Raw genomic sequence first — 57671 nt, forward strand, 5'->3', positions numbered from 1 at the left:
ATAAAATCCTATCCGATGAGGTGTCGCAACAACGCGTTTGAACGTTTCTATTGCGTCGCGCTGAAAAGTTTCAGGCAGCCCAGCCAAATGTCAAAATCAGTGTTGCAAAAACGGGAAGATACGCGTTTTTTTATCTACACTTGTCTTTAGCTGCGCTCGCAACCCGCATCTGGACTAGGAGGACTAAATGAACAATATGTGCTTAAAATATTTTGTGATGTGCTCTGTATCAAAGAAAAGAAGGTGTTAATCAGTGGTAAAAAAATCTATTTCTGTCAAAATAGCCTGCTGATTGGGTTCAGCTATCTGGGAGGCTGACTCGATTTAGTTAGTTTCTGAGAGTAAGTTTTGATTTTCCTGATTGTATCCATAATTGTTTGTTTGATGTTGACAATATGTTGTAAAGAAGAGTAAAACGCCCACTGAATCACTGCGTAAGACAGTGAGCCTTGATTGCCTAAAACGGATGCAGGGATGGACGTTTTACTTTTGTCGTCACCGGACCGGTTCACGCCGTGAGCAGTCCGAGTAATACTATTTTTTAAACAGAGTAGTAAGAGCATGCCTACAAGCACCGAAGTCGTAGCCCATAACTGGGCCCTTGCCGTTTATATCATCGTCGCCCTGGGCCTGTGCGCCTTTATGCTGATCGCCGCTTATTTCCTCGGCGGCCGCGCTCGGGCCAGAACCAAAAACGTACCGTATGAATCCGGTATCGACGCCGTCGGATCCGCGCGCCTGCGCCTGTCCGCCAAATTCTATCTGGTCGCGATGTTCTTCGTTATCTTCGACGTTGAAGCCCTGTACCTGTACGCCTGGTCCGTTTCCGTTAGGGAAAGCGGCTGGATAGGCTTCATCGAGGCGACCATTTTCATATTCGTTCTGCTGGCCGGACTGTTTTATCTGGTGCGCATCGGCGCGCTGGACTGGACGCCCGCGCGCTCCAAGCGTCAGCTGAAAAACAAGATCCCCAACAATTTGCAGTAACTGCGAGGCTTGAAGATGAAATATACGCTCACTCGCGTAGACCTTGACGGCGATAATGACCGTTATCCGCTACAGAAGCAGGAAATCGTTACCGACCCGCTGGAGCAGGATGCCCAAAAGGGCATCTTTATGGGCAAACTCGACACCGCGCTGAACGACGTTGTCAACTGGGGGCGTAAGAACTCCCTGTGGCCGTTTAACTTCGGCCTTTCCTGCTGCTACGTAGAAATGGTGACCTCTTTTACCGCTGTACACGACGTTTCCCGCTTCGGGGCGGAAGTGCTGCGCGCCTCGCCTCGCCAGGCGGACTTCATGGTCGTGGCCGGCACCTGCTTCGTCAAAATGGCGCCGGTTATTCAGCGCCTGTATGACCAAATGCTGGAGCCCAAGTGGGTTATTTCCATGGGCGCCTGCGCCAACTCCGGCGGCATGTACGACATCTATTCCGTCGTGCAGGGCGTGGACAAGTTTATTCCGGTCGACGTGTATATTCCCGGCTGCCCGCCGCGCCCGGAGGCCTATATGCAGGCGCTGCTGCTTTTGCGTGATTCTATCGGTCAGGAACGCCGCCCGCTGTCGTGGGTTGTCGGCGAACAGGGCGTATACCGCGCCAATATGCAGTCAGAAAAAGACCGTAAGCGCGCGGAGCGCATCGCGGTGACCAACCTGCGTACGCCTGACGAAATTTAACGATTTTAATTTGAGTAATGAGCGGCGATATCACTATGACAGAACCAATGACGCAAGAGTGCGCCCTGCCGGAATGGCAGACTCGGGATCATCTCGATGACCCGGTAATCGGCGAACTGCACCATCGCTTTGGACCTGACGCCTTTACCGTTCAACCTACCCGTACCGGCGTGCCGGTGGTGTGGGTGAAGCGGGAGCAGCTTTTAGAGGTCATGGCTTTTTTACGTAAGCTACCTAAGCCTTACTCCATGCTGTTTGACCTGCATGGCGTAGACGAACGCTTACGCACCCATCGTCAGGGCCTTCCTGCGGCGGACTTTTCCGTGTTCTACCACCTGATTTCCGTTGAGCGCAACAAAGACATCATGCTGAAAGTCGCGCTGGCGGAAAACGATCTGCACGTGCCGACGGTCACCAAGCTTTTCCCCAACGCGAGCTGGTATGAGCGCGAAACCTGGGATCTGTTCGGCATCGTTATCGACGGCCACCCGAACCTTCGACGCATCATGATGCCGCTGACCTGGGAAGGGCACCCGTTGCGTAAAGACTACCCGGCGCGCGCCACCGAATTCGATCCGTTCGTGCTGACCAAGGCGAAAGAAGATCTGGAAATGGAGTCGCTGACCTTCAAGCCCGAAGAGTGGGGCATGAAGCGCGGCACCAAAAACGAAGACTTCCTGTTCCTGAACATGGGGCCGAACCATCCGTCTTCTCACGGCGCGTTCCGCATTATTCTGCAGCTTGACGGCGAAGAGATCGTCGACTGCGTGCCGGACGTCGGCTACCACCACCGCGGCGCCGAAAAGATGGGTGAGCGTCAGTCGTGGCACAGCTATATTCCGTTTACCGACCGCATCGAGTATCTGGGCGGCTGCGTTAACGAGATGCCTTACGTGCTGGCGGTTGAAAAGCTGGCGGGCATCGAAGTGCCGGATCGCGTGAAAACTATTCGCGTCATGCTGTCCGAGCTGTTCCGCATTAACAGCCACCTGCTGTATATCTCCACCTATATTCAGGACGTCGGCGCAATGACGCCGGTGTTCTACGCCTTTAGCGACCGCGCCCGTATCTATGACATCGTTGAAGCCGTTACCGGTTTCCGCATGCACCCGGCGTGGTTCCGTATCGGCGGCGTGGCGCACGATCTGCCGAAAGGCTGGGACAAGCTTTTGCGCGAATTCCTCGACTGGATGCCCAAGCGCCTTGACTCCTACGTGAAGGCCGCGCTGAAGAACACCATTTTGAAAGGCCGTACCGTCGGCGTCGCTCAGTACAGCGCAGAAGAAGCGCTGGCCTGGGGCGTTACCGGCGCGGGCCTGCGCGCCACCGGCGTGAACTTCGACGTTCGTAAGGCGCGTCCTTACTCTGGCTATGAGAACTTCGAGTTCGAAGTGCCCATCAGCTATAACGGCGACTGTTACGACCGCGTCATGCTGAAGGTGGAAGAGCTGCGTCAGAGCCTGCGCATTCTTGAGCAGTGCCTGAAGAACATGCCGGAAGGGCCGTTCAAGGCTGACCATCCGCTGACGACGCCGCCGCCGAAGGAAAGAACCCTGCAGCACATCGACACTCTGATTAACCACTTCCTGCAGGTGTCGTGGGGCCCGGTGATGCCGGCCAACGAGTCTTTCCAGATGGTGGAAGCCACCAAAGGGATCAACAGCTACTATCTGACCAGCGACGGCGGCACCATGAGCTATCGCACGCGGATACGTACGCCAAGCTTTGCGCACCTGCAGCAGATCCCGGCCGTGATTCGTGGCTGCCTGGTATCGGACCTTATCGTCTACCTGGGCAGCATTGATTTTGTTATGTCAGACGTGGATCGCTAACTATGACCGATAAAGAAATTTTCACGCTGAGCGCGGAAGAGCTCGACGCCATCGAGCATGAGAAGCACCACTATGAAGATCCGCGCGCGGCGTCCATCGAAGCCCTGAAGCTCGTTCAGAAGAAGCGCGGCTGGGTGCCGGACGGCGCAATAACCGCCATTGCCGAGGTGCTGGGCATTCCCGCCAGCGACGTCGAGGGCGTAGCGACGTTTTACAGCCAAATCTATCGTCGCCCGGTTGGGCGCCACGTTATTCGCTACTGCGACAGCGTGGTGTGCTACATCAATGGCTATCACGCCATTGAAGCGGCACTGCAGAAAAAGCTGAACGTCAAGCCGGGGCAAACCACGTTTGACGGGCGTTTCACCCTGCTGCCTACCTGCTGTCTGGGCAACTGCGACAAGGGGCCGAGCATGATGATCGATGAGGACACTCACGAACAGCTGAAGCCGGAAGATATTGATAAACTGCTGGAGCAATATCAATGAGCGGGCCAAATTTCCTGGGAACTCAACGCGTTCTTACCGAAGAGCAGCATCCGCTGACCTGGCGCCTGCGCGCTGACCATCAGCCGGTCTGGTTTGATGAATATCGCGCCAAGAATGGCTACGTCGGCGCAGAAAAGGCGCTAAAGGGCATGGCCCCCGATGAGATCGTGGCAACCGTCAAGGACTCCGGCCTGAGCGGCCGCGGCGGGGCGGGCTTCTCCACCGGTCTTAAGTGGAGCCTGATGCCGAAAGACGAAAGCATGAACGTCCGTTACATTCTGTGTAACGCCGACGAGATGGAACCGGGCACCTATAAGGACCGCCTGCTGATGGAGCAGCTTCCCCACCTTTTGGTGGAAGGGATGCTTATCGGCGGCTTCGCTCTGAAAGCCTATCGCGGCTATATCTTCCTGCGCGGCGAGTATATCGAAGCGGCGGAGAACCTGCGTCGCGCCATCGAAGAGGCCAAGCAGGCCGGCTTCCTCGGTAAAAACATTTTAGGCAGCGGCTTTGACTTTGAGCTGTTTGTCCACACCGGCGCCGGTCGCTATATCTGCGGTGAAGAAACCGCGCTGATTAACTCGCTGGAAGGCCGCCGCGCCAACCCGCGCTCCAAGCCGCCGTTCCCGGCGACCGTGGGCGCCTGGGGTAAGCCGACCTGCGTCAACAACGTCGAAACTCTCTGCAACGTGCCGTCTATCGTTCAGCACGGTCCCGAGTGGTATCGCGGGCTGTCTGCCGGCAAGAGCCAGGACGCGGGAACCAAGCTGATGGGCTTCTCCGGCCGCGTGAAGAACCCCGGCCTGTGGGAGCTGCCGTTCGGCATCACCGCGCGCGAGCTGTTGGAAGACTACGCCGGCGGCATGCAGGACGGCCTGAAGCTGAAGGCCTGGCAGCCGGGCGGCGCGGGTACCGACTTTTTAACCGAAGCGCACCTTGACCTGCCGATGGAGTTCTCCAGCATCGCTAAAGCGGGCAGCCGTCTGGGCACCGCGCTGGCGATGGCGGTAGACGATAAGATCAATATGGTCGGGCTGTGCCGCAATCTGGAAACGTTCTTTGCGCGCGAGTCCTGCGGGTGGTGTACGCCGTGCCGCGACGGCCTGCCGTGGACGGTAAAAATCCTGACGGCGCTGGAGAAGGGCGAAGGTCAGCCGGGGGATATCGAAACCCTCGAGCAGCTGTGCCGCTTCCTGTCGCCGGGCCACACCTTCTGCGCACTGGCGCCGGGTGCGGTCGAGCCTTTGCAGAGCGCAATAAAGTATTTCCGAGAAGAGTTTGAGGCCGGCATCAAAGTGAAGACCTTTAATAACCTCAGCTCAATTGCCGGTATCCAGCCGAACCTGCTGAAGCAGCGCTGGTAAACGAATTTTTTTTAAGTTATCTGCCCGCGGTTGCGGGCTACAGGAAGCATGCTGACTATGGCAACGATTCATGTAGACGGCGAAGAATACGAAGTTGACGGCGCGGAGAACCTCCTGCAGGCGTGTCTCTCGCTCGGACTCGATATTCCTTACTTTTGCTGGCATCCGGCGCTGGGTAGCGTCGGCGCTTGCCGCCAATGTGCGGTTAAGCAGTTCCAGGGGCCTGACGATAAGCGCGGGCGCCTGGTTATGTCGTGTATGACCCCGGCATCTGACGGTAGCTATATTTCTATCGAAGATGAAGAGGCCGTTAAGTTCCGCGAAGCCGTGGTGGAATTTTTGATGGTCAACCACCCGCACGACTGTCCGGTGTGCGAGGAGGGGGGCAACTGTCACTTACAGGATATGACGGTCATGACCGGCCACAGTTTCCGTAAGTATCGCTTTAACAAGCGTACCCACAACAACCAGGATCTCGGACCTTTCATTAACCATGAGATGAACCGCTGCATCGCCTGCTATCGCTGCGTTCGCTACTATAAAGACTACGCGGGCGGCGAAGACTTCGGCGTCTACGGCTCTCACGACAACGTCTACTTCGGCCGTCCGGAAGACGGCGTGCTGGAGAACGAGTTCTCCGGCAACCTGGTAGAAGTGTGTCCGACCGGCGTATTCACCGATAAGACTCACTCCGAGCGCTATAACCGCAAATGGGACATGCAGTTTGCCCCGAGCATTTGCCAGCAGTGCAGCGTCGGCTGTAACACCAGCCCCGGCGAGCGCTACGGCGAGCTGCGTCGCATCGAGAACCGCTACAACGGCACGGTAAACCACTATTTCCTGTGCGACCGCGGCCGCTTCGGCTACGGCTACGTCAACCTGAAAGACCGTCCGCGCACGCCGCTACAGCGCCGCGGCGAGGACTGGATTTCTCTGAACCCCGATCAGGCCCTGCAGGGCGCGGCCGACCAGCTGCGCCAGTCTAAAAAGGCCATTGGTATCGGTTCTCCTCGCGCCAGCCTGGAAAGCAACTACGCGCTGCGTCAATTGGTCGGCGCGGAAAACTTCTCCACCGGCATGAGCGCGCAGGAGCTGGTTCGCGTGCAGCTGATGCAGAAGATCCTCAAAGAGAGCGGTCTGTACACGCCGTCGCTGCGTGAAATCGAAAGCTACGACGCGGTGCTGGTGCTGGGCGAAGACGTCACGCAAACCGGCGCGCGCATCGCGCTGGCCATCCGTCAGGCGGTGAAGGGCAAGGCGCGCGACATCGCCGCCGCCCAGCGCGTAGCGGACTGGCAGATTGCCGCCGTGCAGACTATCGGTCAGCACGCCAAGCATCCGCTGTTCGTCACCGGCGTGGATAAAACCCGCTTAGACGACGTTGCCGCGTGGAGCTACTGCGGCAGCGTAGAAGAGCAGGCACAGCTAGGCTTCGCCATTGCCCACGGGCTGGACGCTTCGGCTCCGGCTGCGGACGTCTCTTCCGACCTTAAGAAGAAAATCGACATCGTCGTTCAGGCGCTGTCCGGCGCCAAGAAACCGCTGATTATCACCGGCAGCGGCGCGGGCAGTGAGGCAGTGATTCAGGCCGCCGCCAACGTCGCGCTGGCGCTGAAAAAGCGCGAGCAGGACGTCGCGATTACCTTCGTCGCCGCCGAATCCAACAGCATGGGCGTCGCCATGATGGGCGGCAGCTCCATCGACGAGGCGCTGGCGCAGGTTGAACGCGGAGACGCCGATACGCTTATCGTGATGGAAAACGACCTGTATCGTCATGCGCAGAAATCGCGCGTAGACGCCGCGTTGGCAAAGGTAGAGAACCTTATCGTTCTCGATCACCAGCGTACGGAGGTGATGGAAAAGGCCAACCTGATTCTGTCAAGCGCGAGCTTTGCCGAAAGCGACGGTACGCTGGTCAACCAGGAGGGCAGGGCGCAGCGCTTCTTCCAGGTTTACGATCCCGATTTCTACAATAAAGATCCGGCTCATCCGGCCCACATGCTGGAAAGCTGGCGCTGGCTGCACTCGCTGGAAAGCGTCTACAACAGCCGTCGCGTTGACTGGACTCAGCTTGACCACGTGGTCGACGCCGTCGCCAAATCCTTCCCGGAAATGGCCGCCATCGTCGACGCCGCGCCGGACGCCACCTTCCGCGTGAAGGGGCAGAAGCTGGCTCGCGAACCTCATCGCTATAGCGGCCGCACCGCCATGATGGCGGACGTCAGCGTTCACGAGAAGCGTCAACCGCAGGATAAGGACACGGCCTTTACGTTCTCAATGGAAGGCTACAACGCGCCGGAAGCGGACCGCCAGCAGGTTCCGTTTGCCTGGGCTCCGGGTTGGAACTCACCGCAGGCCTGGAACAAGTTCCAGGCGGAAGTGGGCGGTAGCCTGCGCGCCGGCGATCCGGGCGTCCGCCTGTTCGAGAAGGCGCAGGACGCGTCTCTTGGTTACTTTGACGCCACCGTGGCCGCGGACGCTCAAGGGCTGCGCGTCGCGCCTTACTATCACCTGTTCGGCAGCGATGAAACGTCGCAGCGTTCAGAGGTGATCCAAAGCCGCATGCCGCAGGCCTACGTCATGCTTAACGCACAGGACGCCGCCGCGCTTAACCTTGGCGCAGACGCCGTGGTCAGCTTCAGCTGCGCGGGAAGCGAGTTGAAGCTTCCGGTTCGCCTGAGTGATTCGCTGGGTAAAGGACTGGTTGGCCTGCCGCTGGGCCTGCCGGGTATTTCGCCGGCGCTTATCGGCGAGCGCGTTGAAAACCTGAAGGAGGCGACGCTATGAGTCTGATATCTCCGGAAGCCGTTGAGGTTTTAGCCTCGGTCGGCAAGGCGGTGGTCATCCTGCTGGTGGTCGTCACCTGCGGTGCGCTGATGAGCTTTGGCGAGCGCCGCCTGCTGTCTTTGTTTCAGGATCGCTACGGGCCAAACCGCGTAGGGCCGTTCGGCTCGTTGCAGATTGTCGCCGACATGATCAAGATGTTCTTTAAAGAGGACTGGGTTCCCAACTTCTCTGACAAGACCATCTTTACGCTGGCGCCGATGATTGCCTTTAGCTCCATGCTGCTGGCGTTTTCCATCGTACCGGTCACTCCGACCTGGGGCGCATCCGACCTGAACATCGGCATCCTGTTCTTCTTCATGCTGGCGGGGCTGGCGGTGTACGCCGTGCTGTTCGCCGGCTGGTCGAGCAATAACAAGTATGCGCTGCTGGGCGCCATGCGCGCCTCCGCGCAGACGCTGAGCTATGAGGTGTTCCTCGGGCTTTCCCTGATGGGCATCGTCGCGGTGACCGGCTCTTTCAACATGCGCGACATCGTTGAAGCGCAGGCCGACGTATGGTTTGTCATTCCGCAGTTCTTTGGCTTCCTGACCTTTATCATCGCGGGCGTTGCGGTGACTCACCGCCACCCGTTTGACCAACCGGAAGCGGAGCAGGAGCTGGCGGACGGCTACCACATCGAATATTCCGGCATGAAGTTCGGTCTGTTCTTCGTCGGTGAATACGTTGGTATCGTAACCATCTCTGCGCTGATTGTGACGCTGTTCTTCGGCGGATGGCAGGGACCGTTCCTGCCGCCGGTGCTGTGGTTTGCCTTAAAGACCGGCTTTTTCATGATGATGTTTATTCTGGTGCGCGCCTCATTGCCTCGTCCACGTTACGACCAGGTGATGGCGTTCGGCTGGCGGGTTTGCCTGCCGCTGACGCTGCTGAACCTGCTGGTGACGGCCGCCGTTATTCTGTACAGAGCGCAGTAAGGGAGAGAGAACCATGACCTTAAAAGACATAGTGGTTGGGTTCGGCACCCAGGTTCGCAGCCTGTGGATGATCTTTACCCATGCGTTCCACAAGCGCGATACCCGAATGTATCCGGACGTGCCGATTTACGTACCGCCCCGCTATCGCGGCCGCATCGTGCTGACGCGCGACCCCGACGGCCAGGAGCGCTGCGTTGCCTGTAACCTGTGCGCAGTCGCCTGCCCGGTAAGCTGTATTTCGCTGCAAAAGGCGGAAACGGAAGACGGGCGCTGGTATCCGGAGTTTTTCCGCATCAACTTCTCTCGCTGCATTTTCTGCGGCATGTGCGAAGAAGCCTGTCCGACGACCGCTATCCAGCTGACGCCGGACTTCGAAATGGCGGACTTCAAGCGTCAGGATCTGGTGTATGAGAAAGAAGATTTGCTGATCTCCGGGCCGGGCAAATATCCCGACTATAACTTCTACCGGATGTCCGGTATGGCGATCGAAGGCAAGGGCAAAGGCGAAGCCGAGCACGAGTCCGAGCCGGTCGATCTTAAGAGCCTGTTACCCTAAAGGAGCCGAACGTGGAAATTGCATTTTATGTTGCAGCGGCCATTGCCGTTTTGGCGACGCTCCGGGTGATAACCCATACCAATCCGGTACACGCGTTGCTGTATTTAATCGTCTCTCTGTTGGCTATCTCGGCGACGTTTTTCTCGCTGGGCGCCTACTTCGCAGGGGCGTTGGAGATCATCGTTTACGCCGGCGCCATCATGGTGCTGTTCGTGTTCGTCGTCATGATGCTTAACCTGGGCGATTCGGTCGCCAATCAGGAGCGCGAGTGGCTTAAGCCCGGCGTTTGGATTGGCCCGGCCGCGCTGTGTCTGGTGCTGCTGGTCATTCTTGGCTATGGCATCTTCAGCGTTTCCGGCCAGTCTATTACCGGTGAGCTGATTGACGCCAAGCGCGTTGGCGTAAGCCTGTTTGGCCCTTACGTGCTGGCGGTGGAGCTTGCGTCCATGCTGCTGTTGGCCGGTCTGGTGGTGGCTTACCACCTGGGCCGTGAGAACAAGAGCCTTGACGGCGCGCTTTCTAAAACGGAGGAACAAGCATGATCCCATTGGAACATGGTCTGATACTGGCCGCGATACTGTTTGCGCTAGGACTGACCGGGCTGCTGATTCGCCGTAATCTGCTGTTTATGCTGATAAGCCTCGAAATTATGATCAACGCGGTGGCGTTGGCGTTCGTCGTGGCGGGAAGCTACTGGCAGCAGCCGGATGGACAGGTGATGTACATTCTGGTGATAAGCCTTGCGGCGGCGGAGGCCAGCATCGGTCTGGCGCTGTTGCTACAGCTTCACCGTCGTCGTCAAACTCTGAATATCGACACAGTCAGTGAGATGCGCGGATGAATAACTTACTCTTTTTAACCATACTGTTTCCGCTGCTGGGCTTTTTGCTGCTGGCGTTCTCACGCGGCCGTTGGTCTGAAAACAACTCTGCCGTTATCGGCGTGGGTTCGGTCGGGCTGTCTGCGTTAACGACGGCGTGGATTGTCTATCAGTTCCTGTCTCAGGGCAGCCACACGGCGGTATCCCATCAGGCGCTGTGGACCTGGATGCAGGTCGACGGCTTCCACATCAGCGTTACGCTGACGCTTGATAGCCTGTCTGCTACCATGCTGTCCGTTGTGACCGGCGTAGGCTTCCTTATCCACCTGTACGCATCGTGGTACATGCGCGGTGAAGAGGGCTATTCCCGCTTCTTCGCCTATACCAACCTGTTTATCGCCAGCATGGTGGTTCTGGTGCTGGCCGATAACCTGATGCTGATGTACCTCGGTTGGGAAGGGGTGGGGCTGTGCAGCTACCTGCTGATTGGCTTCTACTACACTAACCCGAAAAACGGCGCGGCGGCGATGAAGGCGTTTATCGTTACCCGCATCGGCGACGTGTTCCTGGCCATTGGCCTGTTTATCCTTTACACCGAGCTGGGCACCCTCAACGTGCGCGAGCTGCTGGTGCTGGCGCCGCAGAAGTTTGCCGTCGGCGACAGCGCCATGTACTGGGCGACCCTGATGCTGATGGGCGGCGCGTTCGGTAAGTCGGCTCAGCTTCCGCTGCAAACCTGGCTGGCGGACGCGATGGCGGGCCCGACGCCGGTTTCTGCGCTTATCCACGCAGCAACCATGGTGACCGCGGGCGTTTACCTTATCGCCCGTACGCACGGCCTGTTCCTGTTGGCGCCTGACGTTCTGAACATGGTGGGCATCGTCGGTGCGGTTACGCTCCTGATGGCGGGCTTCGCCGCGCTGGTGCAAACCGATATCAAGCGCGTTCTGGCCTACTCAACCATGAGTCAGCTGGGCTACATGTTCCTGGCGCTGGGCGTACAGGCGTGGGATGCGGCGATTTTCCACCTGATGACCCACGCGTTCTTCAAGGCGCTGCTGTTCCTGTCGTCCGGTTCGGTCATTCTGGCCTGTCACCACGAGCAGAACATTTTCAAAATGGGCGGCCTGCGCAAGAAGATCCCGCTGGTTTACGCCTGCTTCCTGGTGGGCGGCGCGGCGCTGTCGGCGCTGCCGCTGGTGACCTCCGGCTTCTTCAGTAAGGACGAAATCCTGTTTGAAGCTTACGCATCCGGCCACGTTAACCTGATGCTGGCAGGCCTGGTCGGCGCCTTCCTGACGTCGCTGTATACCTTCCGCATGATCTTCATCGTGTTCCACGGCGAAGAGAAGACCCACGCGCACTCTGTCGGCGGCATTTCCCATACTCTGCCTCTGGTCGTGCTGCTGGTGCTTTCCACCGCGGTCGGCGCGTTCCTGGCCATTCCGCTGGACGGCGTACTGCCGATTCGCCACGTGCCGGAAGAGGGCAAGATGATGCTTGAGATGGTGTCCGGCGGCGTTGCGATTGTCGGTATCCTGCTGGCGATGGTTCTCTACCTCGGCAAGCGTCAGGCGGTCGAGTCCGTAGCGCAAAGCGCGCCGGGCAAGTTCCTGTCTACCTGGTGGTACAACGCATGGGGCTTCGACTGGCTGTATGACAAAGTGTTCGTTAAGCCTTATTTGGCGGTGGCGAAGCTGATTGCACGCGATCCGATGAACGCAATGATGAATCTGCTCGGCATGTTCGTCAGGCTGTGCAACCGTACGCTGGTCGTCAGTGAGAACGGTATGCTGCGCTGGTATGCCGCATCCGTAGGTATGGGCGCAGTGGTCGTATTGGCTCTGTTGTTGTTGGTTTAACTGAATAACTTAGATGAGTTTTTCAAATAAAGGATACAAAACGCCATGCTACTACCTTGGCTAATACTTTTACCCTTTATCGGCGGCTTCCTGTGCTGGCCGGGCGAGCGTCTGGGTAAACAGGCGCCCCGCTGGATTGCGCTGATTTCGATGGGGCTGACGCTGCTCCTTTCACTGTACCTGTGGATGGACTCAGGGTTTACCGTAACGTCCGCCCAAAACCTGTGGCTGGGCGAGCCGTTCCGCGTTAACTGGATCCCGAGCCTCGGCATTCAGATCCATCTGGCGCTGGACGGTCTCTCGCTGCTGATGGTGGTGCTGACGGCCTTTCTGGGCATTCTCGCCATCGTCTGCTCCTGGACGGAAGGACAGCGCTCTCAGGGATTTTTCCACCTGAACCTGCTGTGGATCCTGGGCGGCGTCATGGGCGTGTTCATGGCCGTCGACATGTTCCTGTTCTTCTTCTTCTGGGAAATCATGCTGGTGCCGATGTACTTCCTTATCGCCCTGTGGGGGCACAAGGGGTCTGACGGCAAAACCCGCATCAGCGCGGCGACCAAGTTCTTTATCTATGCGCAGGCCAGCAGCCTGTTCATGCTGATAGCCATCGTCGGCTTGGTGTTCGTTCACTTCAGGGCGACCGGCGTGCTGACCTTCAACTACGAAGACCTGCTCAATACGCCGATGTCTTACGGCATGCAGTATCTGCTGATGCTGGGCTTCTTTATCGCCTTCGCCATGAAGATGCCGGTGGTGCCGCTTCACGGCTGGCTGCCCGATGCGCACAGTCAGGCGCCGACGGCGGGCTCCGTCGACCTGGCCGGCCTGCTGTTGAAAACGGCGGCCTACGGCCTGTTGCGCTTTACGCTGCCGTTCTTCCCGGAGGCCTCCCACGCGTTTGCGCCAGTGGCCATGTGGCTGGGCGTTATCGGCATCTTCTACGGCGCGTGGATGGCGTTTGTTCAAACTGACATTAAGCGCCTTATCGCCTACACCAGTATTTCCCACATGGGCTTCGTGATGATCGCTATCTACAGCGGCAGCGTGCTGGCCTATCAGGGCGCTGTGGCGCAGATGATTGCCCACGGCCTGTCGGCGGCGGGGCTATTTATCATCAGCGGCCAGCTGTATGAGCGCCTGCATACGCGCGATATGCGTGAGATGGGCGGCCTGTGGAAGCGCATTCGCTATCTGCCCGCCCTGTCTCTGTTCTTCGCGGTGGCGACCTTGGGTATGCCGGGAACCGGCAACTTCGTCGGCGAATTTATGATTCTGTTCGGCAGCTTCCGCGTGGTTCCGGCCATTACGGTTGTCGCTACCTTTGGTTTGGTATTCGCATCGGTGTACTCACTGATTATGATGCAGCGTGCCTATTACGGCGCGCCTAAGTCAGACCAGCCGGTTGCGGGATTGAATGCGCGCGAGTTCATCATAATCCTGCTGCTGGTCGTGCTGCTGGTTCTGTTAGGCGTTTACCCTCAGCCGGTTCTGGATACGTCACACTCCGCCGTCAGCACCATCTCTCAGTGGTTTAGCGCTGCGGCTCCCGTATCACCAGACATGTCTATAGGAAAGTAAATCGCCATGACACTCACTGCACAACATATGCTTGCTCTGTTACCGCTGTTAATCGTTGGATTGACCGTGGTGGTTGTGATGCTGTCCATTGCGTGGCGACGCGATCACTTCCTGAATGCGACGCTTGCGGTTATCGGCCTCAACGTCGCGCTGTTTTCGCTGTTCATCGTTGGGCAGCAGCCAGCCATGGATGTGACGCCGCTGCTGAAAGTGGACGGTTTCTCGGTCTTCTTCATCGCGCTGGTGCTGTTGGCAAGCCTTGCTACCTGCACCTTTGCCTATCCGTGGCTTGCGGGCTATCCGGACAACAAAGAAGAGTTTTACCTGCTGGTGCTGATTGCGGCGCTGGGCGGCGTGGTTCTGGCCTGCGCCAACCACCTGGCCTCGCTGTTTATCGGCATTGAGCTGCTCTCCTTGCCGCTGTTTGGCCTGGTGGGATACGCCTACCGCCAGCGGCGTTCGCTGGAAGCGTCCGTGAAGTACATGGTGCTGTCCGCTGCGGCGTCCTCCTTCCTGCTGTTCGGTATGGCAATGCTGTACGCCGGTACCGGCGCGCTGTCCTTTGAGGCGCTAGGCCGCAGCATGAGCGATGGTGCGATGCATCAGCCGCTTCTTATCCTCGGCTTGGGCATGATGCTGGTCGGCTTTGGCTTTAAGCTGTCTCTGGTGCCGTTCCAGCTGTGGACGCCGGACGTCTATCAGGGCGCGCCTGCGCCGGTATCGACCTTCCTGGCGACCGCTAGCAAAATCGCCATCTTCGGCGCGCTGATGCGGATGTTTATGTACGCACCGGTGGCCGATAGCGAATCCGTACGTACGGTGTTGGCGATTATTGCCTTCTGTTCGATCCTGTTCGGCAACATGCTTGCCATCAGCCAGAGCAACATCAAGCGCATGCTGGGCTACTCTTCTATCGCGCACTTGGGCTACCTGCTGGTGGCGCTGATCGCGGTTCAGGGCAACCAGCTTTCCGTCGAAACGGTGAACGTCTATCTGGCCGGTTACCTGTTTGCAAGCCTCGGCGCATTCGGCGTAGTGAGCCTGATGTCCAGCCCCTATACCGGGCCGGACGCTGAGTCGCTGCACGCCTATCGCGGCCTGTTCTGGCACAAGCCCATCCTGTCGGCGGTGCTGACGGTGATGATGCTGTCTCTGGCCGGCGTGCCGATGACGTTAGGCTTCATCGGTAAGTTCTACGTTATCGCCATCGGTGTAAGCGCAGACCTGTGGTGGCTGACGCTGACGGTCGTTGCGGGCAGCGCCATCGGTCTGTACTACTATCTGCGCGTTATGGTGAGCCTGTATCTGGAAGCGCCGCAGGAGCTTAAGCGCGACACGCCGAGCAACTGGGCATTGACGGCGGGCGGCGTGGTCGTTCTGCTGTCTGCGCTGGCGGTGCTGTTCTTCGGCCTGTATCCGGAGCCGCTGGTCGCATTAGCGAAATATGCGTTCCCTATGATGCTTTAATCAGGTATATGGCATAGAGGCTTTGACCTGACGAATTATGCAATAACCACTCCTATAGCCGGTCAGTAAATACTGACCGGCTATTTTTTTATTTTAACGTTTTCACTCTTTTACCTTCTAATTGCATCCCTATTTCAAGCCCATAAAACGCAGATTTTTTCCTTCGGGAATAGGCTTATTTGATTTCTGCTCAATGATTATCCATCGATCTATAATATTATTTAACGCAATAAAATTAGAATTTAAGCCATATTTAATGGATAATCCTAGAGATACGTTTCGGTAGCGAGCTAGGTCACTATGTATAACTTATCGTTTGCTGCCGCAAGAATGAGACAACTTAGAAAAAGCATGGACGCTTGCCAATGAATTTACCTACCTTTTCACGTACTGCCATTGCCGTATGGATGTGCCTGTTCTCGGCAGCGGGAAATGCTGCCAATGTCGACTGGAAATATAGCGAATCAACGGATTGGGGAAACCCGAATAACTGGAACGGCGGAGTGCTTCCCGGCGTTTCTGATTTTGTGCGCATTTCGGAAGACGGAGATAAGGGCCCGGCTATTGACGGCGGCGCATTTAATATTGGCGGCTTGTCCATAGGCAACGGCGGCGCTAACGGCGCGTTGAGCATTTTAAACGGCGGCGAGTTAACCAGCGGCGTCGGCTATCACATTAACTATATTGGCAACGATGAGGGTACTACCGGGAGCGTGACCGTTTCCGGCCCTGGCTCGACGTGGAATATCGCCGACGGCAGCGTGCTGTATTTGGGAGGCAGCGGCAGCGGGTCTCTACTCATCGAAAACGGCGCGTCCGTTAACCTGTTGCCCAGCGCCGCCCCGGCTGTCGGCGGGATTTATTCCAATATTTATATGGGCGCCAATAACCCTGGCGGTACCGACTCTTTAACCGTTACCGGCGCAGGTTCCAGCCTTAATATTGCCTCCTGGCTGCTGCTGGCCTACGGCGGCAACAACACCTTTCACAATACGACTTCCATCGTTAACGTCAGCAACGGTGGGTCTATTATTGCTGACGGCATCGACGTTGGTTACGGCGGCCACGGCATTATGACCATCAGCAGCGGAGGCGTCGTCACTACGGAGCATGGTCTGGTCTCGCCTTACGTCGGCTCCAAGGGCGAGCTGACCATCACCGGTTCAGGCTCTCGTTGGACGGTGGCGCAGAAGATGACGCTCGCCAGCCAAGGGGATGCGACTTTAGTTATTAATGACGGTGGTCAGTTGATCGACAGTTCAAGCTTCGCTGCCGTGGCCTCTGGCTCGAACGCAAAGATGCTTGTTAGTGGCGCAGGCTCAAGCTGGCGCACCGCAAACGATCTGACCGTCGGCTACGGCGGTGATGCCCGCCTGACGGTCAGTAACGGCGGATTGCTTGAAAGCGGGCAGGGCTATGCGTCGCTGATGGCCGGTTCGACGAGCCTAGTCTTGGTCACCGATGCCGGTTCCCGCTGGAACAACGACAGCCTGCTGGTCGTTGGCTATTACGGCGATGCGGCGCTGACCGTCGCCAACGGCGCGGCGGTTTCCGTGAACGGCGATTTATACGTTGCGGCGGCTTCCGGCAGCCGCGGCGTGATCAATATAGGCGCAGCGCAGGGGGATGCTCCAACGGCGCCCGGCACGTTGGAAGCGAAAAACCTCACGTTTGGCGACGGTGACGGCGCCGTGGCGTTTAACCACAGCGACGTCAGCGGCGCGTACCTGTTTGAAACCGCGATGTCGGGGCAGGGGCGGGTTGACGCCTACAGCGGTATTACCGTGATGTCGGGGCAAAACGAATACAGCGGCGAAACGACGATCTACGGTGGCGAAATCGCCGCTTCCGGCGCTCAAACGCTAAGCCCGAATTCCGCCTATGCGGTCAAATCGAACGGTCGCCTGAACCTGGCGGGATATAGCCATACGCTGGATAGTCTGGACAACGCCGGCGCAGTCGGGCTGATGGGCATACCGGGCGGCGGGGGCAATCGCGCTTTTTATAACGCCGCCGATGAGAACGCGATGCTTACCGTTGAGCAGGACGTGAAGAACTCGGGCGCAATCTATCTCGGCGATACTGAAGGCCGCTCTCGCGTCGGCAACAGCCTTATCGTGAAGGGCAACTATCAGGGCGACGACGGCAGCCTGCATTTCAATACGACTCTGGGCGACGACAGTTCGCCGACCGATACCATGACGGTACAGGGCAATACCTCCGGGCTCACCTACGTCAGCGTCAGTAACGCGGGCGGCAGCGGCGCCAGCACGCTGGACGGCATTAAGCTGATTCAGGTTGACGGCCAGTCTGAGGGCGAGTTCGTTCAACGCGGGCGGATCGCCGCCGGCGCCTACGACTATACGCTGGGAAGAGGGCTGAACGGCAAAGAGAAAAACTGGTATCTGACCAACGCAGGCGTGCGCCCAGAGGGGGGCGAGTATGCAGCAAACCTGGCGGCGGCCAATGGCATGTTCGTTATGCGCCTGCACGACAGGCTGGGAGAAACCCAGTATACCGACGCATTGACCGGTGAGAAAAAGGTCACCAGTCTGTGGCTGCGCAACGTCGGCGGGCACAATCGCTCTCGCGACGACAGCGGGCAGTTGAAAACCCAAAGCAACCGCTACGTGGTTCAACTGGGGGGCGATGTCGCCCAGTGGGGCAACGACGGCGACTCGCGTTTGCATCTGGGGCTGATGGCGGGCTACGGCAGAGCGGAAAGCAGAACCCGCTCCGGCGTTCTGGACTATCGCGCCAACGGGACTGTGGACGGCTACAGCGCCGGGATGTACCTCACCTGGTACGACAATCAGCCGGATAAGTCCGGCCTCTACGTTGACAGCTGGGTTCAGTACGGCTGGTTCAATAACACCGTCAAAGGGGACGACGCCGCCGAGGAAAGCTACGATTCCAGCGGCGTGACCGCCTCCGTTGAAAGCGGCTATACCTTTAAGCTGGGTGAAAGGCAGCGCGGCCCTCAGAACAAAGAGCAGTTCTTCATTCAGCCGAAGTTCCAGGCGGTTTGGATGGGCGTTGGCGCAGACGACCATAAAGAAAGCAACGGCACCCGAGTGACGGGAGAAGGAAAGGGTAACCTGATGACGCGCCTGGGCGTCAGGCTTTATGCGCAGGGGCATCACGAAATAGATAACGGAAAAAATCGCCTGTTCGAGCCGTTTATCGAAGCCAACTGGATCCACAACACCAAGCAGTTCGGCGGAACGATGAACGGCGTGACCGTCTATCAGGCCGGTACCAAGAACATCGGCGAGCTGAAGCTGGGCGTAGAGGGAATGCTGAACCCTAACTTCAACCTGTGGGGCAACGTCGGCCAGCAGCTTGGCGATGACGGGTATAGCGATACGTCGGTGGTGTTAGGCGTGAAGTATTTGTTTTAGAATGACCGCTGCGTTTACGTTTAGAAGCTAGACCTGAACGCATTACGTGCTGTAAAAACGCCCAAATGCGCACAACCGCCGTTTGGGCATTTTTTTTACCTGTTTTTGTGCGCGAAGCGCCGTATAATCCGGTGTTTTAGTTTTTAGGCTCAAGAGGTCGTTGTGAAGCAAATATCTGAACTGGTCACGCAGCTGCATCAACGTTTACAGGACGTTGCTCGCCCTGAGCCGGGGTGGGATCGCGTTGAGCTGCCGCTGTCTTTTACGGCGCGCTCGCTGCTTGGCTGGCTGTCGGCCCAGTCTTTGTTTCCCCAGTTTTACTGGCGTCAGCGCGATGGCCGTGAAGAATTCGCCGTTTGTGGCGAAGTGGTGCGCTTTCACGACGCGCGCGCGGCCTATCGCTTTCTGGTACAGAGCGAGCGCTCTGACATGCGCGTCTGGGGGCTGAACGCCTTTGACCGGGTCGATGCGTCCGAAACGGCGGTGCCGAAAGGGGCGCTGTTTCTGCCCCGCATTGAGCTATTGCGCGATGAGCTGGGTGTGCGGCTGGCGGTTAATCTTTACAGCGAAAGCTCGCTGGCCGACGACGTGAAGCGCGCGCAGCAGACGCTCGCTTCTCTGGTTTCATCCAAACCTTTGGCGTCCTTAAGCGCTGCCGTGCTTGACGTCCACCATCAGCCTGAAAAAGAAGGCTGGTGTTCGCTGCTGCGTCAGGCCCTGTCGACTATTGCCGCCAAGCAGTTTGATAAAGTGGTGCTGGCGCGCAGGTCCACGCTGACGCTCAGCAAGCCGCTTAATCCGGCGGCGTTTTTAAACGCCAGCCAGAAGGTTAACCACCGCTGCTTTCACTTTATGATGCGCATGAATGACGAAACCGCTTTTTTAGGCTCGTCCCCCGAATGCCTGTTTTTGCGCGAAGGTAATCGTCTGACCACCGAAGCATTGGCCGGTACGGTAGCCGGTTCGCCGGACGACGAAAAGGCGAAGGCGCTCGGCGAATGGCTGATGCAGGACAAAAAGAATCAGCATGAAAACCTGCTGGTGGTCGATGATATCTGTCAGCGCCTGCAAGGGGGAACGGAAGCGATCGACGTGTTGCCGGCGGAAATCGTGCGGCTGCGCAAGGTGCAGCACCTGAAGCGCGCCATCCACGCGCAGCTTGCCGACGTCGACGACGCCGATACGCTGCAGCGCCTGCAGCCCACGGCGGCGGTGGCCGGCCTGCCGCGTGAAGCGGCCCGGCAGTTTATCGTACAGAACGAGCCGTTTACCCGCGGCTGGTATGCGGGCTCTGCGGGCTATCTCTCCCTTGGTCGTAGCGAGTTTGCCGTATCCCTGCGCTCGGCGCTGATTGAAGACGACAAAATTCACCTGTACGCCGGCGCGGGCATCGTCGCCGGCTCCGATCCTGAAGAAGAGTGGCTGGAGATAGAAAACAAGGCTGCGGGACTCAGGACGCTGCTGGAGCAGGAGGAGTAGTCAAGGAGGTATATGGCGGACATGCTGCTGACTATCGAAGAAATAGCACGCCGACTGAGCGAAAAATTTCAGCCATTAGTTGAAGAGTTGGATTTGGGCGATCTGCTGCTTAAAAAGAGAACGACGGAAAGCGACAGTGCTGAAGTTGAGCGGGTTTTGGGGATCGCGCTGCCCGACGAGTTTAAAGACATTATTTCCCACTATGACTTTGACGATTTTTCATTAGGCAATGTCCATTTTAGCTCAGGGGAAAAAGGATACGTTCAGCAACTGATAGCCGTTAATGAACCGGATGACTTTAGCCAATGGTGGACCGGCGATACGCGCCCGGAGGGCATTATCGTTATCGCCCTGACGGATCCCTACACCCTTTTGCTGAATACGCTTGACGGAGCCGTGTACGCGATAACCAGCGAGTCTTCAATGGCGGACGTTGAGCGAGTCGCCTCAAGCTTTAGCCTCTTTATCCGCGGCGTTGGCTCGGCGTTTTTTGACGCCGGCGGGGCTGATGAAATATCAAAGGCCGTTGGCGCACAGGCGAGTACCTCGTTTTGGCGGGAGGTGGTAAATTAGCCTTTGCACTCGGCGCATTTTTACGCTGGCTATCTTGCGTTAAGGGACCTACCTCATGAATCTTTCCCGTCTTGAACTCCGCATTCTCCCACCGGTGACGTTTGCGCTCTGCGTGCTGCTGGCGCTTTTTCTAAGTTGGCTTATCCCCGTTCATTTTCCGCTAGCGGTACTCGCGTGGTTTTTATGCGCTCTCTGTTTCGTGGCGTCCGGCGCTATCGGCATCGTTAGCCTGATTTCCTTCTGGCGAGCAAAAACGACGGTTAATCCAGTACGGGTGGACGCTGCAACCACGCTGGTCGAAGGCGGTCTGTATGCCTTTTCCCGTAACCCGATGTATCTGGCGTTTGCCTTGCTGCTGCTGAGCCTCTGTTTTTATCTCGCCAATCCCCTTACGTTTCTTGCCGTAGCGCTGTTTGTCGCCTATATCACCCGCTTTCAGATCGTGCCGGAGGAGCGGGCGCTGGAAGCGCGTTTTGGCGAGCGCTATCGCCTTTACCGGCAGCGCGTGCGGCGCTGGATTTAAGCTCGCTGTAATCGATTTTTCACCCGATCGTCATCAAAGAGAAATGTGATCAATGTTTAATTCTACGCGGGTAGACTTGATCTATCTACGCGAGTAGATACACTCGCATTAAAAACGTGTTGGTCGTTTAGCCGCGCTGAGCTGCCGAACGGTAGCCAGCGCATAGGTTGGATCAAAAGTAAGGATCGTAATAATGACAATAACGCATGATTCTGGCACCGCCGCTCAGTCTGAGCGGCTCGCTGCGGACGAACGCCTGTCCACGGAGGAGGGGCGCAAAGACTTTTGGCGAGCGACCCTTTCCTGCTGGCTGGGTACTACGATGGAATACGCTGACTTTGCGCTCTACGGCCTGGCGGCGGGGATTATTTTCGGCGACGTCTTCTTTCCTGACGCGACGCCGATAGTAGCGCTGATTTCCAGCTTCGCTACTTACTCGGTCGGCTTTATTGCCCGCCCGATCGGCGCTTTGCTGTTTGGCTGGCTAGGCGATCGCAAGGGGCGCAAGCTGGTGATGGTGGTGACAATCACCCTGATGGGGGCATCGACGACGTTTATCGGGCTTATCCCCAGCTATGCGACCATCGGCCTATGGGCGCCCGCCTGCTTGGCGTTTCTGCGCTTTATGCAGGGGTTGGGGGCAGGTGCGGAGCTTTCCGGCGGCGCGGTGATGCTGGGCGAGTACGCGCCTTCCGAACGCCGCGGGCTGGTGTCTTCCATTATCGCGCTGGGTTCCAACAGCGGCACGCTGCTGGCCTCGTTGGTATGGCTGCTGGTGCTGCAGATGGATCGCGAAACCCTGTTGGAGTGGGGCTGGCGGGTGCCGTTTCTTTCCAGCATTCTGATTGCCGCCGTGGCGCTGTTTATCCGCCGCCACATGCGCGAAACGCCGGTATTCGAACGCCAAAAGCAGCTGCTGGCAGAGCAGCGCCGCGCGGCGATGGAAGAAGGGCGCAAGCATGAGCAGGAGTCCGGCGAGCAGAAGAGCTTCTGGAAGCGCACTAAGGCCTTCTGGATCATGGTGGGGCTTCGCATCGGTGAGAACGGCCCGTCCTATCTGGCGCAGGGCTTTATCGTCGGCTACGTGGCCAAGGTGCTGATGGTCGACAAGTCGGTGCCGACGATGGCGGTGTTTATCGCCTCTTTGTTGGGATTTCTTATCATTCCTCTGTCGGGCTGGCTGTCCGATCGCTTTGGCCGACGCATTACCTACCGCTGGTTCTGCCTGCTGCTGGTGCTGTATGCCGTGCCCGCATTTATGCTGCTGGATACCCGCGAGCCGATTATCGTTATCCTGACGATTATCGTCGGCATGCTGATAGCCTCATTAGGCATCTTCGGGGTGCAGGCCGCATGGGGCGTTGAGCTGTTCGGCGTCACCAATCGCTACAGCAAAATGGCGGTCGCTAAAGAGCTGGGCTCGATTATGTCCGGCGGCACTGCGCCGCTGGTGGCGTCCTTCATGCTGTCGTTTGCCGGCCACTGGTGGCCGATCGCCGTCTACTTTATGCTGATGGCGGGCATTGGACTTGTAACCACGTTCTTTGCGCCGGAAACGCGCGGGCGCGATCTGAACCTGCCGGAAGACGCGATTTAAGCTCGCCATCTAGTGAAAAATGCCGACCGGAGCACGAGTTCTTGCTTTAGTCGGTATTTTTCAGCCCTGGGGTTCGGTATGCTGTACAACGGTTTGATTACTGGGTGTTTTGTACCCGTCATACTTCGAGCTGCCTGTGCGTTGGCTTTGAATACTCGGCCCATCCGTGGGCCTCGCCCTTACGGGCCGCCGCAAGCGGCGTTCAAATCTGCTCCAGACAGATTTGTCGCTCACCCTAGTCACTTACTATTGTAAGCTCCTAGGGATTCGCTGCATCGCCGCGTGATTCGGCCTGAAGGCCTCACCCTTACAGGGCCAGCGCAAGCGCTGTTCAAAACGCCACAGGCGTTTTGTCATGCAACTCGAATTATTTAGGGTATATCTCTGTCCGTTAAGGTAGGTGGATACGCTGTGCTAAATCAACATCCTCGTCGCGTCACGCGCGCTGACGTCGCCAGGGAGGCGGGAACCTCCGTTGCGGTCGTTAGCTATGTGATTAACAACGGGCCTCGTCCGGTTGCTGAGGCGACCCGTCAGCGCGTTCTCGATGCGATTAAAAAGACCGGTTATCGCCCTAACGGCATCGCGCGCGCGCTGGCGTCGGGCACTACGCGCACCTACGGGCTGATTATCCCCAATATCGCCAACCCGTTTCTTTCCTCGATGGCGCATTCGCTTCAGCAGGAGGCCTTCGAACACGGTCAGGTGCTGCTTTTGGGAGACGCCGGCGACAACCGCCAGCGGGAGCTTGAGCTTATCAATAACCTGCTGCATCGACAGGTTGACGGCCTGCTGTATACCAGCGTCGACCGCCACCCCTATATTGAGTTGATTCAGGCGTCGGGTACGCCGTTCGTCATGCTGGACCGCGTCGATCCGGCGCTCAACGTCAGTGCTATCCGCGTTGACGAAAGGGCGGCGGCATTTCAGGCGACCCGCCACCTGACGGAACACGGCTACCGTGACATCGCTATTATTTGCGGCCCCAGGGAGATGCTGAACACGCAGGATCGCATCAGCGGCTGGCGAGAGGCGCTGCAAACAGCCAGGCTTCCGGTGAAGGAGGAGTGGATATTTTCCACTACCTATACCCGAGAAGGCGGCTATCAGGCCGCCTGCCGAATGCTTGAAGGTACGCTTCCCAGAGCGCTGTTCGCCACCAACGAACTTCAGGCGCTGGGCTGCCTGAGGGCGCTTTCTGAGCGCGGCATCAAGGTTCCTGAGGAGGTGGCGCTGGTGTGCTTTAACGGCACCGTCGAATCGGAGTTCAACGTGCCTTCGCTGACTCACGTACGCCAGCCAGTTAAGGCGATGGCGAAAGCGGCGATTGAAATGCTTAAGAACTGGAACGGCACGCCAGAACTGAGGGAATTTTCGTTTGATTTGCTGATTGGCGAATCATGTGGGTGCTGCCCGACCTTGATAAAGTGAATCGACCAAGTGAAAAAACAAACTATGCGTTTAATAATTGATTGCGATCCCGGCAACGGCGTCGCCGGCGCCAACGTTGATGACGGGTTGGCTCTGGCTGTCGCTATGGCCGCGCCAGAAATCAGCCTGGAGCTGATTACCACGGTGGCGGGAAATACGCCGAGTGAAGTGGGCTTCTCGGTAGCGCGCACGCTGACCGAGCGGATGGGGCTGGATATCGCCGTGCGTCGGGGAGCCTCCCGTGCGCTGGTGGAGCCTTCAGGGCCGTGGCGCGACAGGCTGGACAACGGCGCGGCGCGTGCGGGCCTGACGGACCTCTGGCACAACGTGCCGACGCCCTACGCGGTGAGCAGCGAATGTCCGCTGGCGGCTCACGCCATGGGCGAGCTTATCTGCAATAATCCCGGCGAGATAACCCTGATTGCTATCGGCCCGCTGACCAACGTTGCCCACGCGATGCACCTGTATCCTGACTTGGCGGAAAAGGTTAAAGAAATCATCATAATGGGTGGCGTATTCAACGTTGAGGGCTATATTAAAGATACTAACTTCGGCGTTGATCCCGAAGCGGCTCACGTCGTCTTGACCAGCGGCGCCAACGTCACGCTGGTGCCGATGGACGCCACCGTGCAAACCCAGATGGTGTTTGAAGATTTGGATCGGATTGCTGAAATCGGCTCGCCGCTGACCGACTATCTGGCGGAAACCGTTCGCCCCTGGATCCACTATTCGATGAAAACGCGCCGTTTGCCGGGCTGTTGGATCCACGACGTGTTGACAGTGGCCTGGCTATTGGATAAAAGCGTTGCAACAAGCCTGCATCAATACGTTGACGTTGCGCTGGAAAGGGGACTCGCGCGCGGAACGACCTGGCGCTGGGATCCCGATAGCTTGAGGCTGGACGTCGGCATTGCGCTCCCTCAGGGAAGGCCGGTAAAAATACTGCATCAGGTGGATAACCAAAAGCTGCTGTCCATTATTTATCATGCGCTGAGCCAGACTCGAGGTTAGTTGTATTTAATGTAGATTCTCCCTTCTGTTTCGTAACGAGGGGAAACGGGACGCCATTATGCTAACGCTGTTGCACTTACTCTCTTCCGTCGCTCTGCTGGTATGGGGAACGCATATCGTTCGTACCGGCGTAATGCGGATATTCGGCGCCGACCTGCGCCGCGCCCTCGGCGCCAGCGTGCGCCGAAAGGGGAGCGCCTTTGTGGCGGGGCTGGGCGTGACGGCGCTGGTTCAAAGCAGCAACGCGACGGCGCTGCTGGTCATTTCGTTTGTCGCACAGGGGCTGATTGGCCTGTCTCCAGCGCTGACCATCCTTCTCGGCGCCGACGTGGGTACGGCGCTGATGGCGCGCGTGCTGACCTTCGATCTTTCCTGGCTGTCTCCTCTGCTGATCCTGTTTGGCGTGATTGCCTTCCTAAGCCAAAAGAAAACCCGCGCGGGTCAGGTGGGCAGAGCGGGGATCGGCCTTGGTCTTATCCTGCTGGCGCTTCAGCTTATCGTCATTTCGGCCAAGCCGATGACGGAAGCCAGCGCGGTGCAGGAGGTGTTTTCATCGCTGGCGGGGGATGCGATCCTCGCGCTGCTGATTGGCGCGCTGTTCGCCATGCTCACCTATTCCAGCCTGGCGGCGGTGCTGCTGACGGCAACGCTGGCTGCGACGGGGTTGGTGCCGCTTAATATTGCGCTCTCGCTTGTGATTGGCTCTAATCTGGGCAGCGGCGCGCTGGCGGTGATCAGCAGCCGGGGGCAGGGTACGACCGCCAGGCGGCTGGTGTTGGGCAGCATGCTGTTTAAGGTTATTGGCTGCCTGCTGGTCGCCCCCTGGGTGACGATGCTGGCCCAGTGGGTGAAGCCCTATGGGCTGCCCGCTGCGGACGTCGTTATCTATTTCCACGTGGTTTACAACCTGGCGCGCTGTCTGGTCATGCTGCCGTTGGTGCAGCCGGTCGCTCGCCTGATGGAGCGCCTGTTGCCCGATGAGCCGACGACCGAGACGCGGCTTACGCCGCGCTATCTGGACCGCTCGGCGCTCGATACGCCGTCGCTGGCGCTGGCCAACGCAGTGCGAGAAACGCTGCGGCTGGGCGACGTTATCAGCCAGATGCTGGAGGGCTTTCAGCAGGTATTACAGGGCAACGCCCAGCACAAGCGGGTAGTGACCCACTTGAAGGACGAAAGCGACATGCTGTACGAGGCCATCAAGCTTTATCTGGCCCGGCTGCCGCAGGAAAGCCTGAGCGACAGCGACTCTCGTCGCTGGGCGGAAATTATCGGCACGGCGGTCAATCTGGAACAGGCGGGCGACATTATCTACCGCATGGCCGCGGAAGTATCGTCAAAATCGCTGAACGCCCAGCGCTTTTTCTCCCAAAAGGGCATTGAGGACTTAACCACGCTGCACGCGCGGCTGGTTAAAAACCTCGATTTAGCGATGTCGGTGTTCCTGTCCGGCGAGGTGGATAACGCCAGGCGCCTGCGTCGCGCCAAGCACAGGTTTCGCCTGCTCAATCAGCGTTATTCTTTGGCTCACGTCGAAAGGCTGCACCAGAATAATTTACAAAGCATGGAGACCAGCTCACTGCACATGGGGCTTTTGGCCGACATGAAGCGCCTGAACTCGCTGTTTTGCGCCGTAGCCTATTACGTGCTGGAAGTGCAGGACGAAGAGAACGCAGACGCGGAGGCGGGTGCTGCCTGATTTGTCAGCTTTGTAAGCCGTGGGTAAAGGTTTGTTGCTCAGATTGAATTCACCCATTCAACCGGCTAATTTTATAGGAAATAACGGGATATCGCTTTGTAACGTGAAGGAGCCACAAAATGCGAGCAGACTACCCTACAAACTATGAAGTTGGCGACGTTGTCTTTACCTGTATCGGTCACCCCCTGTTTCGCCAGATCTCAGCGGCCTCTCTTTGTTGGAGCAACCACGTCGGCATTATCGTCGGCCACGACGGCAGCGACTATATCGTGGCGGAGAGCCGCGTGCCGCTGTCCTGTACCACAACCCTCAGCTGCTTTATCAATCGCTCCGTCGATGGCCGCTACGGCATTCGCCGACTGAGCGGCGGGCTTTGTGAAAAACAGAAGCAGGCGATCGTCGAGCAGGTGCCTTCCCGGCTGTGGAAACTTTACCATACCGGATTTAACTACGACTCTGCGCGTCAGTTTTGCTCAAAGTTCGTATTTGATATTTATCGCGACGCGTTATCGATTCCGGTGGGCAAGATCGAAACTTTTGATCAACTACTCAACAGTAATCCAAACGCTCGGTTACAATTCTGGAACTTTTGGTTTCTGGGCTCGATTCCTTGGGAACGCAAAACGGTGACGCCGGCCAGCCTGTGGTTTTATCCCGAGCTTGAGTCGGTATACAGCAGCCACCCGGATGCAAGCGAAGCCGAGCCGGACTGGTATTATCATTAGGCCGCGTCCTGTAACTGCCCTCGGTGGCGATGCGGAGTCGACATGGCCTGGAGGAGTAACAACGTTGGGATATTATGCCGAAGAGACTGCCGACGAGATCGCGCAGTTTGTGAAAAATGAAGTCAGCCGTTTTGTTGAGGCGCATCCCAAAGAGATTTTTTCGGCCTTTGCGTTTGACTGCAATATCCATGAAGAGGTCGAGCTCAACCTGTGCTTGACCACTTCTGAACACCTGAATGAAATCCTGCATTATTACCAAACCGGCGCTAACGGCGCATACTACCTTTCCGATGAGGGCATCTTAAGCCTGAAGTACAACACCGGCGACTGGAAGTACCCATGTTTTAGCTCTATGAACTGCATTCGCGATGAGGAACATGACTACTTTTCCGTCAACGGTGAAGAGAAGTACCACTACTGGATAAGCCTGCTGTCGGGCATCATGGCTGACTTTATGAGGTCGCCGACGTTTGCCGCCATTCCCAAATGCGAGGACTTCAAAGTGCTGGTTTACGATCGCGAAGAAGAGCCGCACCATAGCCAGAAGCGCCTGAACGCCGCCGGCGACAGCGCCTTTTTCCGCCTTGACTAAGCGGTATCCCGCAACGGCCTCATTAAATTAAGTGTTTCTAACTGTGTCTAAAAATGCGAAAGAAAGCGCTTTTCGTTCTCTTCAGCAGATTTTCTTTGATGAAATCCCGCCATTTTTCTTCATAACTTTCTAATAAACAATGCGTTGTGGCTATTGGAGCCTCATCGGGCGCATTCATTGTCGCCTGGGCTGCCTTAGTGTAAAATAACTGCCGGTTATGAAACTTATCTTCATAAAAATCAAATAATTAATGGTTTTCGATAGGGCTATGTCAAATAGTGTGTTTAATCGCCGTTGGGCTTCGGTCGTGCTGGAAGCCTTAACGCGCCACGGAGTCGAACACGTCTGCATCGCGCCCGGCTCTCGTTCTACGCCGCTGACGTTGGCGGCCGCGGCGAATTCGAAACTGACCTGCCATACCCACTTTGATGAACGCGGTTTGGGCCATCTTGCCCTCGGCATGGCGAAAGTCAGCCACAGGCCGGTTGCGGTTATCGTCACGTCCGGGACCGCCGTCGCCAACCTTTATCCTGCGCTAATCGAAGCGGGCCTGACCGGCGAACGTTTGGTATTGTTAACCGCCGACAGGCCGCCGGAGCTTATTGACTGCGGCGCCAATCAGGCTATCCGCCAGACGGACATTTTTTCTCATCATCCTTCCGCGACGCTTTCTCTACCGCGCCCGACGCCCGATATTTCCGCCGCCTGGCTGGCTTCTGCGGTTGACGAGGCGGTGGCCGGGCTGTCACAGGGGGCGCTACACGTTAACTGCCCGTTTGCCGAGCCGCTCTACGGCGGGGACGAAAGCGCCTATAGCGCGTGGTCCGACGCGCTGGGCGAGTGGTGGAATGAAACCTCTCCTTGGCTAAGTTTGCCCGGTGCGCTAGCGCTGCGCGCCGAACCCGACTGGGATTCGTGGCGCGTTCGCCGAGGCGTGGTGGTGGCCGCTCGCCTGACGGCATCGCAGGGTAGGACCGTTGCCGCCTGGGCGCAAAAATTAGGCTGGCCTCTTCTCGGCGACGTGCTTTCCAGCTGCGGTCAGCCGCTTCCCTGTGCCGACCTGTGGCTGAATAATCCGCAGGCCAAGGAACGGCTGGCGCAGGCAGAGATCGTCATTCAGTTCGGCGGCAGCCTGACCGGTAAGCGCATGCTTCAGTGGCAGGCGGGGTGTTCTCCCAAAGAGTATTGGATTGTCGACGGCGTTCGCGGCAGGCTGGATCCGGCCAACCATCGCGGTCGACGCATCACGGGCGACATTGGCGAATGGCTGTCGATGCATCCGACGACCGATGCCGCGCCCTGGGCCCCCGAGCTGGGAGCGCTGGCTCAGAAAGCGCAGCGGCACGCGCAGGGCTATCTGGCCGAGCGCTTCGGCGAAGCGCAGTTTGCCAGCCGTTTACCTGAGCTGCTGCCCGAAGGCGGCCTGTTCTGGGCCGGAAACAGCCTGATCGTTCGCCTGATTGACGCGCTGGCGCAGTTGCCTGCGGGATATCCGGTTTATAGCAACCGCGGCGCCAGCGGCATTGACGGCCTGATTTCTACCGCGGCGGGCGTTCAACGCAGCGCGAATGCTCCGATGCTGGCGGTTATCGGCGATATTTCCGCGCTCTACGATCTCAACGCGTTATCGCTATTTAGTCAGACCTGCCGGCCGGCGGTGCTGGTGGTGGTGAATAACGACGGCGGTTCGATCTTCTCGCTGCTGCCAACGCCGGAAGTTGAGCGCGAGCGCTTCTACCGCATGCCGCACGGCTTCGGCTTTGAGCACGCGGCGGCAATGTTTGGACTGGACTACGTCCGCCCGGAAAGCTGGCAGGAACTAAAGCAGGCGGTCTCTGAACATTGGCGTCAGCCGAACGGAACGCTGCTGCTGGAGCTTCGCGTTGCGCCCCACGACGGCGCTCGCGCCTTGCAGCAGTTGGTATCCGACGCGGAGCGGCTTTAGTGCTGGGCTTGACGCGCTACCCCGCCGAACGTCCGTTGGACGACGACGCTCCTTGGCTGGTGTTTATTCACGGCCTGCTGGGGGACGGTCAAGACTGGGCAAAGGTGCTGCCTTACTTTAGCCGCTATTCCTGCGCTACGCTGGATTTGCCCGGCCACGGCGCATCCCGCTCCGTTGGCGTTGAAAGCTTTGACCACCTCGACCATTTACTGGCGCAAACCCTGCTGGCCTATAATATTAATCGTTATATACTCGTCGGCTACTCTCTCGGCGGCCGAACGGCGATGTATCATGCAGCCCTTGGCCAGAGCGGCGGCCTGTGCGGCCTGGCCATTGAAGGCGGCAACCCCGGCCTTGACGATCCCGCCGAGCGAGACGCCCGACGGGCCCACGATGCCCAGTGGGCCGTACGCTTTCGGCAGCTTCCCTTCGATGAAGCGCTGGACGCATGGTATCGACAGCCGGTGTTTGCCGATTTGGACGACGATGCGCGCGGGCGCATGATTGAAAAGCGCATAAGGAACAACGCCCTTACCGTTGCCGACATGCTTGAGGCCACTTCGCTTGGCCGCCAGCCCTGGTTAACGGCGCGGCTAAACGACGCGGTTGAAAAGCGGCGTCTCCCGTTTTGCTACCTTTGCGGCGAACGGGATCTCAAGTTTCAGCGCATTGCGTTGGAAAACCATTTTCCGCTGCGTATTGTCCCTGCGGCGGGTCATAACGCACATAGCGGCAACCCTGAGGGGTTTGCCAAAAGTTTGCTTACATTTTTAAAGGAATGCTAACCATGCTGTATCCAAGTGAAGAAGAACTGTACGCCCCGATAGAGTGGCAGGACTGCTCAGAAGGATTTCAAGACATTCGCTACCACAAGTCGGCCGAAGGGATTGCCAAAATCACCATCAACCGCCCCGAGGTGCGTAACGCATTCCGTCCGCTGACGGTCAAAGAGATGATCCAGGCGCTGTCTGACGCGCGTTATGACGACAACATCGGCACTATCGTCCTGACCGGCGAAGGCGAAAAGGCCTTCTGCTCCGGCGGCGACCAGCGCGTGCGTGGCGACTACGGCGGCTATAAGGACGACAGCGGCGTTCACCACCTCAACGTGCTGGACTTCCAGCGCCAGATCCGCACCTGTCCGAAGCCTATCGTTGCGGCGGTCGCCGGCTATTCCATCGGCGGCGGCCACGTGCTGCACATGATGTGCGACCTGACCATTGCGGCTGAAAACGCCGTCTTCGGCCAAACCGGCCCGAAGGTCGGCTCTTTTGACGGCGGCTGGGGCGCATCCTACATGGCCCGCATCGTCGGCCAGAAGAAGGCGCGCGAAATTTGGTTCCTGTGCCGTCAGTACAACGCTCAAGAAGCGCTGGACATGGGGCTGGTCAACACCGTTGTGCCGGTCGCCGAGCTGGAAAGAGAAACCGTTCGCTGGTGCCGTGAAATGCTGCGCAACAGCCCGATGGCGCTGCGCTGCCTGAAGGCGTCGCTCAACGCCGACTGCGACGGTCAGGCCGGTCTGCAGGAGCTGGCGGGCAACGCCACCATGCTGTTCTACATGACCGAAGAAGGACAAGAGGGGCGCAACGCGTTCAACGAAAAGCGCCAGCCGGACTTCAGCAAATTTAAGCGTAATCCGTAATGCGCCGGGTCGAACTCTACCGCTTTAGCCTGCCGATGGAGGCAGGCGTTATCCTGCGCAATCAGCGGTTAAAAACGCGCGACGGCCTGCTGGTGTGTCTGGAAGAGAACGGCAGGCAGGGGTGGGGAGAAATCTCCCCGCTTCCGGAGTTCTCTCAGGAGACGCTGGACGATGCGGAAGCGGCCACCTTAGGCTGGCTGCATAGCTGGGTTAATGGCGAACAGGCGTTCGACTGCGCGCTGCCTTCGGTTTCTTTCGGCCTGAGCTGCGCGCTGGCGGAGCTTGAGGGGGCGCTTCCCGAAAAGGCGGACTACCGAAAGGCGCCGCTGTGCAACGGCGACCCGGACGAGCTGTTTCCCGCCCTGGGCGCGATGCAGGGCGAGAAGGTGGCGAAAGTGAAGGTAGGGCTGTATGAGGCGGTGCGTGACGGCATGATCGTCAACCTGCTGCTGGAAGCTATCCCTGACCTTAAGCTGCGTCTGGACGCCAACCGCAGTTGGACTCGCGCCAAGGCCGACGGCTTTGTGAAGTACGTTGCCCCCGAGCTGCGCCCCCGCATTCAGTTTCTGGAAGAGCCCTGCAAAACTCGGGAAGAGTCCCGTCAGTTTACGCGGGAAACGGGGATCGCTATCGCTTGGGATGAAAGCGTGCGCGAGCCGGACTTCGTCGTAGAGGCCGAGCAGGGCGTAGCGGCGATTATCATCAAGCCTACGCTGGTGGGTAATTTACAGCGCTGCCAGCGTCTGGTTCAGCAGGCCCATGAAGCCGGTATGATGGCGGTCATCAGCTCTTCCATTGAAAGCAGCTTTGGCTTAACCCAACTGGCCCGCATCGCCGCGTGGCTGACGCCGAATACCATTCCGGGGTTGGATACGCTTTCTCTGATGCAGTCCCAGCTGGTTCGCTCATGGCCGGACAGCCCGCTGCCGGTACTGGGCCTTGACTCGCTGGACGTCGTATGGCGCCGTTAGACTGCCCGGAGTTTTTTGACTGGCCGTGGCGGCAGTGGGCAACCCAGCGTCCTGACGCGATTGCCCTGATCCGCGGCCAACGGGAGATCTCCTGGCTGCGGCTGGCGGAGGAAGTCAACGCCCTGTGCGCTCGCTTTTACCAAAGCGGCGTGCGCGAAGGGCAGGGTGTCGCTCTGAGAGGGAAAAACGGCGAAGAGCTGCTGTTGGCCTATCTGGCCGTGCTGCAGCTCGGCGCCAGAGTTTTACCTCTTAATCCCCAACTGCCGGAATCTCTGCTGGCGGAGCTGCTGCCTTCTCTTGATATTCACTACGGCTGGTGCGCGCACAACGGCGTCTGGAGTTCAGATATCGCGCCGCTGTCGCCGTTTTCCGCCGAGCTTTTGAGCTGTGACTACCAGGATGAGCATGCCCCATGGCCGTGCGACAGCGCGCTGACCATGACGCTAACCTCCGGCTCCAGCGGCCTGCCCAAGGCGGTGGTACATCGCCCTGGCGCTCACCTGGCGAACGCGAGGGGGCTGCTGCAGCGAATGCCGTTTGAGGTCGGCGACCGCTGGCTGCTGTCTTTGCCGCTGTTTCACGTGTCCGGCCAGGGTATCCTCTGGCGCTGGCTGTTTAAGGGCGCGACGCTGGTTCAGCGAAATATGCACCCTTTGGGAGACGCGCTTTCGGGCTGTACTCACGCTTCGCTGGTGCCAACTCAGCTTTGGCGCCTGCTGGAGCAGCCCGCGTCCGGACTGGCGTTAAAGCAAGTATTACTTGGCGGCGCGACTATCCCCGTAGAGCTGACCACCCGCGCTATGAATGTGGGCATCAGCTGCTGGTGCGGCTACGGCATGACCGAGATGGCCTCTACCGCCTGCGCCAAGCCGGCGAACGCCAGCGCGGGCGTAGGCGTGCCGCTGCCGGGGCGGGAGCTTCGCATCGTGCGCGATGAGATTTGGCTTAAGGGCAGCGGTCAGGCGCTCGGCTACTGGCAAAAGGGGCACGTGCGTGAGCTTACCGATGCCGAAGGCTGGTTTCACACCCGCGATCGCGGTGAAATCAGAGACGGCGAGCTGTTCGTTCAGGGGCGTCTGGATAACCTGTTCTTCAGCGGCGGAGAGGGCATCCAGCCGGAAGACATCGAACGGGCGCTGGCCACGCATCCCGCCGTACATCAGGCTTTTGTTGTACCCATCGACAGCGCTGAGTTCGGCCAACGGCCGGTAGCGGTGATCGACAGCGACATCGGTTTTGATATCGCTAAGCTGTCTACCTGGCTTGAGGGTAAGGTTCCGCGCTTCCAAATTCCCGATGCGTACTATCTGTTGCCGGAGCGCCTGAAACAGGGGGGGATTAAGATCTCCCGGCAGGCGGTGAGGGAGTGGGTGAAGCAGATGTAGCCATTTTTATTTATTAAATAGAGAAATATAAGGTTTATATAATGAGACCTGTATTTCTCTTTTTATTTTTTTAAAATATAAAAAAATTATTTTTATATTCACTTCTATAGCACCTCACTTTATTCATTGACATGAACGCCTAATTATTTATTCTCAGGAAGGTCGTGTTTCATTCGTAAGTTTTTTAGTGTTTTAGCATTAATTATTTGATTAATATTTTTTATTAAATGTCGTAAAGGGATTGAATATGGAACTTATTGAGAAACTAAAAAATCTTTCTATGAAAATTACTCAGCAAGGAGATAGCATAAAAACGGAAGAAGCAACAAAAAATGCCTTCGTTATGCCATTCATTAATTTCGTCCTAGGTTATGACGTTTTTGACCCTACTGAAGTTATTCCTGAATTTATTTGTGATATAGGAACTAAAAAAGGTGAAAAAGTCGATTATGCTATTTTAAAAGATGGTGAAGTACAAATGCTGTTCGAGTGTAAGAAATTGGGTGAACCATTGAATTTAAATCATTCTGGGCAGCTTTTTCGCTACTTTCACGTAACTAATGCCAGAATAGCCATTTTGACGAATGGACAGGTATATAAGTTTTTCACCGATCTTGATGCGTCAAATAAAATGGATGAAAAGCCATTCTTAGAGCTGGATCTTTTAGATATCGACGAGTATTCCGTTCCTGAGCTTTCTAAATTAACTAAATCAGATTTTGACGTTGAATCCATTATTAGTGCCGCTGGGGAGCTAAAATACGTCAGTCAGATTAAGAAAGTTATTTCTACTCAGTTTATAGAACCAGAGGATGATTTCATCAGATTTATAGCCAGTAGGGTTTATGATGGGATGATTACTCAAAAAGTCAGAGAACAATTTACTGAATTAACTAAAAAGGCGGCTGCACAGTATTTGAATGAGCAGGTCAACGATCGGTTGAAATCAGCAATGAGTGGTATTTCTACTAAATTACCTGCTTCTATAGTTGAGGAAGAAAACGATATAAGCTCAACCACCTCGGCGGAAGAAGAGCCAGATAAAATTGTTACGACACAGGAAGAAATTGAAGGTTTCCATATTGTAAAAGCTATTGTCCGCGCAGCTGTTGATGTGAAGAGAATAGCTATCAGGGATACGCAAAGTTACTGCGGTATTCTTCTTGATGATAATAACCGTAAACCAATTTGCCGACTACACTTCAACCGAAACCAAAAGTATATCGGTATTTTTGATTCTGAGAAAAATGAAAATCGTTATCCAATTGATTCTGTTGATGAATTATACAATTATGCGGATAAGCTGAAAGAAACGGTGATGTTGTACTGTTAATAAATGCATCCTTAAGGGGCCGTCATACGGCCTCTTTTAACTCCCTCTATCTAAAAGACTTTGTTCTAAGGTTGTTACATATAGTGATTCGTTGCATCGCTATTTCATCATATGCAATTTATGTGACCGGATCCTCTATTCCCTTTCAACCTTCATGATATTGTTATTTGGTTGTATTATGCAACTATATAACAATAAGAGGCTCCCATAATGACGAGCAACACAAACCTGGTCGAAAAAATACGTTCCGCTTCCCGCCTGATGGTGCGCGAATTGGGCTTTATGAATGCGACGCTGGCGGCGACGGACTACTCTCCCTCTGCGGTGCATGCGCTGCTTGAGATCGAATCGAACGAGACCATGACGGCGGCCAGGCTTGCAAAGGCGCTCTGCCTTGAAAAGTCCAGCGTGAGCCGGATGCTTGGCAAGCTGATTAAAGCCGGGGAGCTTGAAGAGTTGCCCGTCGACGGCGACGGCCGGTTTAAGCAGCTGCGCCTGACGGCCAAGGGCCAGCGTACCGTCGAAGAAATCCACGCTTACGGACGCATGCAGGTGGAAACGGCGATGCAGCGCCTTAATCCTGCCCAGCAGCAGGCGGTTGCGCAGGGCATTTCCTGCTACGCCCAGGCGCTTAAATCTCGCCGAACGGGGGAAGCAGGCGCAGCGCCCAGTGAAATAAGAATTGAAGCAGGCTACCGCCCCGGCCTTATTGGTCGGGTGGCGGAAATGCACGCGGCGTATTATTCAACGCATTCCGGCTTCGGCCAGTATTTTGAAAGCAAGGTCGCTTCCGGCATTGCCGAATTTGTTGGTCGTCTTGATGAACCCTGCAACGGCGTTTGGGCTGTGATACTTAACGACAGGATCGTCGGTTCCATTGCGATCGACGGTCAGGACTTGGGCAACGGCGAGGCGCATTTACGCTGGTTTATTCTGGATGACGGATGCCGCGGTAGCGGCGTGGGAAAGATTTTGATTGAGACCGCGCTGGCGTTTTGCGATCGGCACGAGTTCAAGGCCATCCAGCTTTGGACGTTTAAGGGGCTGGACGCGGCAAGGCGTCTGTATGAATCGCACGGGTTTGTTCTCGTTCATGAGGAAGAGGGCAGCCAGTGGGGGAGCGTGGTGACGGAGCAGCAGTTTACGCGCAAGAGGCCGTGATGCGTTTATCGTTCTCGAACGAGGACACGTTAAATCGAAGTCAATCCACCGGAGAGAGGCGTTTACTCCACCCACACCACCTCTCTCCATCCCCTAACGCTGTTAAAAAACGCCACCCCCTGTGCCTGCGCAAGCAGCTTACGGGGGATGACCGCCTCTTCAATCTTTCCCGCCGCAAGCAGCGCTTCACGCTCCGTGCCCGGCAGCAGGCCGCAGGTAAGCGCGGGCGTTAGCCAGCGGCCATCGAGCAGCAGCGCGACGTTGCCGTTGACGAACTCGGTGATTTCGTCGCGCTCGTTGTACAGCAGATATTCATCGTCCAGAGAGGCCTTGGGATAAGCGTCCCGCAGGGTGGTTTTATGGTAGAGCAGCCGGTTTTGGCTGTTGACCGGGAAGGGCGCCCAGCGGGCGGACAGCGGGGCCGTCAGCGGCGTAGCGGCTTCGGCGCTTAGCTCAAGTTCGCCGTCGGCGTTAAGCAGCAGCCTAACTTTATAGCTGCCGTCAGTATGGAGCAAAGCCAGATTTTGCAGGGCTCGCTCGGCCTCTTCCCGGTTGAAGCGAAAGCGGAAATAGCGGGCCGAGGCGGACAGACGGTTAAGGTGTTTGTCTAACAGGCGATAGCTGCCGTCTTTGAGCAACAGGCTTTCCAGCAGTTGCTCAGGCTGCTGGAGGCCTTTAAGCACGCGCGTTTTGTCGATGACTTCCTGATACTCGTTTTCCGCGCTGGAGTCCCAGGTGATGCCGCCTCCTACGCCGTAGCGGGCGACGGAGGTCTGCGTGTCGATAACCACGGTACGGATAGGTACGTTAAACAGCGCTTCGCCCTGTGGCGTAACGTAACCAATGGCGCCGCAGTAAACCTCTCTCGGCAGCGGTTCAAGCTCGGCGATAAGCCTCATGGTGCTGGCTTTGGGCGCACCGGTGATAGAGCCGCAGGGGAACAGGGCGCGAAAGACGTCGGTCAGCCCAACGTCGCTACGCGTTTTAGCGGTAACGGTAGAGGTCATCTGCCAGACGGTAGGGTACTGCTCAACGTCGAACAGGCTAGGGACTTTCACGCTGCCCGGTTCGGCTATCTGGCTCAGGTCGTTACGCAGCAGGTCGACGATCATGACGTTTTCCGCCCGATCCTTTTCCGATTCCATGAGCTTCGCGCGCTGAGCCAGATCGCCCTCGGCGTCCAGCCCTCTGGCGGCAGTGCCCTTCATCGGGCGTGTGGTGATGCTTCCCGCTTTCCAATGGAAGAACAGTTCGGGCGACGCGGACAGGATTTTAAAGCGATCGCAGTCCAGAAACGCGCAGTAGTCAGCGCGTTGGGCGTCTTTTAACTGTGAGTAGAGCGCAATAAGCGCCGCCTCGTCGCATCCGTCCAGACAGCTTTCAAGCCTAATGGTGTAGTTGGTCTGATAGGTGTTACCGGCCCAAATCTCTTTTCGAATACGGACAATGGCGCTGCGGTAGCTTTCAACGTCGGTTAACGGCGACCACGCAAGCGGTGGGGCGATGGCGCTTTTATCCTTTTCGTCGCCCGGTTCGGCATTCTGGTAAATGCCGAACCACAGCAGGGGCATTTCTCCCTGCGGCGGCGTGCGGTAAAACGGCTGAAAGGCCGGAGCGGCCTCATAGGCGATAAAGCCTGCGGCGTAATAGCCTTGGGCAACGGCCTGCTCCACGTCATGCAGGCATCCAACGACTTCATCTACGCGGGACGTTTGAATAATGCGAATGGGGCGACGAAACAACATTGTCCGTTGGTCAAAGTCAAAGCGCAGCGTCACGTTAAGCAACCTCATTCGTATAGTTGGCCAGAAAGTTGTGGATTATTTGTTTTCCGCCGTCGGTCAATATGGCTTCCGGATGAAACTGTACGCCCTCAATCGGCAGTTCGACGTGGCGAAGCGCCATCACGATACCGTCCTGCGTTTGGGCCGTAATGCAAAGCGCGTCGGGCAGTGTGGCCGCGTCCACCATCAGCGAGTGATAGCGCGTGACGCGAAGCGGGTTTTGCAGGCCGTGAAACAGCGTTTGCCCATCGTGGTCGATAAGCGCCGTTTTGCCGTGAGTCGGCGTCGGGCAGGGCACGATGCGGGCGCCGAAGGCGCTGGCAATGGCCTGATGGCCTAAGCAAACGCCGAGCAGGGGGATTTCTCCTGCAAAGCGATGAATCACGGACAGGGTAATTCCTGCTTCTTCAGGCCTGCCGGGGCCGGGGGACAGCACGATGGCCGATGGCGCAAGCGTGGCGATTTCGCTGAGCGACAGCGCGTCGTTTTTACCGATATGCACTCGTACGCCGGACTGGCGCAGGTAGTCGTACAGGTTATAGGTAAAGGAGTCGTAGTTGTCGAGAAGCAGAATCATACCGGGCCGCTTTTGCTTAAAAGAGCGGTCATTCTAGCGAATAGGAGATGAATGGAAAGTGGAAAATGCCCCGCCGAGCGGCGGGGCGGGCAGAGGAGAGGGGTTACATCATCTCTTTTACGGCTCTGGCAACGCCGTTGCCGTAGTCAGGATGCACCTGTGTAAACAGGTCTATCTGACGCTGGCGGATGTGCTCTGGCACCTGAATCAGCTCGCCGGCGATGCGTTTAAACATACGCTCGTGCTCCTGCGGGCTAAGCAGATTAAACAGCGCTCTCGGCTGGCTGAAGTAGTCGGTATCTTCCCGATGGTTCCAGTGATCGGCTGCACCTTCCAGCGTCAGCGGCGGCTCTCTGAAGTCCGGCTGCTCTTTGAACACGCCGAAGCTGTTTGGCTCGTAGGTTGCGCCGCTGCCGCTGTTGCCGTCCACGCGCATCGCGCCGTCGCGATGATAGTTATGGAACGGGCAGCGCGGAGCGTTGACCGGGATTTGGTGATGGTTAACGCCTAAACGATAACGGTGCGCGTCGCCGTAGGAGAACAGGCGGCCTTGCAGCATTTTGTCTGGCGAGAAGCCGATGCCGGGCACGACGTTGGCCGGGTTCATCGCGACCTGCTCCACTTCGGAGAAGTAGTTTTCCGGGTTGCGGTTGAGCTCAAGCACGCCGACCTCAATCAGCGGCGCGTCTTTATGCAGCCAGACCTTGGTCAGATCGAACGGGTTGTAAGGCAGCTTGCTTGCGTCTTTTTCTTCAATGACCTGCACGAACAGCGTCCAGCGTGGGAAGTCGCGTTTTTCAATGGCTTCGTACAGATCGCGCTGAGAGCTTTCACGGTCTTGGCCGATAAGCTTTTCCGCCTCGTCGTCCATCAGGTTTTTGATGCCCTGCTGGGTGCGTAGATGGAACTTCACCCAGTAGCGCTTGTTGTCTGCGCTGATAAAGCTGAAGGTGTGGCTGCCGAAGCCGTGCATGTTGCGATAGGAATAGGGCAGGCCGCGGTCGCTAAAGTCGATGGTCAACTGGTGCAGCGATTCCGGAAGCTGAGAGAAGAAGTCCCACTTGTAGGTCGGATTGCGCAGGTTGGTGCGTGGGTCGCGCTTAACGACGTGGTTGAGATCCGGGAACTTCAGCGGGTCGCGTAGGTAGAAGACCGGCGTATCGTTGCCGACCAGGTCCCAGTTGCCCTCTTCGGTATAAAACTTGATGGCAAAGCCGCGGATGTCGCGCTCTGCATCGGCGGCGCCGCGCTCACCGGCAACGGTTGAGAAGCGGATAAAGAGATCGGTTTTTTTGCCAATCTCTGAAAAAATCTTGGCTCGCGTGTACTTGGTAATATCGTGCGTTACGGTAAAGGTGCCATAGGCGCCGGAACCCTTAGCGTGCATACGGCGCTCGGGGATCACTTCACGGTCGAAGTGGGCCAGCTTTTCGAGAAACCAAACGTCTTGCAACAGCATCGGGCCTCTGGGGCCAGCGGTCATTACGTTGTTGTTATCAACGACCGGGGCGCCAGATCCGGTTGTCAGTTTTTTATCGCTCATCATTTTCTCCTGTAGAAGTTACAAGTCCTGGGTACGCCTAATCTCGGTGTACCCCTTTATTGTTATGCCTATCGTTCTTTTATATCCAATCGCTAGGTTCTATTAACTCAATCAGATAAACCGATGCATAGCGGTTTGGTTTCCCGTCGGTCTCAAAAGGCCAATGAACGGGCCAAGCGCGGGTTTAAAGAAAAAGATGAATGTCTTATTTATTATTTTTTCTCCGAGCAAATGCGCTGTTTTAATTAGAAAATTTCTGGAATGCGCTGCGAATCGGATAATGATAAGCATTAAATCACTGTTCCTATTGAATGATAAGTCCTTATCAATAGCAGTGGCTTTATAACGAGAGGGATTTCTTCAGATAAGCCGGTCGGCTCACAGTTTAGGAATATTTATGACGAAAGTCCGTGGCGAAATGCAGAAGTTTGGTCTACGCACTTGAGGTGCAGGCGACGTACGGGCCGCAGGGGCCCGTACGGTAAAGAGATAGGCGGTTAGCCGACCTGCGGCAGCCAGCCGAACACGATGCCGAACTGGATGACGATAATCGCCACGCCGAAGACCAGTGCGGTCATTACGCCGAAGTTCCCACCCGCGACGCGGTAGGTTTGCTGGTGCAGCTTTCGCGTTTGAAGCACCAGCAGAGCGGGAAGCAGCAGCGCCAGAACGGATAGCGCGATAGCCGCAAAGCCAAGAGCGATAATGAATCCCTTCTGGTAAAACAGCGCAAACATCAGCGGTGGTAAAAAGGTCACGAGGCCGGTTTGCAGCCGTCCTGAAGCGGTGTTGCGGCGCTTTAAAATATCGGCCAGATAGTCAAACAGCCCCAGCGCAACGCCGAGGAACGAGGTGGCCAGCGCAAGAGCGGAGAACAGGCGTACCGAGATCTCCACGCTCGGCGTGCTGACCACTTCTTTCACCGCCTGCAGCAGACCGTTAAGGCCGGACTCGGCGGCGATGATGCCGACAAAGGTGTTGGAATCAATCGAGCCCAGAGTGGCAAGCTGCCACAGCACGTAAGCGACCAGCGGAATGCCGCTGCCGATGATGAAAATCTTGCGCAGCTTCGCGATATCGCCGTTCATGTACTTCACGACGCTGGGAATGCTGCCGTGAAAGCCGAAGGAGGTAAAGATGAGCGGAATAGCGGAAATGGCCAGCCCCTTTTCTAACGGCAGCGTCAGCAGGTTGACGCTTTTCACGTGCGGCAGCATCAGCGCCAGCATAATGACGAGAAAAACGATTTTGGCGCTGAACAGCATGCGGTTGATTAAATCCACCGTATGGGTGCTGATGCAAACGATGCCGCCGCCGATAACGGTAAAGGCCAGCGGGCCGAATACGTGGGGCAGGTTAAGGCCAAGGCCGTCGTTAAGGCTAATCAGCAGCAGCTCTCCTCCGCCGCTGATATAGGCGGCAACCAGCGCGTACATCAGGAACATGACGACAAAGCCGGTTACCAGATTGCCGCCTGCGCCCAGATAGCGCTTGGCCAAGGTGCCCAGACCGTCGTCGGCGTTGTTATGCTGGTAAACTTCTACCAGCAACAGAGCGGTGTAGCACATCATAAGCCAAAGGATAACCAGCATGGCGAACGTAACGCCGAAGCCCACGCCAGCGGCGGCCAGCGGCATGGCGAGCATGCCGGCGCCGATAGTGGTACCGGCCACGATAAGGATACTGCCTAAGGTGCGATTTCTCACACGGACCTCGTTCTTATTCATTATGTTATGTGGGAGCGGTAAACGCGTAAGTCGGCGCTTGCCTGCGACTTAGCGGCTGCCTTTCATCCAAACGGAAACGGGACGAGAGGGCCGGAATGTTCGCTAGGGTATGTGAGATAGTTATGGCTGTCAAACTATTGATACATGTGTAATTTTTAATTTACACGCGAGCGAAAAATAGACAGGCCGTGCTGAATCGATACGTGAAGATAATACCTGCAGGCTATACTCTTTTAGCTGATTATCAATAACAAGCGGCGTAACATAGCAACGCGGATAAAAACGGATGGGAGTGGCACATGCTGGTAGTTGAGATGATGAGTACGGGAGATGAGGTTCTGCACGGCCAAATCGTGGATACCAACGCGGCCTGGCTGGCGGACCTCTTTTTTCAACAGGGGCTGCCGCTGTCGACGCGCACGACGGTAGGGGATGACCTCGATAGTCTGGTTTCCACTCTGCTGCAGCGCAGCCTTTACGCCGACGTGCTAATCGTTAACGGCGGCCTGGGCCCGACCAGCGACGATCTGAGCGCGCTGGCGGCGGCGACGGCGGCAGGCGTGACGCTGGTGGAACACCCGGAGTGGATAGCCCGCATGGAGAGCTACTTTGCCGATCGCGGGCGTCCGATGTCGGACGCTAACCGCAAGCAGGCCATGCTTCCGTCTAATGCCGAGATGGTGGATAACCCGGTGGGCACCGCCTGTGGGTTTTCGTTGGTGATTAACGACTGCCTGATGTTTTTTACCCCCGGCGTGCCGTCCGAATTTAAGGTGATGGTGAAGGACCAAATCCTGCCCCGACTGCGCGAGCGCTATACGCTGCCCCAGCCTCCGCTGTGCCTGCGCTTAACGACCTTCGGCCGGACAGAGAGTGGCCTTGCCCAGCAGTTTGACGCGCTGCCGCTGCCGGAAGGCTGTGTGATGGGCTATCGTTCCTCGGCGCCGATTATCGAGCTGAAGCTGACCGGCCCGGCCGAGCATAGAGAGGATATGGAGGCCGCCTGGCAGCTGGTAAAGCAGGGTGTTGCCGACAATCTGATGTTCGAGGGAACGGAAGGGCTGCCCGCGACCATCGCCCGCAGGCTGAAAGATCGCGGGCTTACGCTGGCCCTGAGCGAGCGCTTTAGCGCCGGGCTGCTCAATTGGGCGCTATCATCGGCTAACGCGCCGCTTTGCGGCGGCGAGGTGGTTCATAACGTCGAGCAAAGCGGACTGGAAGCGCTGCTGGCGAAGGCAAAAAGTTTTGCTGACGCCCGTGGCGCTCTGATTGGGCTGGCGGTTGGCGAATATGAAAACGGCGAACTGTCGGTCGCGCTTCATACGCCGACGGGCGCTTTTGCGCAGCGCGTTCGCTATATGCCACGCAATCACAGCGTGAAGGTGCAGCAGGAGGTTAGCGTTACGCTGGCGCTGGACATGCTTTCCCGTTGGCTTTTGGGGCAGAGCGCGTTTGGCAACCACGAATGGCTGGAAAAGCAGGAAACGATTTCCCGCTGACGTCCTTCGGGCCGTACTGGCGACGGTACGGCCTTGCTCTTGCTTTACAGGTTTTTAATCTCTTCCGGCATGCCGCTCTTCAATATGTTCCAAAAGTGTTCTGCGGTTTTGTTCAGGCGGGTGTCCATTCTGTACACGTAGGCCTGGATGGGGATCGTCAGCTCCGGCGTATCCAGACACACCAGCCGCTTTTCCCTCAGTTCGTTAACGATAGAGTAGATGGGCAGCCAGGCGACGCCGTGGCCGTCCAGCGCCATGTTTTTCAACAGCTCGCTCATCGACGACATAAACAGCGTTTTCGGATCGATGGCCTTCACCTCGCCCAGGCGGCGGTTGACCAGCCGCCCCATGTAGGAGGCGCTGGTGTAGTTGAGCAGCGGCACCTGAGGCTGATAGATATCAAAACGGGGAAGCCCGTATTTATCGGTCGCGCACACCGGGTACAGCTCCGACTCAAAGATTTTCAGGTGGCAAAAGGGGGACTGCATCAGGTCTTCGTCATAAAAGGAGATGCTGAAGTCGTTCTTTCCTTCCCTCAGCGTGCTGACCACTTGCACCACGTCGATCGCCTCGACGTGATAAACGAATTCGCCGCCAACGCCTGAGAGCGAGTGGATAAGCTTAGGCATCAGGGCGGTTGCCAGCGAGTGGGCCGCGGCGATTTTAATGTTGGGCAGGCTTAACAGGTTGCGGCCGGACAGTTCGTTGAGGTTGCATTCCAACTGCTGGAGCAGGCTGCGGGTTTGGGAATGAAACAACTTTCCCTCTTCGGTAAGCTGCAGCGGCGTAGTGGTACGATCAAACAGTTCTACGCCCACGGCGGACTCCAGCGCCTTGATGCGGCGGCTGAAGGCCGGTTGAGAAATATTTCGCTCTTCGGCAGCGTGGGAGAAATGACGGCTGGCTTCGAGCGTCAAAAAATCGTACAGCCACTTTGTCTCTATATTTTTCATTTTTCTGTTTCCGTTGCTCGCTATTTTTCCAACGCCTAAGTTTCTTGTTTATTTCTTCTTGGATTTATTTTTATTCATGAAAAGAAAATAAGCGATCGCTGTCGTAGAGTGATTAAGAGGCCGCGCCTTAATCCCATTCGCTACCTGCCTTTAGTTTTACACCGCTATTTGATTTTTGCATAGCCCCTTCGTTTCCGACATCGTAACTGAATGCATTGCCAAAGCCGCAATGGCAGTGAGGTTGCCTAGCCTTGAGGTCATATTGCCACAGGTTTTTTCCTTCGTTGAGCCTCTTAAACGCAGAGTGTGATCGATGGTTATGCAGATTTTGCATCGACCCATACATACTTGCATTTCTTTTCCCGAATGGGCGTAGTTATATAGTCGACAGTGAATTGAGTAATTCAGCTATGCAGTAAATAGGCATTAATTCAGCGATAAAAGAAAAATTAATGTTAACAAGGTTAATTGATGTGGTGCTTTTCTTCATTATTAAGCATCAGGGGATCCTTTATATCCAAATTAAGGAAGCCAGCCCCGTTCTCATTAATTAATTGCGTTATCTGGAGGCGTTAACGTGAAAGGTTTAATAGGCGTTCTGGGCGGCATGGGGCCGGCGGCAACGGTAGATATGTTTAATAAATTTGTGACGTTTACCTCGGCCGGAAGCGATCAGGAGCATATCCCGCTCATTATCTCTTCTATCCCCGATATTCCTGACAGAACCACGGCGCTGATGCACGGCGGCGCGTCGCCGTTCCCGGTCATGGCCGACTACATGAAGCGGCTGGAGGCGGCAGGCGCCGAGTGCATCGTTATCCCCTGCAATACCGCTCATTACTGGTTTTCAGAACTGAAAGACGCCTGCGACGTGGAGCTATTAAGCATCGTAGAAACCACCATGGATGAAGTGGTGGCTTCCGGCAAGCGGCGTATCGGGCTTTTGGCGACCAACGCCACGCTCTATATGGGGCTTTACCAGAAAGGCATTGAGGAGCGAGGACTTGAGTGCATCCGTCCTGATGAAGAGAGCCAGAAGCAGGTGATGGAAAGCATTTACGCTCTGAAGGCGGGAGAGCTTCCCCGCGCCAAGCAGATGATGGTTGAGCAGGCGAATGCGCTTTTTGCCCGCGGTGCGGAAATTATCGTACTGGGCTGTACGGAAGTGCCGGTGATCCTGGCGGACGCCGTGTCGGCCAATCCGGAAAAATACGTCGACTCTACCGGCGCTTTAGTCAGGGCGGGGATTCGGTGGTACGAGGAGCGGGTGGGGAAGCGCTGTTTGCTTACGAAGTAGAACAATAAAGAAAGACCGATACGCACTAACGTTTTTATTTTCATCATATTAATAACATTACAAGGTGGAGTTCGTTATGGTTTGGTTAGAGATAATCGTTGTTCTGGGTGCGATATTTTTCGGCATCCGCTTAGGTGGGATAGGCATCGGTCTGTGCGGCGGGCTGGGGCTGGCGATACTGACGCTGGGCTTCGGCCTTCCTATCGGTTCGCCGCCGGTTGACGTTATTCTGATTATTATGACGGTAGTGGTCGCCGCGTCCGCTCTACAGGCCGCAGGCGGTATGGACTACCTGGTTAAGGTCGCCGGCGCGTTTATGCGGCGCAACCCGAAGTACATCAACATCATTGCGCCTATCATCACCTGGACGATGACCATCATGGCGGGCACCGGCTTTATCGTGTTCTCTACGCTGCCGGTGATTGCCGAGGTGGCGAAGGAGTCCGGCATTCGTCCGTCAAGGACGCTGGCCGGCTCTGTCGTTGCTTCGCAAATCGCCATTTCCGGCTCGCCCATCAGCGCTGCCATGGCGGCTATGCTGACCATTATGGAAGGCAACGGCGTCACCTTTATTCAGGTAATGGCGGTGTGCCTGCCCGCATCGTTCGTTGCGGCGATGGTAGCGGCGTTTATCGCTTCACGTCAGGGCTGTGAGCTGGAGGATGATGAGGTCTACCTTGAGCGCCTGCAAAAAGGGCTGGTGCGCAAGTATGAAGAGAAACAGGACTGCGGCTCGCCGAGCGCCAAGCTTTCCGTCGCGCTGTTCCTGCTGGCGACGGTGGCTATCGTGGTGCTGGCCGCCTTCCCGTCCCTTCGTCCGGGCTTTGACATCGGCAAACCGATGGGAACGCGGGATATCATCATTATCTGCATGATGTCCGCCGCCTGCCTGATGGTGGTCTTTTGTAAAACCTCGACCGACTCGGTTGTGTTAGCGCCCACTTTCCGTGCCGGCATGAGTTCGGTGGCGGTTATTCTGGGTATCGTCACGCTGGGTACGACCTTTGTTGACGCCCACATGGTGGAGATCAAGGCGATCGCCGGCGACGTGCTTGCTGCCTATCCGATGCTGCTGGCGCTGGTGCTGTTTGGCACCTGTGCGCTGCTGTACTCGCAGGGCGCCACCACGCCGTTGATTATTCCTCTGGCGGTTGCGCTCGGCGTGCCGACCTGGGCGATTCTGGCGTCCTACGTGGCGGTGACAGGGGTGTTTGTGCTGCCGACCTACCCGACGTCGCTGGCGGCCATGGAGTTTGACACCACCGGCACGACGCGGGTCGGTAAGTACGTGCTTAACCATCCGTTTATGCTGCCGGGCCTTGGCGGGATTGCGGCAGGCGTGGCGTTCGGGTTCCTGCTGGCGCCGATGGTGGTGTAAAGCAGAATTAGAGAGCGTTATACTGACGGGCCTCGCGATTTATCGCGGGGCCTTTTTGTATATTTGGTCTCGTCGGTTTGAACAGGAGCCTTGATGAAAAGAGCGTTTTGCGGTTTTCTGGCGCTGGTGGCGCTTTTACTGCTTGGAGGCTGTGGCGATAAAGACATTAGAACCCCCGAAAGTAAGGTACTGCTGTCATCGCCGGAGCTGCGGGAAAAGGCGAGAAATCTTCCCCACAGGTTTGAAGATAAAAACCTGCGCTATGAGGTTCGTTATGCGGACAATTGGGGCGATGCGACGGTTGACGACGGTGACCTTATTTTATACCGGCTGGATGACGAGGGTGAAAAATACGGCCCCGTCGTTTTGGTGTCGATAAGCGATTATGACTCTTTGCTTTTTACGTCTGCTGCTTCCTTCGGTAAAGAGGTTAAAAAGTCACTGCAGGCAGAGCATGGATTCAAAGCGGTTAAACTGCTGACTTCAGAAAGCGTCAGCTGGTATTCAAGCAAAGCTATTCACTTGGAATATACGGCCATTCAGGACGACGACCCTCTGAAGTATTTTGAACAGATGTATATTAATGACGATAAAAACAAGAAGTCAGTGATATTAGTCTTCACGTGTCAGGTGGATGAATGCGATGCGGCCAGGGATGAGGCGATGCTGATCTTTCATTCGTTTCGGTTTATTAGGTGAGCAGTACAAATACCGAATAACGACGGATCGAGATAATATCCACTAACGGAGGAACGGCATGAATTATAAAGTCATAAAGCCTCATCGGAGCGAATTCCCAAACCCTATCACCTTTTCTAAGGGCGACAGGCTAGCCGTAGGGGAAAAATATGAGGGAGATGAAGGCTGGGAAGATTGGTATTACTGTGAAACAGCATTGCAAATCGCAGGCTGGGTGCCTAAGCAGGTTATTCGCTGGGTGAGCGACAGTGAAGGCGAAGCGCTGGAAGACTACACGGCGAAGGAAATGGACGTCGATGAAGGGGACGTTTTGACGGGGGTAAAAGAGCTTAACGGCTGGGTATGGTGTCGGAATGATTCTTCCAAGGAGGAGGGGTGGGTGCCGGTGGGGAATCTTGTTCCGGTTTGAGCTTCGCTATGTCTAATAGGGTAAAACCAATGACTGTCGAATTATATCAGGGAACGTACTCTCCGCTTACCGCTGAAATTGGTTTTCTGAAATGCGATCTTAACGTTGCTGTTAATGCCTATATTCAATGGATGAAGAAAGTTCACCAGCCGCGGGGCGTTGATATTTCAGGCGTTTTCATGTCTAAAGATTCGCTCGATATGCTGTTGCCGGAGCTGCTGCCGTTAACAAGCATTGAGAGGCGAAGAATACTGTTTGTATCTACTGTCGGTGGTTGGACCGCCTATTTTGACAACGGATGGAGAGGTGCGGATGCGTTCAGTTCAGTGAGCTATCTTGCCAAACTTATTGGATGTACCGGCGTGCGCATGCATTATTCTCCTGATTTACCCGGTAAATTGGGGGCCGTTATTATGGAAATTTATTCCGGAAATAGTATCGATATTCCCAATACGCTGCGTTCTATCGCCGCTGTCAATGAAGGTACAAAATGGACCTTTGATGCGGGCGGGGAAGTACAGCAGTTTGAAGATATACGGCAATATAAAAACAGGACAGTAAAAAGCCGATTTACAGCCGCTATGTTGGAAAGTTACCTAAGTTCGCTGGATATTCAGGCGTTTGATGAAAAATTTTACGATGCAAAGAACGCCGTATTGGTTCACAAGATTGGCCCTATGGTAAAAGGCGCAAAGGAGTATAGCCTTGCTGAAGTACGGCAGGCGTGGAGATAACTGGCCCTTTTCTAAAATATATAAATCCATTCAAGGGAAGGAAATATGTATAAGTTTTTAATAATCTTTTTTATTTTATCAGGAGCAGTGAGCGCTCAGGATAAGCTGGAGGATTTTAACCACTCGCCAAAATGGGCTGATTCAGCGGGTAGAATCAATCCAGATACGGGGCTGCTGAAGTATTTCCAGAATGAAAAATTTGTTTGCCAAAATGAGTCTGAATTCACGCCGAAAGAGACTCCGGCGGCTGCAAAAGCGTTCAGCGATTTTATTCAGTATGCCTCGAAAGGCGATCAAATAGAGGGATTTTGGGGCGATGCTAAACATAGACAACAACGCGAAGATTTGCTCGTTGCGGCGGTAAAGGCGGGGAGCTGGAAGGCGACCTATGTGAATAGCGTTTGGGCAATAAAATATCCAAGCGCAGAGACGCCGGCGGACGTTGCCGCCACCCGGCTTCGAGAGCTTGTTGCGAAGGGCATACCTATTGCCGCATACAAATATGCGACGTATTTGTACGGTCGAGACGATATGGCTATGTATTACTTGCTCGCGGAGGCCGTTAAACGCGGCAGCCCGGAAGCCATGTCGTTAGTGGGAAGGACAATTGTTATTCGCGCTCAGGAACTGCATCCTTTGGGGAAACGTCTGCTTGAATGCGCCATAGAACAAGGCGACGCGAATGCCTACAATCACCTCGGCGTTCTTGCCGATATGGAAGGCCGGCGGCTGGATGCTTACCGTTTATGGGAAAAGGGTGTGAATGCAGGGTGCGAAGAGTGCATTGTCAAAATGAGCAATCTGGCTCAGGTCCGTCAGGGCTATGGCGTAAATGTGCCAATGATGGAGCTAATGCCTGAGCTTACGGCGATTAAAGCATTTTATGAAAATAATTTTTTCTATGAATTAACCGAGTTATCGGATTTTCGGCGCAGTTTACCTGATGGTATGGCATTTCATATGAAAGATGCCGAACTATTAGATTTACTCAGGTTAGAGAAACGTTTTCGCCAGCAGCCTTGAGATTAAATGCGCCGTTGTTGAAACGGCGTGGGAAATAAACATTAAAGGTTAATTTGGCCTATCACAATAGCGAGAAGGCCAAATCTCCTGTGGCGGGACGTTCAGCGCCTGCGTAATAAGCCTCTCTCCCTGTGGATAAAAGAGAGTTTGGAAGAACCCGCCGTTTGATAGGGTGGATTATGATTTGAAAATGATAGGGGTTCTCTTGTCTAGATATGATTTATTCAACAAAGTCAAGCCAGCTAATCTTTCTTATATAAAGCGTCATAACATCTTTCTGTAGAAAACAGGTCATATCGGTAAAAGCAATAGTCTGAAAATTGCTTAAGCTCTTTTTCATTTAAATCATTAAACGCAGGCGTATCACAACCAGCATTACAATTTGTTGGGTCTATAAAGAAAACCTGTGTACTTGCATGTTTTTTAATAAAAAAATCATATTTTTTATCCTCTTTGAATTCATCATGAATTATCTCAATACCAATAAAAATCCAAGTCAGAATCGCTATTAATACAATCATGATAAAACTCAAAAAACACTTGTTTTTAATAATATTATCCATAATATACCTCTAAGGCCTTTGATGTTCTTTAGCACATCTGCCCAAATTATTTCCTTATTTTCACCAAACTAGGTAATGTAAAAATACCTAAGTAGAGTGGAGATAAATTTTCTAGATGTTACTTCATTATCTGTATCATATCAGTTTCTCAGGATTACATGTAACTTTCTGAAAATGATAAAGGTTTAGGTTATGATCAGTACACCAGATGAATTTATAAAATTAATAAACAGTAATTGTCCTAATGAATATAATCTAGCCGGAAGGAAAGAGGCGCCTGTCCCCGTGTGGCTTGAACTCATTAAGGGATATCCCGACATGAGAGTGTGGGTTGCGCGAAACAGGACAATCCCTAGAGAAATAATGGATTATCTTTCTAAAGATGACAATCCTGTCGTTCGGGAAGCAATATCTGCTAAATATCCACTTGATGTAGATATGTATCTTCTATTTTCTAGAGACCCCGATGAGGGGATTCGAGCCAGGCTAATCTTTAACAAAGGACTGCCAGTCTTCATTTTGAAGCACATGGCTGAAAACGATCCTAGTGATTTTGTTAGGGAGAAAGCGTTAGAAAAATATATGCAGATAAAATTAGGGGCGTGACTATGCTAGATATCTCATATTTATCAGATAGTAATGGTAGTAAACCTTCATTTACTATTCATGATAGCGATATTTCTTTTTATAACGCATCATTTTAAAAAATTCTCCGCCAGTTTCCAAAAACTTGATTTCCCCAAAAGAAAACCACCGCGTCCTGCATTACCTTATCCCCTCAACCAACAATCCAACGCGACACCTAAAATGATAAAAAAGACGCTCACCTCCGCTGCGCTGCTGCTGTTAACCGCCTGCCAAGCCCATAAAGCGCCCGTGGCACCCTCTACCGATGAGGCTGACGGCGCGCTCAAGTCGGCATTTTTACTCGACGCGCAGAAAAACGATACCCTGGAAGCGAGGGATGAAATCCAGCAGGACGTCAGCCACCTGCGCGTAACGAAAGTGAGTGCGTGCTCTCCACAGGGGGAGGAGAAGCTCGTTTGCAGCGTCTATTCTGAATTCCGACCGGCGGGCTCCAGCGAGGTGCAGTACAATCTCGACCAAGTCGCCTTTTCCCATACCAACGGCGAGTGGGTGGCGACGTTTAGTAAACCGTAGGTGCGTACCGCCTCGCACCCCGATGAATCGTTTATACTCAGGCGCGTTCTTTTCTGAATAGGTTACGCAGTATCAATAATGCCCAACGGCTGCCACACCTGATTCCGGATACAGTTCTCCCACTGAGTCAATCCAGTGATGAACTGCCATGGAAAAGGTGACTACCTCCACTCCGCATGATGCGGTATTTAAAAAGTTTTTATCTCACCCCGATACGGCGCGAGATTTTTTAGACATCCATCTTCCTCCTGCGCTACGGCAACTGTGTGATTTGAATACGTTGAAACCGGAACCCGCCAGTTTTGTTAAACAGGATTTGCGGGCATATCATTCCGACATGATCTGGTCGGTGAATACCGCAACGGGTCAAGGCTATATTTACGTGGTGGTTGAGCATCAAAGCTCACCCGACAATCTTATGGCCTTCCGGCTGATACGTTACGCAATGGACGTGATGCAAAGGCATTTGGATAAAGGCCATAAAACGCTGCCGTTAGTAGTACCGATGCTGTTTTATCATGGGCTGGAGAGCCCTTACCCACATACGCTATGCTGGTTGGATATTTTTTCCGATCCGGCGCTGGCGCGGCAGCTCTATTGCCAGCCGTTTCCGCTGGTAGATATCACCACTACGCCCGATGAAGAGATTATGCAGCACCGGCGCATGGCGCTGCTTGAACTGATACAAAAGCACATTCGTCAGCGGGATTTGATGAGTTTGGTGGAGCAGCTAGTCTCGCTACTGGCGATGGGATACACTACTAATGTCCAACGAGAAACGCTGTTTAATTACATGCTACGCTGTGGTGATGCGCCCGATTTCAACGAATTTATCCAGCAGATTGCCAAGCGTTCGCCGCAACATAAGGAGGAGTTGATGACTATTGCAGAGAGGCTACACGCTGCAGGTTGGCAGAAAGGTCGACAAGAGGGTCGACAAGAAGGTCGACAAGAGGGCTGGCAACAAGGTCGTCAAGAAGAGGCGCTGCGTATTGCCCGCACGATGTTGGAGAACGGGCTGGAACGTGATTACATACTGAGGATCACAGGGATCTCACCGCAGGAATTGGCCACTATTGATTTTTGAAAGAGAGAGCGGGACGCATTGCCCCGCTTTTATCTAAATTAACAGCTTAAAGCTCAAAATCACTCAAATCGTCCGCATTTACCTCAGAGTCAATCTGCCCCACCAGATAGGAGCTGACTTCTACCTCCTGCGGCGCGACCTGAACGTTGTCAGACACCAGCCAGGCGTTTATCCAAGGGATTGGATTAGAGCGGGTTTCAAACGGCAGCGCCAAGCCAACCGCCTGCATGCGGATGTTAGTGATGTATTCCACGTACTGACACAAAATGTCCTTGTTCAGGCCGATCATGGAACCGTCTCGGAACAGGTAGTCCGCCCATTCTTTTTCCTGCTGAGCTGCCAGAACGAACAGATCGTAGCACTGCTGCTGGCACTCTTCGGCGATGTCGGCCATTTCCGGATCGTCGTTGCCCGAGCGCATCAGGTTGAGCATGTGCTGGGTGCCGGTCAGGTGCAGCGCTTCGTCGCGGGCGATAAGGCGGATGATCTTGGCGTTGCCTTCCATCAGCTCGCGCTCGGCGAAGGCGAAGGAGCAGGCGAAGCTGACGTAGAAGCGGATGGCTTCCAGTGCGTTGACACTCATCAGGCACAGATACAGCTTCTTCTTCAGCTCGCGCAGGCTGATAACGACCTTTTGGCCGTTGACGTTATGGGTGCCTTCTCCCAGCAAATGGTAGTAGTTGCTGGTGGCAATCAGATCGTCGTAGTAGTGCGAGATGTCCTTCGCGCGCTTTAAGATCTCTTCGTTGGAGACGATGTCGTCAAATACGATAGAGGGATCGTTAACGATGTTGCGAATGATGTGGGTGTAAGAGCGCGAATGGATGGTTTCCGAGAAGGACCAGGTTTCCACCCAGGTTTCCAGCTCGGGGATAGAAATCAGCGGCAGCAGGGCCACGTTGGGGCTGCGGCCCTGAATGGAGTCCAGCAGCGTCTGATACTTCAGGTTGCTGATGAAGATGTGCTTTTCGTGGTCCGGCAGCGCCTGATAGTCGATGCGATCGCGCGAAACGTCAACTTCTTCCGGGCGCCAGAAGAAGGAGAGCTGCTTTTCAATCAGCTTTTCAAACAGCTCGTGCTTTTGCTGGTCGTAGCGAGCCACGTTGACCGGCTGGCCGAAGAACATCGGTTCTTTAAGCTGATCGTTTTTTTTCTGTGAAAACGTCGTGTAGGTATGCGGCATTGGTATATCCCCGTAATTGTCCCTTTATCGTTCAGCAAGCCGCGGCTTTTGGGCCGGGCGCGGAAGTCTAACGGGCATAGGGGAGCAAAGGCTCCCCCAAAAGCGTCATTAAATTTTGCAGGCGCCGCTTTCGCAGCCGTCGTCTTCCGCCTTGGCCGGCATCAGGTCTTCCTGTGCGTCCTCAGCACCGTCGCGGGTGTTCTGGTAGTAGAGCGTTTTCACTCCGTACTTATAGGCGGTGAGCAGGTCTTTAAGCAGCTGCTTCATCGGTACCTTGCCGCCAGGGAAGCGGGTCGGGTCGTAGTTGGTGTTGGCGGAAATCGACTGATCGATAAACTTCTGCATCAGGCCGACCAGGTGCAGGTAGCCGTCGTTGCCCGGCATGTCCCACAGTAGCTCATAGTTGCCGTGCAGCTTTTCGTAGTCGGGAACGACTTGACGAAGGATGCCGTCCTTTGACGCCTTAATGCTGATATAGCCGCGCGGCGGCTCAATGCCGTTGGTGGCGTTGGAGATCTGGGACGACGTCTCTGACGGCATCAGCGCAGACAGGGTAGAGTTGCGCAGGCCGTGGGTCTTGATCTCCTGGCGAAGCGTTTCCCAGTCGTAGCGAAGCGGTTCGTTGCACAGGCTGTCCAGATCCTTTTTGTAGTTGTCGATAGGCAGAATGCCCTGCGCATAGCGGGTTTCGTTAAACCACGGGCAGGCTCCCTGTTCTTTCGCCAGCTCGTTGGACGCCTTCAGCAGGTAATATTGAATGGCTTCAAACGTCCTGTGGGTCAGGCCGTTGGCGCTGCCGTCGGAATAGCGTACGCCGTGCTTGGCCAGATAGTAAGCGTAGTTGATGACGCCAATGCCCAGCGTACGGCGGCCCATGGAGCCTTTTCTTGCGGCCAGAATCGGGTAGTCCTGATAGTCCAGCAGGGCGTCAAGAGCGCGTACCGCAAGGCTTGCCAGCTCTTCCAGGGCGTCCAGGCTGTCGATAGCGCCCAGATTAAATGCGGAGAGCGTACACAGTGCGATTTCGCCGTTTTCGTCGTTGATGTCTTCCAGCGGCTTGGTAGGCAGCGCGATTTCAAGGCACAGGTTGGACTGACGAACAGGCGCAACCGTCGGGTCGAACGGGCTGTGGGTGTTGCAGTGGTCGACGTTCTGAATATAGATACGGCCGGTAGAGGCGCGTTCCTGCATCATCAGCGAGAACAGCTCGACGGCTTTCACTTGGCGCTGGCGAATCGACGCGTCCGCTTCGTACTTCACGTACAGGCGCTCAAACTCGTCCTGATCGGTAAAGAAGGCGTCGTACAGCCCCGGCACGTCGGACGGGCTGAACAGGGTGATGTTTTCGTTTTTAAGCAGGCGTTGGTACATCAGCTTGTTGAGCTGAACGCCGTAGTCCATGTGGCGCACGCGGTTTTCTTCTACGCCGCGGTTGTTTCTCAGCACTAACAGGCTTTCGACCTCAAGGTGCCACAGCGGGTAGAACACCGTTGCCGCACCGCCGCGCACGCCGCCCTGAGAGCAGGACTTCACCGCGCTTTGGAAGTGCTTGTAGAACGGAATACAGCCGGTATGGAACGCTTCGCCGTTGCGAATAGGGCTGCCGAGCGCGCGGATGCGGCCAGCGTTGATGCCGATGCCGGCGCGCTGGGAAACGTACTTCACGATGGCGCTGGAGGTGGCGTTGATGGAGTCCAGACTGTCGCCGCACTCGATCAGCACACAGGAGCTGAACTGGCGGGTCGGCGTGCGCACGCCGGACATAATTGGCGTCGGCAGCGAAATTTTGAAGGTGGAAATTGCGTCATAAAAGCGCTTCACGTAGCCCAGACGCGTCTCGCGCGGGTAGCGTGAGAACAGGCAGGCGGCGACCAGAATGTATAGGAACTGGGCGCTTTCATACACTTCGCCGGTGACGCGGTTTTGCACCAGGTATTTGCCTTCCAGCTGCTTCACCGCTGCGTAAGAGAAGTTCATATCGCGCCAGTGGTCGATAAATTCGCCCATCTGCTCGAACTCTTCCTGGGTATAGTCCGTCAGCAGGTGTTCGTCATAGCGGCCCATCTCGACCATCTTTTTCACGTGGTCGTACAGCGCGGGCGGCTCAAATTGCCCGTAGGCTTTTTTGCGCAGGTGGAAAATGGCCAGGCGGGCGGCCATGTATTGATAGTCCGGCGTGTCGCGGGAAATAAGATCGGCTGCGGCCCGAATGATGGTTTCGTGAATATCGGACGTGCGGATGCCGTCGTAGAACTGGATGTGGGAGCGCAGCTCAACCTGGGAGACGGAGACGTTGTTCAGTCCTTCCGCCGCCCAGTCGAGAACCCGGTGGATCTTGTCGAGGTTGATGCGTTCCTTGCGACCGTCTCGTTTAGTAACCAATAAGCTTTGATTCATAGCGTAATACTACCTTTCCGTGAAAAAAGTGTGTCTTTCAAAACGTTCAAGACACCAACCATCGCTCAGCGGGAGATTCCGACGCTGGCGACAAAACACAATATATAGGGGGCTTAATAGCAATAAGCTACAAGATAGTGTTATTAGGGGGCGTTTGCAAGTGAACAAAAAAGGGAAAAGCTGTGGATAACCTTTGGGATAAATGGGCTAAGTCACCGTATCACTGTAAGTTCTTCGCGCGCTATAAAAGTGATAAAAAAATGCTGAATTTTAGTAAAAAAATGAATTGTCTTTTTGTTCTACAGAGAGTACTAACGCGTTGACCGCCGGTTTTTTCCGGCGGCCTGAAGCCTTACTCTTCCCGCTCGCAATGTAACATATAGTTAACGTCAACGTTAGGCCCCAGCCAGAAGCTTTGGCGCAGTGGATTATAGTGTAGCCCGATGATGTGCTTCTCACGCAGCGGCGTGTGACTAACCCAGTCGATAAGCTCTGAGGGTTTGATAAACTTGTCGGCATCGTGGGTGCCCTTGGGCACCATTCGCATCACGTATTCGGCGCCTACCACCAGCATCAGCCAGGCCTTGGCGTTACGGTTGATGGTGGAGAAGAAGACCTGTCCGCCGGGTTTGACCAGCAGAGCGCAGGCGTTAACCACCGACGCCGGATTGGGGACGTGCTCCAGCATTTCCATACAGGTAACGACGTCATACTGACCGGAGCGCTCCTGGGCGAGGCTTTCTACCGTCTGCTGGATATATTCCACCTCTACGCCGCTCTC

General features: G+C 55.7%; 49 protein-coding genes and 1 pseudogene (1 of these 50 only partly in view). 40 read left to right on the top strand and 10 right to left on the bottom strand.

From position 1 onward, the window contains the following. The first annotated feature begins 561 nt into the window (after positions 1 to 561). From G544_RS0109420 to G544_RS0109565, 30 genes are all read left to right on the top strand, one after another. Positions 562 to 987: an NADH-quinone oxidoreductase subunit A gene (locus G544_RS0109420; protein WP_027274363.1), complete on the top strand. Its 426-nt coding sequence runs from the start codon at positions 562 to 564 to the stop codon at positions 985 to 987. Between the two features lie 15 nt (positions 988 to 1002). Further along, positions 1003 to 1677, top strand: coding sequence for a NuoB/complex I 20 kDa subunit family protein (locus G544_RS0109425; RefSeq protein WP_027274364.1), 675 nt, complete (start codon positions 1003 to 1005; stop codon positions 1675 to 1677). A gap of 35 nt (positions 1678 to 1712) precedes the next feature. Then, complete coding sequence (gene nuoC, locus G544_RS0109430; RefSeq protein ID WP_027274365.1) at positions 1713 to 3509, top strand: NADH-quinone oxidoreductase subunit C/D; 1797 nt, start codon at positions 1713 to 1715, stop codon at positions 3507 to 3509. 2 nt (positions 3510 to 3511) lie between these two features. After that, a complete protein-coding gene (gene nuoE, locus G544_RS0109435) occupies positions 3512 to 3997 on the top strand; it encodes an NADH-quinone oxidoreductase subunit NuoE (protein ID WP_027274366.1) in 486 nt (161 codons plus the stop codon). After that, a complete protein-coding gene (gene nuoF / locus G544_RS0109440) occupies positions 3994 to 5361 on the top strand; it encodes an NADH-quinone oxidoreductase subunit NuoF (RefSeq protein ID WP_027274367.1) in 1368 nt (455 codons plus the stop codon). The genes nuoE and nuoF overlap by 4 nt, the downstream gene beginning before the upstream one ends. Before the next feature lie 57 nt (positions 5362 to 5418). After that, the gene (gene nuoG, locus G544_RS0109445; RefSeq protein WP_027274368.1) at positions 5419 to 8148 is read left to right on the top strand and encodes an NADH-quinone oxidoreductase subunit NuoG; all 2730 of its coding nucleotides are present in this window, start codon (positions 5419 to 5421) and stop codon (positions 8146 to 8148) included. Then, on the top strand, positions 8145 to 9122 hold the full coding sequence (gene nuoH / locus G544_RS0109450) for an NADH-quinone oxidoreductase subunit NuoH (protein ID WP_027274369.1): 978 nt from the start codon (positions 8145 to 8147) through the stop codon (positions 9120 to 9122). Before nuoG ends, nuoH begins: the two co-directional genes overlap by 4 nt. Positions 9123 to 9135: 13 nt before the next feature. Next, positions 9136 to 9678 carry an NADH-quinone oxidoreductase subunit NuoI gene (gene nuoI / locus G544_RS0109455; RefSeq protein ID WP_027274370.1) on the top strand — a complete coding sequence of 181 codons (543 nt, stop codon included), beginning with the start codon at positions 9136 to 9138 and terminating at the stop codon, positions 9676 to 9678. 11 nt (positions 9679 to 9689) lie between these two features. After that, positions 9690 to 10220 carry an NADH-quinone oxidoreductase subunit J gene (nuoJ, locus tag G544_RS0109460; RefSeq protein ID WP_027274371.1) on the top strand — a complete coding sequence of 177 codons (531 nt, stop codon included), beginning with the start codon at positions 9690 to 9692 and terminating at the stop codon, positions 10218 to 10220. Then, positions 10217 to 10519 (top strand): NADH-quinone oxidoreductase subunit NuoK, encoded by a 303-nt coding sequence (gene nuoK / locus G544_RS0109465; RefSeq protein ID WP_027274372.1) that lies wholly within the window; start codon positions 10217 to 10219, stop codon positions 10517 to 10519. The genes nuoJ and nuoK overlap by 4 nt, the downstream gene beginning before the upstream one ends. Next, positions 10516 to 12360 carry an NADH-quinone oxidoreductase subunit L gene (gene nuoL / locus G544_RS0109470; protein WP_027274373.1) on the top strand — a complete coding sequence of 615 codons (1845 nt, stop codon included), beginning with the start codon at positions 10516 to 10518 and terminating at the stop codon, positions 12358 to 12360. The genes nuoK and nuoL overlap by 4 nt, the downstream gene beginning before the upstream one ends. Before the next feature lie 45 nt (positions 12361 to 12405). Beyond that, positions 12406 to 13938, top strand: a complete 1533-nt coding sequence (gene nuoM / locus G544_RS0109475; protein ID WP_027274374.1) for an NADH-quinone oxidoreductase subunit M — start codon at positions 12406 to 12408, stop codon at positions 13936 to 13938. A 6-nt stretch (positions 13939 to 13944) separates the two neighbouring features. Further along, the gene (gene nuoN, locus G544_RS0109480) at positions 13945 to 15405 is read left to right on the top strand and encodes an NADH-quinone oxidoreductase subunit NuoN (RefSeq protein ID WP_027274375.1); all 1461 of its coding nucleotides are present in this window, start codon (positions 13945 to 13947) and stop codon (positions 15403 to 15405) included. A gap of 365 nt (positions 15406 to 15770) precedes the next feature. Then, positions 15771 to 18806 carry an autotransporter outer membrane beta-barrel domain-containing protein gene (locus G544_RS0109485; RefSeq protein WP_051914787.1) on the top strand — a complete coding sequence of 1012 codons (3036 nt, stop codon included), beginning with the start codon at positions 15771 to 15773 and terminating at the stop codon, positions 18804 to 18806. Between the two features lie 162 nt (positions 18807 to 18968). Then, entirely contained in the window at positions 18969 to 20285 is a 1317-nt protein-coding gene (menF, locus tag G544_RS0109490) for an isochorismate synthase MenF (RefSeq protein ID WP_027274377.1), read from the top strand. Between the two features lie 12 nt (positions 20286 to 20297). Beyond that, on the top strand, positions 20298 to 20858 hold the full coding sequence (locus G544_RS0109495; protein WP_051155673.1) for an SMI1/KNR4 family protein: 561 nt from the start codon (positions 20298 to 20300) through the stop codon (positions 20856 to 20858). Between the two features lie 55 nt (positions 20859 to 20913). Next, positions 20914 to 21381: a methyltransferase family protein gene (locus tag G544_RS0109500; RefSeq protein WP_027274379.1), complete on the top strand. Its 468-nt coding sequence runs from the start codon at positions 20914 to 20916 to the stop codon at positions 21379 to 21381. Positions 21382 to 21574: 193 nt separating this feature from the next. Further along, a complete protein-coding gene (locus G544_RS0109505) occupies positions 21575 to 22978 on the top strand; it encodes an MFS transporter (RefSeq protein WP_027274380.1) in 1404 nt (467 codons plus the stop codon). 411 nt (positions 22979 to 23389) lie between these two features. Continuing rightward, entirely contained in the window at positions 23390 to 24409 is a 1020-nt protein-coding gene (locus tag G544_RS0109510) for a LacI family DNA-binding transcriptional regulator (protein ID WP_027274381.1), read from the top strand. 24 nt (positions 24410 to 24433) lie between these two features. Beyond that, positions 24434 to 25420, top strand: a complete 987-nt coding sequence (locus tag G544_RS0109515) for a nucleoside hydrolase (RefSeq protein ID WP_027274382.1) — start codon at positions 24434 to 24436, stop codon at positions 25418 to 25420. Positions 25421 to 25478: 58 nt separating this feature from the next. Continuing rightward, positions 25479 to 27119: a Na/Pi cotransporter family protein gene (locus tag G544_RS0109520; protein ID WP_027274383.1), complete on the top strand. Its 1641-nt coding sequence runs from the start codon at positions 25479 to 25481 to the stop codon at positions 27117 to 27119. Positions 27120 to 27238: 119 nt separating this feature from the next. Then, complete coding sequence (locus G544_RS0109525) at positions 27239 to 27844, top strand: YebB family permuted papain-like enzyme (RefSeq protein ID WP_027274384.1); 606 nt, start codon at positions 27239 to 27241, stop codon at positions 27842 to 27844. A gap of 64 nt (positions 27845 to 27908) precedes the next feature. Next, entirely contained in the window at positions 27909 to 28436 is a 528-nt protein-coding gene (locus tag G544_RS21305) for a DUF4303 domain-containing protein (protein WP_051155674.1), read from the top strand. A 268-nt stretch (positions 28437 to 28704) separates the two neighbouring features. After that, positions 28705 to 30381 (top strand): 2-succinyl-5-enolpyruvyl-6-hydroxy-3-cyclohexene-1-carboxylic-acid synthase, encoded by a 1677-nt coding sequence (gene menD, locus G544_RS0109535; RefSeq protein ID WP_027274385.1) that lies wholly within the window; start codon positions 28705 to 28707, stop codon positions 30379 to 30381. Further along, the gene (menH, locus tag G544_RS0109540) at positions 30381 to 31166 is read left to right on the top strand and encodes a 2-succinyl-6-hydroxy-2,4-cyclohexadiene-1-carboxylate synthase (RefSeq protein ID WP_245614566.1); all 786 of its coding nucleotides are present in this window, start codon (positions 30381 to 30383) and stop codon (positions 31164 to 31166) included. Before menD ends, menH begins: the two co-directional genes overlap by 1 nt. 2 nt (positions 31167 to 31168) lie before the next feature. After that, a complete protein-coding gene (gene menB, locus G544_RS0109545; protein WP_027274387.1) occupies positions 31169 to 32026 on the top strand; it encodes a 1,4-dihydroxy-2-naphthoyl-CoA synthase in 858 nt (285 codons plus the stop codon). Further along, positions 32026 to 32997: an o-succinylbenzoate synthase gene (menC, locus tag G544_RS0109550; RefSeq protein ID WP_027274388.1), complete on the top strand. Its 972-nt coding sequence runs from the start codon at positions 32026 to 32028 to the stop codon at positions 32995 to 32997. The genes menB and menC overlap by 1 nt, the downstream gene beginning before the upstream one ends. Then, positions 32985 to 34382: an o-succinylbenzoate--CoA ligase gene (menE, locus tag G544_RS0109555; RefSeq protein WP_027274389.1), complete on the top strand. Its 1398-nt coding sequence runs from the start codon at positions 32985 to 32987 to the stop codon at positions 34380 to 34382. The genes menC and menE overlap by 13 nt, the downstream gene beginning before the upstream one ends. Positions 34383 to 34629: 247 nt before the next feature. Further along, positions 34630 to 35715: a type I restriction endonuclease gene (locus G544_RS0109560; RefSeq protein WP_027274390.1), complete on the top strand. Its 1086-nt coding sequence runs from the start codon at positions 34630 to 34632 to the stop codon at positions 35713 to 35715. A gap of 210 nt (positions 35716 to 35925) precedes the next feature. After that, the gene (locus tag G544_RS0109565; protein ID WP_027274391.1) at positions 35926 to 36876 is read left to right on the top strand and encodes a bifunctional helix-turn-helix transcriptional regulator/GNAT family N-acetyltransferase; all 951 of its coding nucleotides are present in this window, start codon (positions 35926 to 35928) and stop codon (positions 36874 to 36876) included. Positions 36877 to 36938: 62 nt separating this feature from the next. Here the strand turns inward: G544_RS0109565 and pabB are convergent, their stop codons facing one another. The 4 genes from pabB to tyrP form a co-directional block, all read right to left on the bottom strand. Then, the gene (gene pabB / locus G544_RS0109570; RefSeq protein ID WP_036023773.1) at positions 36939 to 38669 is read right to left on the bottom strand and encodes an aminodeoxychorismate synthase component I; all 1731 of its coding nucleotides are present in this window, start codon (positions 38667 to 38669) and stop codon (positions 36939 to 36941) included. After that, on the bottom strand, positions 38656 to 39237 hold the full coding sequence (locus tag G544_RS0109575; protein WP_027274393.1) for an anthranilate synthase component II: 582 nt from the start codon (positions 39235 to 39237) through the stop codon (positions 38656 to 38658). Before G544_RS0109575 ends, pabB begins: the two co-directional genes overlap by 14 nt. A 103-nt stretch (positions 39238 to 39340) precedes the next feature. Beyond that, positions 39341 to 40780 carry a catalase gene (locus G544_RS0109580; RefSeq protein ID WP_027274394.1) on the bottom strand — a complete coding sequence of 480 codons (1440 nt, stop codon included), beginning with the start codon at positions 40778 to 40780 and terminating at the stop codon, positions 39341 to 39343. Positions 40781 to 41277: 497 nt separating this feature from the next. Further along, positions 41278 to 42486, bottom strand: a complete 1209-nt coding sequence (gene tyrP / locus G544_RS0109590) for a tyrosine transporter TyrP (protein ID WP_027274396.1) — start codon at positions 42484 to 42486, stop codon at positions 41278 to 41280. 320 nt (positions 42487 to 42806) lie between these two features. Here tyrP and G544_RS0109595 point away from each other — a divergent pair, with 320 nt between their 5' ends. Then, entirely contained in the window at positions 42807 to 44006 is a 1200-nt protein-coding gene (locus G544_RS0109595; RefSeq protein ID WP_027274397.1) for a nicotinamide mononucleotide deamidase-related protein YfaY, read from the top strand. A 44-nt stretch (positions 44007 to 44050) separates the two neighbouring features. On the opposite strand, the gene hypT is transcribed toward G544_RS0109595, so the two are convergent. Beyond that, positions 44051 to 44959, bottom strand: a complete 909-nt coding sequence (gene hypT, locus G544_RS0109600) for a hypochlorite stress DNA-binding transcriptional regulator HypT (RefSeq protein ID WP_027274398.1) — start codon at positions 44957 to 44959, stop codon at positions 44051 to 44053. A gap of 577 nt (positions 44960 to 45536) precedes the next feature. Here hypT and cuyB point away from each other — a divergent pair. The 6 genes from cuyB to G544_RS0109640 all read left to right on the top strand — a co-directional run bounded on the left by cuyB (position 45537) and on the right by G544_RS0109640 (position 50499). Next, the gene (cuyB, locus tag G544_RS0109615) at positions 45537 to 46256 is read left to right on the top strand and encodes a cysteate racemase (RefSeq protein ID WP_027274400.1); all 720 of its coding nucleotides are present in this window, start codon (positions 45537 to 45539) and stop codon (positions 46254 to 46256) included. 76 nt (positions 46257 to 46332) lie between these two features. Continuing rightward, positions 46333 to 47634, top strand: a complete 1302-nt coding sequence (locus G544_RS0109620; protein WP_027274401.1) for an anaerobic C4-dicarboxylate transporter — start codon at positions 46333 to 46335, stop codon at positions 47632 to 47634. Between the two features lie 93 nt (positions 47635 to 47727). Next, positions 47728 to 48333, top strand: coding sequence for a hypothetical protein (locus G544_RS0109625; protein ID WP_027274402.1), 606 nt, complete (start codon positions 47728 to 47730; stop codon positions 48331 to 48333). Between the two features lie 58 nt (positions 48334 to 48391). Next, entirely contained in the window at positions 48392 to 48742 is a 351-nt protein-coding gene (locus G544_RS0109630; RefSeq protein WP_027274403.1) for an SH3 domain-containing protein, read from the top strand. 29 nt (positions 48743 to 48771) lie between these two features. Beyond that, positions 48772 to 49476 (top strand): hypothetical protein, encoded by a 705-nt coding sequence (locus G544_RS0109635; RefSeq protein WP_027274404.1) that lies wholly within the window; start codon positions 48772 to 48774, stop codon positions 49474 to 49476. Positions 49477 to 49521: 45 nt separating this feature from the next. Continuing rightward, a complete protein-coding gene (locus G544_RS0109640) occupies positions 49522 to 50499 on the top strand; it encodes an SEL1-like repeat protein (protein WP_027274405.1) in 978 nt (325 codons plus the stop codon). A 48-nt stretch (positions 50500 to 50547) separates the two neighbouring features. Here G544_RS0109640 and G544_RS22710 read toward each other — a convergent pair. Both G544_RS22710 and G544_RS0109645 read right to left on the bottom strand, forming a co-directional pair. Further along, positions 50548 to 50676 (bottom strand): annotated as a pseudogene (locus G544_RS22710) (helix-turn-helix domain-containing protein); the annotation flags it as partial. 65 nt (positions 50677 to 50741) lie between these two features. Then, complete coding sequence (locus G544_RS0109645; RefSeq protein WP_027274406.1) at positions 50742 to 51062, bottom strand: hypothetical protein; 321 nt, start codon at positions 51060 to 51062, stop codon at positions 50742 to 50744. Positions 51063 to 51254: 192 nt separating this feature from the next. On the opposite strand from G544_RS0109645, the gene G544_RS0109650 reads away from it, so the two are divergent. The 3 genes from G544_RS0109650 (at position 51255) to G544_RS0109660 (ending at position 53310) form a co-directional block, all read left to right on the top strand. Next, positions 51255 to 51668, top strand: a complete 414-nt coding sequence (locus G544_RS0109650; RefSeq protein ID WP_027274407.1) for a hypothetical protein — start codon at positions 51255 to 51257, stop codon at positions 51666 to 51668. A 201-nt stretch (positions 51669 to 51869) separates the two neighbouring features. Further along, positions 51870 to 52223, top strand: coding sequence for a hypothetical protein (locus G544_RS0109655; protein ID WP_027274408.1), 354 nt, complete (start codon positions 51870 to 51872; stop codon positions 52221 to 52223). 148 nt (positions 52224 to 52371) lie between these two features. Beyond that, positions 52372 to 53310 carry an Rpn family recombination-promoting nuclease/putative transposase gene (locus tag G544_RS0109660; RefSeq protein WP_027274409.1) on the top strand — a complete coding sequence of 313 codons (939 nt, stop codon included), beginning with the start codon at positions 52372 to 52374 and terminating at the stop codon, positions 53308 to 53310. Between the two features lie 46 nt (positions 53311 to 53356). On the opposite strand, the gene nrdB is transcribed toward G544_RS0109660, so the two are convergent. The 3 genes from nrdB to ubiG form a co-directional block, all read right to left on the bottom strand. After that, positions 53357 to 54493, bottom strand: a complete 1137-nt coding sequence (nrdB, locus tag G544_RS0109665; RefSeq protein ID WP_027274410.1) for a class Ia ribonucleoside-diphosphate reductase subunit beta — start codon at positions 54491 to 54493, stop codon at positions 53357 to 53359. A gap of 108 nt (positions 54494 to 54601) precedes the next feature. Next, positions 54602 to 56890, bottom strand: a complete 2289-nt coding sequence (gene nrdA / locus G544_RS0109670; protein WP_027274411.1) for a class 1a ribonucleoside-diphosphate reductase subunit alpha — start codon at positions 56888 to 56890, stop codon at positions 54602 to 54604. A 352-nt stretch (positions 56891 to 57242) separates the two neighbouring features. Continuing rightward, a protein-coding gene (ubiG, locus tag G544_RS0109675) for a bifunctional 2-polyprenyl-6-hydroxyphenol methylase/3-demethylubiquinol 3-O-methyltransferase UbiG (RefSeq protein ID WP_027274412.1) crosses the window boundary here: on the bottom strand, positions 57243 to 57671 show its 3' portion. It continues 282 nt past the right edge of the window; only the last 429 of its 711 coding nucleotides appear in the window; its start codon lies beyond the right edge, outside the window — the gene reads right to left on this strand; it ends in the stop codon at positions 57243 to 57245.

It is taken from the genome of Leminorella grimontii ATCC 33999 = DSM 5078, assembly GCF_000439085.1.
GTDB classification, from domain to species: domain Bacteria; phylum Pseudomonadota; class Gammaproteobacteria; order Enterobacterales; family Enterobacteriaceae; genus Leminorella; species Leminorella grimontii.

Coding starts and splice junctions, on each gene's coding strand:
- G544_RS0109655 (WP_027274408.1), top strand. CDS start 51,870: ATGATAAAAAAGACGCTCACCTCCGCTGCGCTGCTGCTGTTAACCGCC.
- nuoE (WP_027274366.1), top strand. CDS start 3,512: ATGACCGATAAAGAAATTTTCACGCTGAGCGCGGAAGAGCTCGACGCC.
- G544_RS0109630 (WP_027274403.1), top strand. CDS start 48,392: ATGAATTATAAAGTCATAAAGCCTCATCGGAGCGAATTCCCAAACCCT.
- nuoF (WP_027274367.1), top strand. CDS start 3,994: ATGAGCGGGCCAAATTTCCTGGGAACTCAACGCGTTCTTACCGAAGAG.
- menE (WP_027274389.1), top strand. CDS start 32,985: ATGGCGCCGTTAGACTGCCCGGAGTTTTTTGACTGGCCGTGGCGGCAG.
- nrdA (WP_027274411.1), bottom strand. CDS start 56,890: ATGAATCAAAGCTTATTGGTTACTAAACGAGACGGTCGCAAGGAACGC.
- G544_RS0109525 (WP_027274384.1), top strand. CDS start 27,239: ATGCGAGCAGACTACCCTACAAACTATGAAGTTGGCGACGTTGTCTTT.
- nuoK (WP_027274372.1), top strand. CDS start 10,217: ATGATCCCATTGGAACATGGTCTGATACTGGCCGCGATACTGTTTGCG.
- nuoL (WP_027274373.1), top strand. CDS start 10,516: ATGAATAACTTACTCTTTTTAACCATACTGTTTCCGCTGCTGGGCTTT.
- G544_RS0109660 (WP_027274409.1), top strand. CDS start 52,372: ATGGAAAAGGTGACTACCTCCACTCCGCATGATGCGGTATTTAAAAAG.
- G544_RS0109580 (WP_027274394.1), bottom strand. CDS start 40,780: ATGAGCGATAAAAAACTGACAACCGGATCTGGCGCCCCGGTCGTTGAT.
- G544_RS0109625 (WP_027274402.1), top strand. CDS start 47,728: ATGAAAAGAGCGTTTTGCGGTTTTCTGGCGCTGGTGGCGCTTTTACTG.
- nuoC (WP_027274365.1), top strand. CDS start 1,713: ATGACAGAACCAATGACGCAAGAGTGCGCCCTGCCGGAATGGCAGACT.
- nuoG (WP_027274368.1), top strand. CDS start 5,419: ATGGCAACGATTCATGTAGACGGCGAAGAATACGAAGTTGACGGCGCG.
- menD (WP_027274385.1), top strand. CDS start 28,705: ATGTCAAATAGTGTGTTTAATCGCCGTTGGGCTTCGGTCGTGCTGGAA.
- nrdB (WP_027274410.1), bottom strand. CDS start 54,493: ATGCCGCATACCTACACGACGTTTTCACAGAAAAAAAACGATCAGCTT.
- menB (WP_027274387.1), top strand. CDS start 31,169: ATGCTGTATCCAAGTGAAGAAGAACTGTACGCCCCGATAGAGTGGCAG.
- pabB (WP_036023773.1), bottom strand. CDS start 38,669: ATGAGGTTGCTTAACGTGACGCTGCGCTTTGACTTTGACCAACGGACA.
- G544_RS0109595 (WP_027274397.1), top strand. CDS start 42,807: ATGCTGGTAGTTGAGATGATGAGTACGGGAGATGAGGTTCTGCACGGC.
- G544_RS0109635 (WP_027274404.1), top strand. CDS start 48,772: ATGACTGTCGAATTATATCAGGGAACGTACTCTCCGCTTACCGCTGAA.
- nuoH (WP_027274369.1), top strand. CDS start 8,145: ATGAGTCTGATATCTCCGGAAGCCGTTGAGGTTTTAGCCTCGGTCGGC.
- G544_RS0109500 (WP_027274379.1), top strand. CDS start 20,914: ATGAATCTTTCCCGTCTTGAACTCCGCATTCTCCCACCGGTGACGTTT.
- nuoM (WP_027274374.1), top strand. CDS start 12,406: ATGCTACTACCTTGGCTAATACTTTTACCCTTTATCGGCGGCTTCCTG.
- nuoN (WP_027274375.1), top strand. CDS start 13,945: ATGACACTCACTGCACAACATATGCTTGCTCTGTTACCGCTGTTAATC.
- G544_RS0109505 (WP_027274380.1), top strand. CDS start 21,575: ATGACAATAACGCATGATTCTGGCACCGCCGCTCAGTCTGAGCGGCTC.
- G544_RS0109560 (WP_027274390.1), top strand. CDS start 34,630: ATGGAACTTATTGAGAAACTAAAAAATCTTTCTATGAAAATTACTCAG.
- G544_RS0109425 (WP_027274364.1), top strand. CDS start 1,003: ATGAAATATACGCTCACTCGCGTAGACCTTGACGGCGATAATGACCGT.
- G544_RS0109620 (WP_027274401.1), top strand. CDS start 46,333: ATGGTTTGGTTAGAGATAATCGTTGTTCTGGGTGCGATATTTTTCGGC.
- G544_RS0109565 (WP_027274391.1), top strand. CDS start 35,926: ATGACGAGCAACACAAACCTGGTCGAAAAAATACGTTCCGCTTCCCGC.
- G544_RS0109485 (WP_051914787.1), top strand. CDS start 15,771: ATGAATTTACCTACCTTTTCACGTACTGCCATTGCCGTATGGATGTGC.
- nuoI (WP_027274370.1), top strand. CDS start 9,136: ATGACCTTAAAAGACATAGTGGTTGGGTTCGGCACCCAGGTTCGCAGC.
- G544_RS0109420 (WP_027274363.1), top strand. CDS start 562: ATGCCTACAAGCACCGAAGTCGTAGCCCATAACTGGGCCCTTGCCGTT.
- G544_RS0109650 (WP_027274407.1), top strand. CDS start 51,255: ATGATCAGTACACCAGATGAATTTATAAAATTAATAAACAGTAATTGT.
- hypT (WP_027274398.1), bottom strand. CDS start 44,959: ATGAAAAATATAGAGACAAAGTGGCTGTACGATTTTTTGACGCTCGAA.
- G544_RS0109575 (WP_027274393.1), bottom strand. CDS start 39,237: ATGATTCTGCTTCTCGACAACTACGACTCCTTTACCTATAACCTGTAC.
- G544_RS0109515 (WP_027274382.1), top strand. CDS start 24,434: ATGCGTTTAATAATTGATTGCGATCCCGGCAACGGCGTCGCCGGCGCC.
- G544_RS0109495 (WP_051155673.1), top strand. CDS start 20,298: ATGGCGGACATGCTGCTGACTATCGAAGAAATAGCACGCCGACTGAGC.
- G544_RS0109520 (WP_027274383.1), top strand. CDS start 25,479: ATGCTAACGCTGTTGCACTTACTCTCTTCCGTCGCTCTGCTGGTATGG.
- G544_RS0109645 (WP_027274406.1), bottom strand. CDS start 51,062: ATGGATAATATTATTAAAAACAAGTGTTTTTTGAGTTTTATCATGATT.
- G544_RS0109640 (WP_027274405.1), top strand. CDS start 49,522: ATGTATAAGTTTTTAATAATCTTTTTTATTTTATCAGGAGCAGTGAGC.
- menC (WP_027274388.1), top strand. CDS start 32,026: ATGCGCCGGGTCGAACTCTACCGCTTTAGCCTGCCGATGGAGGCAGGC.